This window comes from Marinicella litoralis, assembly GCF_002591915.1.
Taxonomy (GTDB): Bacteria; Pseudomonadota; Gammaproteobacteria; order Xanthomonadales; family Marinicellaceae; genus Marinicella; species Marinicella litoralis.
In genome coordinates, this window is record NZ_NIHB01000002.1 from 775,177 (window position 1) to 832,847 (window position 57,671).

General features: G+C 42.0%; 56 protein-coding genes (2 of these 56 only partly in view). 22 read left to right on the forward strand and 34 right to left on the reverse strand.

Going from position 1 to position 57,671, the window contains the following annotated elements:
- Positions 1 to 1,288, forward strand: partial view of a 1-deoxy-D-xylulose-5-phosphate synthase gene (gene dxs / locus CCS90_RS09870; RefSeq protein ID WP_099019365.1) — the 3' portion only. Its footprint begins 599 nt before the window's first position; the window shows 1,288 of its 1,887 coding nt (coding positions 600-1,887); its start codon lies off the left edge, out of view; its stop codon occupies positions 1,286 to 1,288.
- A gap of 23 nt (positions 1,289 to 1,311) precedes the next feature.
- Here the strand turns inward: dxs and CCS90_RS09875 are convergent, their stop codons facing one another.
- Both CCS90_RS09875 and radC read right to left on the reverse strand, forming a co-directional pair.
- On the reverse strand, positions 1,312 to 1,893 hold the full coding sequence (locus CCS90_RS09875) for a hypothetical protein (RefSeq protein WP_099019366.1): 582 nt from the start codon (positions 1,891 to 1,893) through the stop codon (positions 1,312 to 1,314).
- A 24-nt stretch (positions 1,894 to 1,917) separates the two neighbouring features.
- Positions 1,918 to 2,589: a RadC family protein gene (radC, locus tag CCS90_RS09880; protein ID WP_099019367.1), complete on the reverse strand. Its 672-nt coding sequence runs from the start codon at positions 2,587 to 2,589 to the stop codon at positions 1,918 to 1,920.
- A 122-nt stretch (positions 2,590 to 2,711) separates the two neighbouring features.
- Between radC and dut the strand changes: the two genes are divergently transcribed.
- Genes dut through CCS90_RS09895 form a run of 3 tightly spaced genes read left to right on the forward strand, consistent with a single transcriptional unit; the run spans position 2,712 to position 6,175 of the window.
- Entirely contained in the window at positions 2,712 to 3,194 is a 483-nt protein-coding gene (dut, locus tag CCS90_RS09885; RefSeq protein ID WP_442757008.1) for a dUTP diphosphatase, read from the forward strand.
- Positions 3,194 to 5,599, forward strand: a complete 2,406-nt coding sequence (locus CCS90_RS15165; RefSeq protein WP_306475079.1) for a phosphomannomutase/phosphoglucomutase — start codon at positions 3,194 to 3,196, stop codon at positions 5,597 to 5,599. The genes dut and CCS90_RS15165 overlap by 1 nt, the downstream gene beginning before the upstream one ends.
- Before the next feature lie 27 nt (positions 5,600 to 5,626).
- A complete protein-coding gene (locus CCS90_RS09895; protein ID WP_099019368.1) occupies positions 5,627 to 6,175 on the forward strand; it encodes a cytochrome b in 549 nt (182 codons plus the stop codon).
- 81 nt (positions 6,176 to 6,256) lie between these two features.
- On the opposite strand, the gene CCS90_RS09900 is transcribed toward CCS90_RS09895, so the two are convergent.
- The 6 genes from CCS90_RS09900 to CCS90_RS09925 form a co-directional block, all read right to left on the reverse strand.
- Positions 6,257 to 7,684, reverse strand: coding sequence for a PH domain-containing protein (locus tag CCS90_RS09900; protein ID WP_162846797.1), 1,428 nt, complete (start codon positions 7,682 to 7,684; stop codon positions 6,257 to 6,259).
- Positions 7,685 to 7,764: 80 nt separating this feature from the next.
- Complete coding sequence (locus tag CCS90_RS09905) at positions 7,765 to 8,244, reverse strand: PH domain-containing protein (protein WP_099019370.1); 480 nt, start codon at positions 8,242 to 8,244, stop codon at positions 7,765 to 7,767.
- A 79-nt stretch (positions 8,245 to 8,323) separates the two neighbouring features.
- Positions 8,324 to 9,217 (reverse strand): SPFH domain-containing protein, encoded by an 894-nt coding sequence (locus tag CCS90_RS09910; RefSeq protein ID WP_099019371.1) that lies wholly within the window; start codon positions 9,215 to 9,217, stop codon positions 8,324 to 8,326.
- 240 nt (positions 9,218 to 9,457) lie between these two features.
- Positions 9,458 to 10,867 (reverse strand): M28 family peptidase, encoded by a 1,410-nt coding sequence (locus tag CCS90_RS09915; RefSeq protein WP_099019372.1) that lies wholly within the window; start codon positions 10,865 to 10,867, stop codon positions 9,458 to 9,460.
- A gap of 101 nt (positions 10,868 to 10,968) precedes the next feature.
- Positions 10,969 to 13,716: a M16 family metallopeptidase gene (locus CCS90_RS09920; RefSeq protein WP_099019373.1), complete on the reverse strand. Its 2,748-nt coding sequence runs from the start codon at positions 13,714 to 13,716 to the stop codon at positions 10,969 to 10,971.
- A gap of 155 nt (positions 13,717 to 13,871) precedes the next feature.
- A complete protein-coding gene (locus tag CCS90_RS09925) occupies positions 13,872 to 15,290 on the reverse strand; it encodes an FG-GAP repeat protein (protein WP_099019374.1) in 1,419 nt (472 codons plus the stop codon).
- 286 nt (positions 15,291 to 15,576) lie between these two features.
- Here CCS90_RS09925 and CCS90_RS09930 point away from each other — a divergent pair, with 286 nt between their 5' ends.
- Entirely contained in the window at positions 15,577 to 16,044 is a 468-nt protein-coding gene (locus CCS90_RS09930; protein WP_099019375.1) for a YciI family protein, read from the forward strand.
- On the opposite strand, the gene CCS90_RS09935 is transcribed toward CCS90_RS09930, so the two are convergent.
- The 3 genes from CCS90_RS09935 to CCS90_RS09945 form a co-directional block, all read right to left on the reverse strand.
- Entirely contained in the window at positions 16,041 to 17,321 is a 1,281-nt protein-coding gene (locus CCS90_RS09935) for an N-acetylmuramoyl-L-alanine amidase (protein WP_099019376.1), read from the reverse strand. The genes CCS90_RS09930 and CCS90_RS09935 overlap by 4 nt on opposite strands.
- A gap of 84 nt (positions 17,322 to 17,405) precedes the next feature.
- Positions 17,406 to 17,822 (reverse strand): tRNA (adenosine(37)-N6)-threonylcarbamoyltransferase complex ATPase subunit type 1 TsaE, encoded by a 417-nt coding sequence (gene tsaE / locus CCS90_RS09940; protein ID WP_099019377.1) that lies wholly within the window; start codon positions 17,820 to 17,822, stop codon positions 17,406 to 17,408.
- 4 nt (positions 17,823 to 17,826) lie between these two features.
- Complete coding sequence (locus CCS90_RS09945) at positions 17,827 to 19,278, reverse strand: NAD(P)H-hydrate dehydratase (protein ID WP_099019378.1); 1,452 nt, start codon at positions 19,276 to 19,278, stop codon at positions 17,827 to 17,829.
- A 28-nt stretch (positions 19,279 to 19,306) separates the two neighbouring features.
- Between CCS90_RS09945 and queG the strand changes: the two genes are divergently transcribed.
- Entirely contained in the window at positions 19,307 to 20,425 is a 1,119-nt protein-coding gene (gene queG, locus CCS90_RS09950; RefSeq protein ID WP_099019379.1) for a tRNA epoxyqueuosine(34) reductase QueG, read from the forward strand.
- Positions 20,426 to 20,499: 74 nt separating this feature from the next.
- Here queG and CCS90_RS09955 read toward each other — a convergent pair whose 3' ends face one another.
- Both CCS90_RS09955 and CCS90_RS09960 read right to left on the reverse strand, forming a co-directional pair.
- Positions 20,500 to 21,090 (reverse strand): TlpA family protein disulfide reductase, encoded by a 591-nt coding sequence (locus CCS90_RS09955; protein ID WP_162846798.1) that lies wholly within the window; start codon positions 21,088 to 21,090, stop codon positions 20,500 to 20,502.
- On the reverse strand, positions 21,080 to 22,330 hold the full coding sequence (locus CCS90_RS09960; protein WP_099019381.1) for a YihY family inner membrane protein: 1,251 nt from the start codon (positions 22,328 to 22,330) through the stop codon (positions 21,080 to 21,082). Before CCS90_RS09960 ends, CCS90_RS09955 begins: the two co-directional genes overlap by 11 nt.
- Positions 22,331 to 22,550: 220 nt before the next feature.
- On the opposite strand from CCS90_RS09960, the gene CCS90_RS09965 reads away from it, so the two are divergent.
- Positions 22,551 to 22,928 (forward strand): hypothetical protein, encoded by a 378-nt coding sequence (locus CCS90_RS09965; protein ID WP_099019382.1) that lies wholly within the window; start codon positions 22,551 to 22,553, stop codon positions 22,926 to 22,928.
- Here CCS90_RS09965 and CCS90_RS09970 read toward each other — a convergent pair.
- From CCS90_RS09970 to trpE, 6 genes are all read right to left on the reverse strand, one after another.
- A complete protein-coding gene (locus CCS90_RS09970) occupies positions 22,921 to 23,631 on the reverse strand; it encodes a 5'-methylthioadenosine/adenosylhomocysteine nucleosidase (RefSeq protein WP_099019383.1) in 711 nt (236 codons plus the stop codon). The genes CCS90_RS09965 and CCS90_RS09970 overlap by 8 nt on opposite strands.
- Positions 23,628 to 24,428, reverse strand: a complete 801-nt coding sequence (gene trpC / locus CCS90_RS09975; RefSeq protein WP_099019384.1) for an indole-3-glycerol phosphate synthase TrpC — start codon at positions 24,426 to 24,428, stop codon at positions 23,628 to 23,630. The genes CCS90_RS09970 and trpC overlap by 4 nt, the downstream gene beginning before the upstream one ends.
- Positions 24,429 to 24,447: 19 nt before the next feature.
- Positions 24,448 to 25,473, reverse strand: a complete 1,026-nt coding sequence (trpD, locus tag CCS90_RS09980) for an anthranilate phosphoribosyltransferase (protein WP_099019385.1) — start codon at positions 25,471 to 25,473, stop codon at positions 24,448 to 24,450.
- Between the two features lie 11 nt (positions 25,474 to 25,484).
- Positions 25,485 to 26,063, reverse strand: a complete 579-nt coding sequence (locus CCS90_RS09985) for an anthranilate synthase component II (protein ID WP_099019386.1) — start codon at positions 26,061 to 26,063, stop codon at positions 25,485 to 25,487.
- A gap of 102 nt (positions 26,064 to 26,165) precedes the next feature.
- On the reverse strand, positions 26,166 to 28,994 hold the full coding sequence (locus CCS90_RS09990; protein ID WP_099019387.1) for a TonB-dependent receptor domain-containing protein: 2,829 nt from the start codon (positions 28,992 to 28,994) through the stop codon (positions 26,166 to 26,168).
- Between the two features lie 240 nt (positions 28,995 to 29,234).
- Positions 29,235 to 30,710: an anthranilate synthase component I gene (gene trpE / locus CCS90_RS09995; protein WP_099019474.1), complete on the reverse strand. Its 1,476-nt coding sequence runs from the start codon at positions 30,708 to 30,710 to the stop codon at positions 29,235 to 29,237.
- 189 nt (positions 30,711 to 30,899) lie between these two features.
- Between trpE and CCS90_RS10000 the strand changes: the two genes are divergently transcribed.
- Positions 30,900 to 32,144, forward strand: a complete 1,245-nt coding sequence (locus CCS90_RS10000; RefSeq protein ID WP_099019388.1) for a M28 family metallopeptidase — start codon at positions 30,900 to 30,902, stop codon at positions 32,142 to 32,144.
- Between the two features lies 1 nt (position 32,145).
- On the opposite strand, the gene CCS90_RS10005 is transcribed toward CCS90_RS10000, so the two are convergent.
- From CCS90_RS10005 to CCS90_RS10035, 7 genes are all read right to left on the reverse strand, one after another.
- Positions 32,146 to 32,820, reverse strand: coding sequence for a glutathione S-transferase (locus CCS90_RS10005; RefSeq protein WP_099019389.1), 675 nt, complete (start codon positions 32,818 to 32,820; stop codon positions 32,146 to 32,148).
- A gap of 114 nt (positions 32,821 to 32,934) precedes the next feature.
- Positions 32,935 to 33,918 carry a zinc-dependent alcohol dehydrogenase family protein gene (locus tag CCS90_RS10010; protein ID WP_099019390.1) on the reverse strand — a complete coding sequence of 328 codons (984 nt, stop codon included), beginning with the start codon at positions 33,916 to 33,918 and terminating at the stop codon, positions 32,935 to 32,937.
- A 106-nt stretch (positions 33,919 to 34,024) separates the two neighbouring features.
- Positions 34,025 to 36,076: an ATP-dependent DNA helicase RecG gene (gene recG / locus CCS90_RS10015; protein WP_099019391.1), complete on the reverse strand. Its 2,052-nt coding sequence runs from the start codon at positions 36,074 to 36,076 to the stop codon at positions 34,025 to 34,027.
- Between the two features lie 23 nt (positions 36,077 to 36,099).
- The gene (locus tag CCS90_RS10020) at positions 36,100 to 36,480 is read right to left on the reverse strand and encodes a RidA family protein (protein ID WP_257205617.1); all 381 of its coding nucleotides are present in this window, start codon (positions 36,478 to 36,480) and stop codon (positions 36,100 to 36,102) included.
- A complete protein-coding gene (locus CCS90_RS10025; protein ID WP_143751555.1) occupies positions 36,464 to 38,644 on the reverse strand; it encodes a RelA/SpoT family protein in 2,181 nt (726 codons plus the stop codon). The genes CCS90_RS10020 and CCS90_RS10025 overlap by 17 nt, the downstream gene beginning before the upstream one ends.
- A gap of 35 nt (positions 38,645 to 38,679) precedes the next feature.
- Positions 38,680 to 38,958, reverse strand: coding sequence for a DNA-directed RNA polymerase subunit omega (gene rpoZ / locus CCS90_RS10030; RefSeq protein ID WP_099019394.1), 279 nt, complete (start codon positions 38,956 to 38,958; stop codon positions 38,680 to 38,682).
- A gap of 88 nt (positions 38,959 to 39,046) precedes the next feature.
- The gene (locus CCS90_RS10035) at positions 39,047 to 40,525 is read right to left on the reverse strand and encodes a M48 family metalloprotease (RefSeq protein WP_162846799.1); all 1,479 of its coding nucleotides are present in this window, start codon (positions 40,523 to 40,525) and stop codon (positions 39,047 to 39,049) included.
- A 160-nt stretch (positions 40,526 to 40,685) separates the two neighbouring features.
- Here CCS90_RS10035 and CCS90_RS10040 point away from each other — a divergent pair, with 160 nt between their 5' ends.
- The 5 genes from CCS90_RS10040 to grxC are packed head-to-tail and all read left to right on the forward strand — an operon-like array spanning position 40,686 to position 42,136.
- Positions 40,686 to 41,015 carry a DsrE family protein gene (locus tag CCS90_RS10040; RefSeq protein ID WP_099019396.1) on the forward strand — a complete coding sequence of 110 codons (330 nt, stop codon included), beginning with the start codon at positions 40,686 to 40,688 and terminating at the stop codon, positions 41,013 to 41,015.
- Positions 41,015 to 41,311, forward strand: coding sequence for a hypothetical protein (locus CCS90_RS10045; RefSeq protein WP_133566470.1), 297 nt, complete (start codon positions 41,015 to 41,017; stop codon positions 41,309 to 41,311). The genes CCS90_RS10040 and CCS90_RS10045 overlap by 1 nt, the downstream gene beginning before the upstream one ends.
- Positions 41,308 to 41,574 carry a hypothetical protein gene (locus CCS90_RS10050; RefSeq protein WP_099019398.1) on the forward strand — a complete coding sequence of 89 codons (267 nt, stop codon included), beginning with the start codon at positions 41,308 to 41,310 and terminating at the stop codon, positions 41,572 to 41,574. Before CCS90_RS10045 ends, CCS90_RS10050 begins: the two co-directional genes overlap by 4 nt.
- Positions 41,571 to 41,882, forward strand: coding sequence for a TusE/DsrC/DsvC family sulfur relay protein (locus CCS90_RS10055; RefSeq protein WP_099019399.1), 312 nt, complete (start codon positions 41,571 to 41,573; stop codon positions 41,880 to 41,882). The genes CCS90_RS10050 and CCS90_RS10055 overlap by 4 nt, the downstream gene beginning before the upstream one ends.
- 2 nt (positions 41,883 to 41,884) lie before the next feature.
- Entirely contained in the window at positions 41,885 to 42,136 is a 252-nt protein-coding gene (grxC, locus tag CCS90_RS10060) for a glutaredoxin 3 (protein WP_099019400.1), read from the forward strand.
- Here the strand turns inward: grxC and CCS90_RS10065 are convergent, their stop codons facing one another.
- The 4 genes from CCS90_RS10065 to CCS90_RS10080 form a co-directional block, all read right to left on the reverse strand.
- Positions 42,137 to 43,204 carry an AI-2E family transporter gene (locus tag CCS90_RS10065; RefSeq protein ID WP_099019401.1) on the reverse strand — a complete coding sequence of 356 codons (1,068 nt, stop codon included), beginning with the start codon at positions 43,202 to 43,204 and terminating at the stop codon, positions 42,137 to 42,139.
- A 37-nt stretch (positions 43,205 to 43,241) separates the two neighbouring features.
- Positions 43,242 to 44,465: a hypothetical protein gene (locus tag CCS90_RS10070; RefSeq protein WP_099019402.1), complete on the reverse strand. Its 1,224-nt coding sequence runs from the start codon at positions 44,463 to 44,465 to the stop codon at positions 43,242 to 43,244.
- Positions 44,466 to 44,607: 142 nt separating this feature from the next.
- Positions 44,608 to 45,612, reverse strand: a complete 1,005-nt coding sequence (locus CCS90_RS10075) for an isocitrate dehydrogenase (protein ID WP_099019475.1) — start codon at positions 45,610 to 45,612, stop codon at positions 44,608 to 44,610.
- 52 nt (positions 45,613 to 45,664) lie between these two features.
- A complete protein-coding gene (locus CCS90_RS10080; RefSeq protein ID WP_099019403.1) occupies positions 45,665 to 46,129 on the reverse strand; it encodes a peroxiredoxin in 465 nt (154 codons plus the stop codon).
- A 69-nt stretch (positions 46,130 to 46,198) separates the two neighbouring features.
- On the opposite strand from CCS90_RS10080, the gene dapA reads away from it, so the two are divergent.
- Complete coding sequence (gene dapA, locus CCS90_RS10085; protein WP_099019404.1) at positions 46,199 to 47,104, forward strand: 4-hydroxy-tetrahydrodipicolinate synthase; 906 nt, start codon at positions 46,199 to 46,201, stop codon at positions 47,102 to 47,104.
- Entirely contained in the window at positions 47,101 to 47,739 is a 639-nt protein-coding gene (locus CCS90_RS10090) for a hypothetical protein (protein WP_099019405.1), read from the forward strand. Before dapA ends, CCS90_RS10090 begins: the two co-directional genes overlap by 4 nt.
- A 68-nt stretch (positions 47,740 to 47,807) precedes the next feature.
- Here the strand turns inward: CCS90_RS10090 and fdxA are convergent, their stop codons facing one another.
- Positions 47,808 to 48,137 (reverse strand): ferredoxin FdxA, encoded by a 330-nt coding sequence (gene fdxA, locus CCS90_RS10095; RefSeq protein WP_099019406.1) that lies wholly within the window; start codon positions 48,135 to 48,137, stop codon positions 47,808 to 47,810.
- 52 nt (positions 48,138 to 48,189) lie between these two features.
- On the opposite strand from fdxA, the gene pcnB reads away from it, so the two are divergent.
- From pcnB to CCS90_RS10130, 7 genes are all read left to right on the forward strand, one after another.
- Complete coding sequence (pcnB, locus tag CCS90_RS10100; protein ID WP_162846800.1) at positions 48,190 to 49,461, forward strand: polynucleotide adenylyltransferase PcnB; 1,272 nt, start codon at positions 48,190 to 48,192, stop codon at positions 49,459 to 49,461.
- Between the two features lie 16 nt (positions 49,462 to 49,477).
- Positions 49,478 to 50,014, forward strand: coding sequence for a 2-amino-4-hydroxy-6-hydroxymethyldihydropteridine diphosphokinase (folK, locus tag CCS90_RS10105; protein WP_162846801.1), 537 nt, complete (start codon positions 49,478 to 49,480; stop codon positions 50,012 to 50,014).
- Positions 50,015 to 50,365: 351 nt separating this feature from the next.
- Positions 50,366 to 51,901 (forward strand): glucose-6-phosphate isomerase, encoded by a 1,536-nt coding sequence (gene pgi, locus CCS90_RS10110; RefSeq protein ID WP_099019409.1) that lies wholly within the window; start codon positions 50,366 to 50,368, stop codon positions 51,899 to 51,901.
- A gap of 1 nt (position 51,902) precedes the next feature.
- Complete coding sequence (gene apbC / locus CCS90_RS10115) at positions 51,903 to 52,925, forward strand: iron-sulfur cluster carrier protein ApbC (protein WP_099019410.1); 1,023 nt, start codon at positions 51,903 to 51,905, stop codon at positions 52,923 to 52,925.
- Between the two features lie 26 nt (positions 52,926 to 52,951).
- Positions 52,952 to 53,521 carry a dCTP deaminase gene (gene dcd, locus CCS90_RS10120; protein WP_099019411.1) on the forward strand — a complete coding sequence of 190 codons (570 nt, stop codon included), beginning with the start codon at positions 52,952 to 52,954 and terminating at the stop codon, positions 53,519 to 53,521.
- A gap of 10 nt (positions 53,522 to 53,531) precedes the next feature.
- Positions 53,532 to 54,299, forward strand: a complete 768-nt coding sequence (locus tag CCS90_RS10125; RefSeq protein WP_099019412.1) for an NAD(P)-binding domain-containing protein — start codon at positions 53,532 to 53,534, stop codon at positions 54,297 to 54,299.
- Between the two features lie 93 nt (positions 54,300 to 54,392).
- The gene (locus tag CCS90_RS10130; RefSeq protein ID WP_099019413.1) at positions 54,393 to 55,478 is read left to right on the forward strand and encodes a DUF2855 family protein; all 1,086 of its coding nucleotides are present in this window, start codon (positions 54,393 to 54,395) and stop codon (positions 55,476 to 55,478) included.
- A gap of 19 nt (positions 55,479 to 55,497) precedes the next feature.
- Here the strand turns inward: CCS90_RS10130 and CCS90_RS10135 are convergent, their stop codons facing one another.
- The 3 genes from CCS90_RS10135 to CCS90_RS10145 form a co-directional block, all read right to left on the reverse strand.
- Positions 55,498 to 56,769: a TlpA disulfide reductase family protein gene (locus CCS90_RS10135; protein WP_099019414.1), complete on the reverse strand. Its 1,272-nt coding sequence runs from the start codon at positions 56,767 to 56,769 to the stop codon at positions 55,498 to 55,500.
- A 51-nt stretch (positions 56,770 to 56,820) separates the two neighbouring features.
- The gene (locus CCS90_RS10140; RefSeq protein ID WP_099019415.1) at positions 56,821 to 57,084 is read right to left on the reverse strand and encodes a hypothetical protein; all 264 of its coding nucleotides are present in this window, start codon (positions 57,082 to 57,084) and stop codon (positions 56,821 to 56,823) included.
- A gap of 467 nt (positions 57,085 to 57,551) precedes the next feature.
- Positions 57,552 to 57,671, reverse strand: partial view of a prolyl oligopeptidase family serine peptidase gene (locus tag CCS90_RS10145; RefSeq protein WP_099019416.1) — the final stretch only. It continues 2,007 nt past the right edge of the window; 120 of the gene's 2,127 nt are visible here — the last part of the coding sequence; its start codon lies beyond the right edge, outside the window; its stop codon occupies positions 57,552 to 57,554.

The following is a 57,671-nucleotide window of genomic DNA, read 5'->3' on the forward strand; positions in this document are numbered from 1 at the left end:
AACATACAATCGCATGCGTGAACGTTCAAAACGCATCATGCGTCGGGGTTCATGGTTATGGAAATTCATGTCTCGATGGGAAGAACACACCAAAGGCATGTTTGTTCCCAACACCTTGTTTGAAGAGTTGGGCTTCCATCATTTAGGCCCCATCGATGGTCATGATGTTGAGCAATTGGTTGAAAAACTTGAAATAGCCAAAGAAATTGACGGCCCTAAGCTGCTGCACATCATCACCAAAAAAGGCAAAGGTTACAAACCTGCTGAAGAAGACCCCATTAAATACCATGCTGTCGGTCAGTTTGACCCAGCTGTCGGCATTCAATCAAAATCACAACCCTCCACACCCAGTTACACTGAAGTTTTCGGTCAATGGCTGTGTGACATGGCAAGAATCGATTCTAAAATGGTTGCCATTACTCCAGCCATGCGCGAAGGGTCTGGTTTGGTTGAATTTTCCAAATTATTTCCCAAAAGGTATTTTGATGTTGGCATTGCTGAACAACATGCCGTTACATTGGCCGCGGGCATGGCCTGTGAAGGGATTAAACCTGTGGTTGCCATTTATTCTTCCTTCTTACAAAGGGCCTATGATCAATTAATTCATGATGTGGCCATTCAAAATTTAGATGTGCTGTTTGCCATTGACCGGGGTGGCGTGGTAGGCCCGGATGGAGCCACCCATGCAGGCAATTTGGACATCAGTTTTTTAAGGTGCGTTCCCAACATGACCATCATGGCCCCAGCTGATGAAAACGAATGCAGACAAATGCTGTATACAGGTTACCAACACAAGGGTCCCGCAACCGTCAGATACCCCAGAGGCAAGGGCCCCGGCTCTGCCATTTTACCTAAGATGGCCACCATTCCATTGGGTGAAGCAAAAGTGATCAGAAAAGGTGCCAAAGAAATTGCCATTTTGTCATTTGGTGCTTTATTAAACCAAGTCACTGCCGTGGCTGAAAAACTTGATGCCACAGTGGTCAACATGCGGTTCATTAAGCCCATTGATCGCAACATGATACAAAAAATGGCACTGAAACACAGCCTCATAGTGACAATAGAAGACAATGTGATTCAAGGTGGCGCAGGCAGCCATGTCAATGAAGTTTTACACCAGCTTAAAATTCAGACACCGGTATTGAACCTGGGCCTACCCGATCATTTTCAGGACCATGGAACCAGGGAAGAATTGTTGGAAGAAGCGGGTTTATCTGCAGAGTCAATAAGCAAACAAATCAATCAATTTATTGAAAAGAAACTGACCACTAAAATGTATTCCATTTAATGGGGTCGAAGGCTGTTATGAGATTACTCGTAAGTATTGCGTGACAGAATGTAGTGGGTCATTTCATGGTCAGGATAATGCCATTTCAGGTAGTTTTTATAACCTGAAGTTTTCTTATCAACGCCCTTTTCTTCAAAGTAATTGATGATGGCCACCAAAGCATCGACAAACTCAGGCAGTTCACATTCCTTTCTGATCATGTTATTGATGATGTAAATGGCATTGTTCTCAAATCCATTGGCAGCAAAAACCACAGAAAGTTTAACCAAGGTTTCGTCATCGATTTGGATCCGACCCTGAGTGGTTGTCATGTACTTAACAAAGTCGTTATGCACTTTCTCACCGGACACATCAAATTGCATTTGCAGGTTGAAATAATCTATAGCAGCTTCATGATGCATGTCGTCAAATGGAATGTATTTGCCATACTCAAATCGCAAACGAGCCAAATCTAAGCTGTTAGGGTATTTTTTGAATGTTTTTGCCAATATTTTTAAGGCTTTTTTATAATTACCTTTTTCTATATATTTTTCAGCTCTGGCAACTGGATTTAATCGATTTCCAAACACTTCTGTAATATGTTGATTCAGTATTATTGAAGACATAGCATATCAAAAACCAACAATAATTCATATCATTTGATTTGCCGCCATGGAAAATGTTTGATTGATGCCCACAATAAAATGATCCAAAACTTTTACATCTATCAACAACAAGGTTTTTTTTAGTTGTACGGTCAAAGTCACATCAGACTGACTTGGCGTCACATCTCCCGAAGGATGGTTGTGAGCAAATATGACCGCTGCAGCATTGAGTTTTAGACAGTATTGAGCCACCGTGCGTGGATACACCTGAGCTGAATTAATGCTACCACTGAATAAGTATTCAAATTTAATCAATTGATTTTTGCTGTTGAGAAACAGCGCCCCAAACTGCTCATGTTGGGTGTTTGTAAAATTTGCCAACAAAAAAGCTTCCACCACTTCAGGATCAGAGAACACCGTTTTAGGATCAAATCCTTCGTTAATGGCTCGTTTAACCAGTTCGCTGGCTGCTTTTAATTGTGCATATTTAGCCAAGCCTAAACCATGCATGTCGGTAAACTCAACCAAGGATGATTCAATAATTGATTTTACGCTGCCAAAATGCACCAACAAATCTCGAGCCAGCTCAATGACTGGTTTCCCTGCAACCCCTGTTCTCAGGAATATGGCCAATAACTCGGCATCAGTTAAGTATTCAGCTCCTTGCGAAACCAATTTTTCCCGAGGCATTTGTCTGTGTAAAGGATTGTTTAACATGACAATTAATGACAAAAATGAATATGTTAGCGCTGCAGACAACTGATATCTGTCAATATCTTCCTACAGTTGTGTACGAATGCATAACGATTGGCGATTTTATTCATTGTAGTTTAAAATCAATGCTTTTTATTCATCAAGACAATGGCATGAAATCTATTGATTTAAAGATTGTAGATCAAAAATTTACTGAAGAATTTGGTACACCTGAGTATTCAACTGAAGGTTCAGCTGGCATGGATTTACGCGCTTGTCTTGAAGAATCATTGACAATCAATCCAGGTGAAACCCACCTCATTCCGACTGGCATATCCATCCACATCAGTGACTCTCAATTGGCTGCAGTTATATTACCAAGGTCTGGTCTGGGTCATAAACATGGTTTGGTCTTAGGCAATTTGGTCGGTTTAATCGATTCAGACTATCAGGGACAACTGTTTGTGTCTTGTTGGAACCGTTCAGACATTGCTTATACGGTTGATCGCGGTGCGCGCATTGCACAGCTGGTCTTTTTACCTGTCGTTCAAGTTAAATTAAATCAAGTTGATTCTTTTGACGACAGTTCAAGAGGCCATGGTGGCTTTGGTCACACGGGAGTGAAATAATGGATATAAAGAAACTATTAGAAAAAATGAATTTTTCAAAAAAAGACAAGACAGATGAGGTTGACAGTGATGCTGAAACGAGCATCACTAAAAAATTAAAACCCTTGGTTAAGTTTGAAGATGAGGTGTTTTGGACTTCAGCCTTTCTGACTTCTTTGCTTTTGTTGTTGTTTTTTGCTTATATCATGAAAAACAACTGGGTTGAGACCAGGGCGCTCAGTCAACTCACTGATCAAAGCGAGGATTTAGTGGCTGCTGTTACCAAAAACGTCAATGATGTTTACCAATTGGCTGCCCAGACGATCAAAGACAATCCTGATGATGAACAACTTGCGCAAAAGCTCAAAGAGCAGCTTGGCACAGCACTCAGGGTACTCAGAATCACAGAACCTGTTGATAACATAGAACCTGAACCCAATTTTCCAGGTATTAATTTTGCCACTCTGGATATGATTAAAATAACCAGTGCCACCCAACAAGAGCAATTACCTGAAATTCATTTGTATGGTCACAAAGACCAATACCTTAATTATGTCTACATACAAAAACCCGAACAATCCTACATTGTAATCAGCTATCCGGTGGATTTAATCGTTAAAAAGCAGAAACTACAATTCGAAAACAGCGAACTGTCTTTGGTGCAAAAAGCGGGAGCTTGGAGCAGCGTGGTCTTACAAAAATGGGGTCATGTTGACCCCAGTTCGTCGCGAGACGCCAAGGAAATAAAAATTCCAAATTCCAATTTCTATGTCAATTACTCGGTAGAAAAGTCATATACCGGTTTATTCAGTATGACTCTATTGAGCAGCATCATTGCGACTTTTTCAGCTTTGATTTTAACCATAGCTACATTTATCAACAGAAAAGCAAAAATTGAAGAGCTAACGGCCATCAAAATCAAGCAACAAGAAGAGGAACCTGTATTTGTTCCCACCAGTAAAATGAACAAGGGCGAGGCATCAGAAGACAATGAAAAAGGTCATAAAAAACTGGGTCACCAAAATTCAATTGACGAACCATCAGGCAAAATGAAGTTACCTGACAGAACCATATTCAAAGCGTACGATATCCGAGGCATCGTAGACGAGACCTTAACGACAGATGCAGTGATTCAAATTGGGCAGGCCATTGGCACGGAAAACTTAAATCGTGGACGTCCATCCATTGTTGTGGCCAGAGACGGTAGACTGTCTGGCCCCACCTTATTAAAAGCGCTGATTCAAGGCATCCAACAAAGTGGCTGTGACGTCATCAATATCGGTGCGGTGCCCACGGGCGTCCTATACTTTTCAACCCATCATTTGGAAACTGGTTCAGGTGTGATGTTAACCGGTAGTCACAATCCTCCAAATTATAATGGCTTAAAAATCATGCTTGATGGCGAGACACTGGCAGGTAAATTAATTTCAAATTTGTATGACATGATTGCCGATGGCAACTTGAAATCTGGTGAAGGCAGCGTTCAAGAGTTGGACATTGCCGATGACTACATCGACTACATCAGTTCTGAAATACAATTGGAAAATGAACCCACTGTTGTGGTTGATTGTGGCAATGGCATTCCAGGCATCATTGCTCCAGAACTGTTGGAAGAGATTGGGTGTAATGTGATTCCATTACATTGCGACGTCGATGGACATTTTCCCAACCACCATCCTGACCCCAGTGTACCTGAAAACTTACAGGATTTGATTGCCACCTTAAAATCAGTGGATGCTGACATTGGCATCGCCTTCGATGGTGACGGTGATCGCTTAGGCGTAGTCACTAAGTCTGGTGAAATCATCAACCCAGATCGACTATTGATGTTGTTTGCCAAAGATGTGTTAAGCAGACAGCCAGGTTCCAGCATTATTTTCGATGTTAAATGTACTGGGCACTTACCTAAATCCATCGTTAAGAATGGTGGCATGCCAATTATGTGGAAAACAGGCCATTCATTCATGAAAGCAAAATTGAAGGAAACCAATGCGGCATTGGCAGGTGAGATGAGCGGGCATTTCTTTTTCAATGAACGTTGGTTTGGCTTTGACGATGGTATTTACGCAGCTGCCAGGCTGTTAGAGATATTGGACCAAGAGAAAGGCACCCCACAAGAAGTTTTTGACACATTACCAAACAGTGTCAACACCCCTGAGCTCAAAGTCCATATGAAAGAAGGCGAGCATTACTTATTCATGGATGAATTCATCAGTATCGCTGAATTTCCTGATGCCAAAATCACCACCATTGACGGCATACGTGCAGATTTTGCCTATGGCTGGGGACTGGTCAGGTGTTCAAATACCACGCCTTGTTTGGTCATCAGGTTTGATGCCGATGACGAAGCGTCGTTAGAGCGCATTAAAGAAGAATTCCGCAAGCAATTACTGGCGGTCAGTGACACCTTGGAATTGCCTTTTTAATTAACTTAAAGTAACACGAAAAACAACATGAATATAAAAGACACTGCGAATCACTATGGATTCATCTCACGACTCAATCATTGGCTGGGTGCACTCATCGTTATTGGTATGCTTGCCGTTGGTTTATATTTCAATGACATGCCTCGAGGTGACGAGAAATCATACTGGCTTAAATTACATATCGGTGTGGGTGGTCTGTTTTTTGTCTTTTTATGGTTCCGTGTTTTCTGGCGTGTATTTACTCAATCACCACAAGCTTTTGAGCAGAAAAAAACCCTAAAACGTTTGACTCAAATAGTTCACTGGGTTCTGTTGTTATCGGTTTTGATCATGGCACTCAGCGGTCCATTTTTAATTTGGAGCCGTGGCGCGCCCATCAATGTATTTGATTGGTTCAGCATTCCCAGCCCAATGGGTAAAATGCCTGACTTTCATGAATTGATGGAAGAAGTACATGCAATTGTTGCCAAGGTGTTGTTGGTAAGCATCATTATCCACACATTGGCAGTCATCAAACACCGCTTCATTGACAAAGACCAACTGTTGTCTCGCATGGTTAAATTTCTAAGAAAATAAAGTCGACAATTATGTGGATTAAATGTGGTTGTTAATGATTTCAATCATCTGTCACAATGGCATTTAATCTGTCTGGCCCAATCACCAAACAAACTTTGATTCACTGACTTTATCAGATAATTTGGCCATCAGCTTATCGGCTTTTTCCACATCTATATAATGTAAATTAATCTCTTGGGTAACTGGATTTGATCCAGCTGTGTCCACGGTCAATCGAGCCATTTTATTGCGTCGATCAAATGGCGTTTGTAAATATGATATATTCTGGATTTTGGCAATTTTTACCAGACTGAGGGTATGAAAAAAAACGCCGTGACGATAAGCTATGATTTGATCATTCACTGCATAGCCGGCTTTATTGATATACGCTTTTGCATACAAAAAAACCAGTGGTGTCAATAACAAAGGAGTTAACCCAATCCACTGGTAATAAAACACCAAAGGCAACATCGGAACCAAAACCAATAACATCATTCTTTTAAAGACTCGTTTCCAAGCCCTCGATTCAAGGTTCAGCCACTTAATGTCCTGCCAGTCCACTTCAGGTTGGATTTGAGCAATCAGTTGTTGGGCATTAAATTTTGAAACCAAGGGAGCAAGCCACTTCATGGTGATGCCACTTTGTTCTGTCACTCCACCCGCTGTTTCCATCTTTACACTGACCTTCTTAAAATAACGGTGTAACGGTGAATGTTTGATCTTAATCAATTGGATTCTTTTGATCGGAATATTGGCCGTTATTTTAGTTAATAACCCCATTTCCGCATGCAGGTTTTTATCGATTTTAGAAATTTTAAATTGGTACAATTTCAAAAAGGCCAATGCAATGGATGACAACCAAATTGTGACCATCATGACCACCACAAATGCCGCACCATATATCAGCCATTGAGTCAATGCCCATTGCTCTATATGCAGGTCACCAACAAATTTTTGCACCACATTGATAAATTTTTGGCGGTAAAAGTCGTTTTGTGAAAGTACCGAGCCCACAATACCAATCGGCACCAAAGCCTTGTGAGTAATAAACCCGTAACTGGTCACGTCTTTGTTACTCATTTGATACATCGGTTTGGAGTCATCAGCCGCTGAATCTACTGCCTCATCATGGTCAGAGTCCAGGTCAATGGCGGCGTTCTTTGCATGCACATTGGCTTTGTTTTTGATGACTTGCTGGATGTGTTTGATTTGCTCATCGGCCACCACACGAACCACCGCTTCAGGCTTGACCCCAGAAGCTGACTCAACTTGCAAAGTACCTACCTTGAAAAATTTATGCAGTAAATTTCTTTCAATATTGAGGTTTTGAATCCGCTCATATGGAACTTGCCTCAATGATTTAAATAAAATACCTTCTTTAACGACCAAGCGGTCCTCTTCCAACCAATAATGATAAAACCAAAATTGAACAATGGTAATGATTGATGCGAATGCAGCAATGCCAATGATGATCATGTCTTGTCGATCGCCACTGGTTCCAATGATGCCGAACAGTAAAGGCAAAACCATTTTCTTTACTGCTTCGATAAATAGAAACAAGGGGGAAATATTATGTAGCCTGTATCCTTTGGTTTTTAACTCCATAACGATTAAACCGTGTCTTCTGCTTGGTTGGTGTTGATCAATTCTTGTCGCAAATCAGCCGCATCCTCATGCAACAGTCCAGGTAACGTGATGGTGGCATTTCTGGTGCCAGCTGTGTGAACTACCAACTTACTCAAATCGAACCTGCGCTCTAAGGGCCCGGTGGTGATGTCTATGTGTTGCACCCGATTCCTTGGCACCATGTTTTGTTGTTGCCAAAACACCCCTTTGTGGATTTTCAGACCAGCGGCGGTTAATTGGTACTGGTAAGCCTTGTACCAATGCAATGAATACCAATGCACCAAGCCATAGCACACCAACCAAATAAATAAATAAGCGACCACTCGCAGTGGCCAAGCAAAATCCCAAAACACCGACGATCCTATAGTGAAAGGCACAGCAATCAACGCTGTCATGATGATTGCACTGATTCTAAAGACTTTTAAATAGCTTCTTTCCAATGATTTAAAATCAAATGTTTTCATGCAGGCAATTCCTTTTTAAGGTAAATAACAGAACCCAGTGAGTTAAAAACATCTCAACTCACTGGGGCCATTCAGGTGATTATTTATTGGGATCAGATAAATGCATCAATGGCAGTGGTTGTGGGGAGTCACTGTCTATAAAGTAAATTTTTGAAGCCGGATCTTTTGAAATGCTTTTCAATGCTTCTAAGGCTTGCAGTTTAACGTAATTGGGGTTGTTGCCGATGGCGGTATTGATTTTCTCAATTTCATACGCTTGGGCATCCGCCAATAGTCGACGTTTTTTGGCTTCTTCTTCAGCAGCTTTTCTTTGGGCTTCGGCCTGAGCCACCAATTGTTGCTGTTCAGTTCGATACCGTTCCAATTCAGCTTTTTGTTTCTCAACCTCTTGTTCCCGTTCTTTCTTCGCTTCAATCGCTTTGGTAATGAATGGTGGCAATGAAATGTCGCGAATCAGCACGGCAGAAACACTGATCCCTTTTGGCTCCAGGTAATCTGCCAGACCCAAGGTTAAATCAGTTTGTAATTGAACCTGAGTTTCCTCTAAGAAAAAATCTTCAGCCCGCTTAATTGACTTGCCCTGTTCTCTGAGCAACGAACGCAACTTCGGTACCAACTGAACATTAATCATACTTTCAGCATTACCTGTCTCTTTCAAAATGGTGCTGGCCATACCGCCATTCAAGCGGTACTGAACGCTCACCTCAATCGAAGTTTGTAATTGATCTTGTGATGGAACCTGCGCCCTTTCTTTGTGGGTTTGTTCTCTGACATCAAACTCATGAAATTTCAACAAAGGATTGACTGGAATGGTCAAGCCTTCAGGATAAGTGTCCGTTTGTACCTGACCAAATAAAGTGGCTACTGCCACATGTCCTACAGGCACACTGACCCAGAATCTTGATCCAATTAAAAACAACACCAGGATCAAAACCAGTGGGATAAACTTAGCTATGGATACTTTATCAGTCATACGCTTCTCTCAATTTTATAAAAAAATGATTGTACCAATAAATGTTAAGAAAGTCGCATGCATGAAGTCATATTAAAACCAATGTCTAATTTTTCATAACAACGATATTTGTTGCATACGTAACACTGAATTAGCCTGAATCAGACAAAAGTCGATATTGAAGACTGCCTAATTATTTTCCAGCACAAAAAAGCCTGATTAATTCAGGCTTTTTTATTGTTCTTATTTATTAAATAACACTTATTGATCGGTTAAGTCAAAACCAAAATCATGCAGGGTATTCGCTGCCAAGGCTGTCACTACAACCCAAGCGGCCACATTTTGTGCCAATTCATCGCGATCAATTTTGTCCAAAGTATCATTGGCTGTATGGTGGTAATCAAAATATTGAGTGCCATCCTGTTTAAGTCCAAACACAGCCATTCCAGCAGCTCTTAAAGGAATTAAATCAGCACCTGATGAACTTTTATTGTTGCTGTATTCAATGCCTAATGGTTTAAGCAGTTCAGCCATTGTATTCACTATTGGCAACGCGGCGTTTGCAACTCGTGTTCCCAATGCATAGATTTTTCCAGCGCCAAAATCAGATTCACCGCCCAAAATATGCTGTGCCATTCGATTTTTATGTGCTTCATGATAAGCAGTAGCACCGGACAAGCCATACTCTTCATTGGCCCAGAGAACCACCCTAATGGTTCTTTTTAATGGTCCTAAGTGTTGTTTAATCAAATGAGCGGCTGCCATGGTAATACCACAACCAGATGCGTCGTCGATGGCTCCAGTACCCAAATCCCATGAGTCTAAATGGCAACCAATGACAATAAACTGATCAGCAAGCTCATTACCCAATATGTCGCCAATCACATTGTGTGAGGTGTAAGTACCATCCCAGTGTGATGTGAGTTTTAATTTTATTTCTACCGGCAGATTGCGTTTAAACATATTAACCAATAAGTCAGCATCAGGATTTGAAATCGCACCCGCAGGCACAGATGGTATGGTCTTATCATATTTGGCCGCTCCTGTATGAGGTGTGCGGTTGTTATCGGTACCAATTGATCTGATGATGGCTGCAATACCACCTTTGGCAGCGGTGACTTGAGCTGCTGTTCCACGTGCATCGACTGCTTTTCCATAACCGGAACCGTCTTTATGACGTTCCATGCGGTTACTGATGAAGGTGATTTTACCTTCCACCTCATCAGGATCTGCTGCTGCCAAATCAGCCAATGTGGAGAAATGAATCACTTCGCCTTGCAATCCTGCTTCAGCAGTAGGAAGGGTTCTGCCCAATGCGGTGATGGCCAACTGATGAGGGAATGGTGCGATCACCTCTGCTGTTTCAACACCTCTGGTCCAACGATCAAAAGTAACCGGTTCTAGACTCACTCGATCAAAACCCAATGATTCAAATTTGGCCTTCCCCCAAGCCACTGCTTTGGCATCTCCTGGACTGCCAGCTAACCGGGCACCCACCTCAGTGGTTAGGGATTCGGTTAAATCATAAGCCAAAGGGTGGCTTAATGCCTGATCCCTGAGCTCAACCACATCTGCTAAAAATTCATTGGAATACAAAGCCCCATCGCTGTCATGTGCTGATACAGTAAATGCATTTAAGCTCAATGCTGCCAAACCTATCATTAATTTCATGTTTTACTCGGAAACTGGAAAAACATGATTGTAACAAAATAAAATACTCAGACACAAAAAAGCCGAGCACCTGGCTCGGCTTGCTGTTGGAACAACTTCAATTATTCAGCTTGCATTTTTGTCGAATCACCGGCTTTGATGATTGAGAAACTGTCGGCATTGACATACTTATTAAAAGTCATGTTGACTTGCAAAATGGTCAAGTCTTCAATCGCCTTTTCATATTTTTTGTTCCATTGTTGATTGCGGCCTAAATCAATAAAACTTGCCAATTCACTGGCCAACCGATTGTCTTTGGCACGATCAATTCGGTTGTTTTGTAACACACCTGCTCTGGCATCATCTAATTCTTGTTGAGTGAAGCCTTCATCAATTACTTTTTGTAATTCTTCAGTGAAGCCTATCTCAACTTTCTCTAGATTTTCAGGCGCACAAATGGCATAAGCACCAAAGGTTGCTGTGTCATCAAAAGAAGACGCATTAAAAAACGAACCTGCACCATAACTTAAACCATCTTGTTGACGCAATCGGTTGGCTAAACGACTGCTGATAAAACCACCACCGAACATTTGGTTGGCCATCATCAAAGCTGGATAATCAGGGTGGTCATCACTGATGGGTAAACGCATCATGGCACCAAAAGCGGCTCCCGACTTATCGGGCGTATCAATAAATTTATTGATGCTGTCCACCACGGCATAGGAAGCAGGAATGCGTTGGTACTCAACATGACTGGCCCAGCCTTTGATTAAATCATCAACTTTATCAGTCACAACACCTTCATCAAAATCACCAACCACACTGATGTCAGCTTGTTGTCCACCATAAAACTGGCTGTGGAACGCTTTGACTTGTTCAGCGGTCGTCGATCTGATTTCAGTAATTTGATCATCTATGGCCATTTGATACCTGGGATGACCTGGCTCATAAGGATCTAAATGTTGACGCAATTGTCTGAACACTTGAGTCGTTGGCTGTTGTTTTTGCTGTTCTAAACCAACAATCAACTCTTGTTTCAAAACTTCCAGTTCTTCCTGATCAAAGGCTGGACGTTTCAAAACTTCATCCAACAATTCAATCACCGCTGGTAAATTTTCACGGGTGGTACTGACTCGAACATTGGCACCGCTGGAGCTGCCGGAAATGTTGACTTCGGCTTTGAGTTCATCAAATTTTGCTTTCAGTTGATTGCGCGTGAATTTCTCAGTGCCTCGATCCAACATATTGCCAGCCAACAAGCCAACTGTGTTTTTGTTATACAAAGCCTCTTCATTGCCTATATCTAAACGCAAATTCATAACCACTGAGTCGCCTCGGGTTTCTTTGTTTAATTTAACCAATTTAGCACCATTGGCTAAATCTGTCTGAGCGGTCCGCGCATCAATATTATCAAATGATGGGTCAAAGTCTTCACCTTGAGCCACGGCTTCACGACCTGTATAACCTGCAACTTTGGCTTTCACTTCTGCCAAGGTATAACGTTTGATTGAATCGGCCCGATCAAAGTCCGTTTCAGGAATAAACAATCCTAAGGTGCGGTTGTCATTCACCAAGTATTCTTCCGCCGCCGTTTGTACTTGTTCAACCGTCACGGCTTCGGTGCGATCACGATTTAAAAACATCAAACGCCAATCGCCCATACCAACCCATTCACTCAAAGCTCGGGCAATTCTTTCAGATGAATTGAATGACAATTCAAATTGTTTGATCAAGTTGGCTTTGGCAGATTGCACTTCAAACTCAGTAACAGGCGTTTGTTTAACACCTTCCAAAGTCGCTAAAAATGCTTCTTTAGCTGGCTTAAGGTCTTTGTCTTTGGCCACTTGGATCATGTAATTACTGACACCAGGCTCTGCCCATTGAAAGTTAAAACCAAAGGAATTGGCAGCCAATCCTTTTTTGACCACATTTTCATTCAATCGACCCGTGGTTGGATGTGCCAAAATTTGTGACAGCACATTCAAGGCAGGATAGGCTTCATCTGACCCCGCAGGTGCTTTGTACATGGCACCAATCACTTGGACATCACCAGCGCGACGGACTGTCACTGAGCGCTCACCATCTTGAATGGGCTCCTCTGTATACAACTCTCTAAGTTTTCTTTCCGGTTTGTCTATTTTTCCAAAATGCTTTTTGATTAATTTCAAGGTTTTGGCTTCATCGATTTTTCCCGCAACGACCAAGGTGGCATTGTCAGGTTGGTAGTATTTGCGGTAAAAAGCCTGTAAGTTTGAAATGTCTACATTTTCCAGGTCTGAGCGGGCACCAATGGTACTTTTGCCGTAGTTATGCCAATCAGTTGACACAGCACCCATGCGCTGTAACAACACACGGATTGGGTTGTTGTCTCCATTTTCCAACTCATTTCTGACCACGGTCATTTCAGAGTCTAAATCTTCTTTCGATATAAATGAATTAATCATTCGGTCTGCTTCTAAATCAAGAGCCCATTCTAAATTATCATCAGATGCAGCAAAGGTTTCAAAATAATTGGTCCGATCAGTCCAAGTGGTGCCATTGGGTTCTGCACCGCGGTCTGTCAATTCCTTAGGAATATTTGGATGGTTCGGTGTTCCTTTGAAAACCAAATGCTCTAATAAGTGAGCCATTCCAGTTTCACCGTAGTTTTCATGTTTAGAACCCACATGATAAGTGATGTTAACTGTTTGGGTTTCTTGTGATTGATCAGGAAACAATAAAATTTGCAAACCATTGTCTAGTTTGTATTCCGTGATTCCTTCAACTGAAGTGATTTTTTCAACACCTTTGGGTAATTTAGCCCAGGTATTGAAGGACAACAATAAAACCAGCAACACAATAAGCGGCTTTCCTTGAATTTTTAAAGGCATATGAGTTCCTCAATAGTTTAGAAATTAGTCAATATTCCATAAGACACTGAGATTTGAACAAAATTCTATGGGTCTTACAAAATGGAGCACATACTCTACCTTATTAAAGCTATTATTTCACTGTACTAAAGTCATGTTTAGATTAAACGTGTCAATTACTGCTGAAACATAGATTCGAAGCCATTGGTAAAAATGGGGTATTCTTGAGAGTACACTTTACTGTGATTACCCACTAAATTGGCCCTGCTTCTGGCCACATGCGTTCTGCCATCTGTGGCCACTTTTGAGCCAAACCGTCCATTGGTCCAAGGATTGATTGAATTGTCAAAAGCCACAGTGGTGTCTTTAAGCAGATACAATTCATTGAGACCGTCGAATAATGGATTAATCATGTAGTGATAAACCAAGCCTTGGTCAGTATTTGAATAGGGTGATCCCACGATAAATTGATTGGTTCCTAAGAATGCATCACCATTGGCAGCCAGCGTACTGCCATAAAACTCACCGCTATTTCCGGCCGTTACTTGCGGTTGTAACCGCTGAACTTGCAAGGAGTTAAACCACACATAGACCGACCCCACAGGACTGTTATTCACTCGTTCAAACGGCGCACCACCCATAATAATTCGGTTGTTGTTCGGTTGTTTAATGACATCAACTGAATAACCAAAATTGGCAGTCCTTTCTCTGTTATCAGGAAAAATAATTCCGGCGATTCCCCATGTTTGTGTGAGGTTATCGCGTTGAAACACATGAATGGCCCCCATATTGCCGCCATCTGTCCCTGGCAAGGCATGGTCATCATCACCTGGTGCCCCTGCTACGATGGTTCCACCATCAATCGCCACAGAAAATCCGATTTGATCTCCACCAGTCAGCCCATCCAAATATTGCATACCTAATTGAACCGTTTCCTCTTCCCAAAATGTATTGCCAATTGCATCGGTTTTTTTATATACGTTGATCCCTCCAGTACTTGATGGAGTTCCATTCACTTCATACACTTTGGTGTCATCACCAATCACAAGCACCCAAAGATTGGCATCAACTTCTGGAATGTAATCCAAGTTTATGGCTACGGAAGTTCCAAAATTACGATTGATTTGAAAATTCTCACCCACTATTTTCTTTTGAAATTCAAAGGCAAATTGTCCCATTCCTTGATCAACCAGATTGTAGAGATAGACCGCACCGTTATCTAAATTCAATTGATCGTCTTTTACAGTGGCACCCACTATCCAGGTTTCCCCCGTTATGTGATTCCTTTCAATGTCAACTGATGAACCAAATTCGTCATTGGCCAAGGAGTCATTCATATCAACCGCCACGGGATAAAGGGTTTGAGAATGCAACCATTGACCGTTGACATCCTTATAAACATGAATAGCCCCTGCATTGGTGTCTTCATCATCATTGAATGGATCGCCAACCACCAACCAATCTTCCATAACAGCCAAGCCTTTGCCAAACTCAGTGAAGGTCAATGGATTGGGTTCTACATCACTGATCCATTGCGTTTCAGCCGCAACCCAAAGACTCAACATTGCTAGGTACAATACAATTAAAATTTTCATAAACACACCTCATCATCTGTGTTTTGTTTTTGATTTGATTGAATGAATAGGGATTGAATTGTAAACATCTGATAGATCCATATTAATTTTTTTGAATGACTATTGTTTATGCGAAACCTGCCGTTAAATCACGCCAACAAATTAATCTTTATTTTGACAAATCTCAGAAGACGACAGCCCAAAACTTAAAAATCAGATCTAATGACTGAAAGTAGACTTGTTTATTAATAGTTACAACCGATTGTGATATCTTAGATAACCTATCAATAATTATGAGTGTATTCAGATGAAAACTTTGGTATTAATCAGTTTGAGTTTAATCAGTTTCAACGCATTGAGCGAAAGTAAAAAAGAGCAACAAAGCCCTATTTTCAACGCTGAACTGGCCGAACATTTAGGTGCAGATGATTATGGCATGAAAATGTATGTTATGGCTTTTTTGAAAAAAGGCCCCAATCGCGATCAATCTGCTGAAGAAGTCATACAACTTCAACAAGCACATATGGCGAACATCAAACGCATGGCTGAAGCTGGGGATTTGGTTATGGCAGGACCATTTGGAAACAATGACCTGGGAATGCGTGGGATTTATATATTCAATGTGACAACCATTGAGGCAGCCAAAGCATTAACGGCCACTGATCCAGCAATTCAAGCAGGCAGTTTGGTGATGGAACTGATTCCTTGGTATGGTTCGGCCGCTTTGATGCAAGTCAATGAAATTGGTGCGACTCTGGCCAAAAAAAGTTTTTAATTCATACTCGGCAAGTAAATGACTTCGCCCACCAATAATTGATTGTTTGATTTATTATTGACGGACTTAAGGGCAGCCAAGCTGGTGCCGTGTTTATTGGCTATGTCACTGAGGGTATCACCAGATTGAACCACATGCTTTTTGCTTTTAGCTTGAGCCGCAATCCACGTATTGGGTGGTGGGCTTTGGTAAAAGTAATTGCGGATGCCTTCGGCAATTTGGTGCGTGAGTTTAGACACATGATTGGCGTCTTTAAGCTTTTTCTCATCATTTGGATTACTGATATAACCCGTTTCTACCAACATGGAAGGGACATCAGGGGACTTCAAAACCAAAAAGTTAGCTTGACCGAAGCCTTGTCCATGTAACTTCACCACTTTTTTCATCGACGCATGGACAGATTGAGCCGCTTTGTGACTTTCTTCCAGGGCTGAATTTTGTGACAAGTCATACAGTACCTTAGACAACATGTCCTGTTTATCTTCAATGACCACGCCACCAATTTGATCAGATTTATTTTCAGAAGCCGCCAACCATTTGGCAGCTTCTGAGGAAGCCCCACGTTGTGACAGGATATAGACTGAAGCACCATTTACTTTTGAACTGTGAAAAGCATCGGCATGAATTGAAACAAAAAGGTCGGCATTGTTTTGCCGCGCTTTTTCAAATCGTTTGCGATGTTTGATGTAATAGTCGCCCTCTCTGATAACCAAAGCTTTCATGCCTTTTTGTGCATTTATTTTTTTTGCCAGTTGGTTGGCAATGTTTAAAGTAATGTCCTTTTCATGCGTACCAGCGGCGCCAATGGCACCTGGATCTTCACCCCCATGGCCTGCATCAATCGCCACCACCACATCTCGGTTGGGTTGAGTCACTGCGGCGACTGTTTTTACTTGGGGTTTGCTTTCACGGCTTAAATCCACAACCAATCTATGGCCATATTCTCCAGTGGGTTTAAGTAAAAAACTTTTTGATTTTAATTCACCTTGGAGGTCCAGCACGATTCGAACTTTGTTTTTTTCAGTATTGAACCTGACTTTTTTGATGTCTTTATTATTTGATATGGCCAAACTGTTTTTTAACTGGGCATTGTCTAAATCAATCACAACCCTTGGCGGGTTGTTCAATTCGAATAATTTATAATCTGCATGACCGCTTAAATCAAAGACTGCTCGAGTATGCTCTGGACCCGTCCAAACACGCATACCCTCAACATTGGTCGCATCTACAGACATGACAAACAACAGTAAACAGAGGGATATTTTTAATTTATTCATTTCCAATTTGAGCTACATTTGTTTCAATTTTAAGTAATGCACAAGCATCATTCAAGTAATTTAACACAAAATCAATGACATAGGCTACTGTTTTAACGTTATTGTTAAGGTTCTGTTCAGATGATTAAGTTGAAAATCTAAAATCCAATCTGCTTCAGGTAACACACCTTGCCCTTTGCTTGGCCATTCCACCAATATGATGTGGTGACCATTGATCAAATCCTCTATACCCAAAAAGTACAGCTCTTCTGGATCAGTTAATCGATACAAATCCATATGTACATACTTTTGATCTTTTACTTGGTAAGTTTCATACAGGGTGTAAGTCGGGCTTTTAACATGCGCTTTTACACCACATGCTTTTAGAAAGTATTGTGTGAATGTGGTTTTTCCTGCACCCAAATCGCCTTTTAAATACAACAGCTCGCCTGGTGAAATTCGACGGCTTAATTCTTCAGCGACTTGTTTCAATTGAGACAAAGTATTGACGTTTTTTTGCATTTGATTATTTAACCGTCTGATGTAAAGTGTTGAGTAAATCGGAGGCCGTCATGGTCAAACCAAAAACATTGGTTTCACCGGCAAGCGCATGCCAAATCACGGCCAGATAACTGGCCACAGCAGGTGAAAAACCTTGTGCCAATAATCCTGCCACCATACCTGCCAGCACATCCCCTGATCCGGCTGTGGCTAAATTGGCATTCCCATAAGGGCAGCACCAAACCGTTTTGCCATCACTGATCAGTGTACCTGATCCTTTCAATACTGCCACACAGTGGTATTTTTGTGCCAGCTTTAGGACTGAAGCCCACCGATTTTGCTGTACCGCTGCTACCGAGCAAGACAACAACACAGCGGCCTCCTTTGGATGGGGAGTGATGACCTTCAATTGATCGGGGATGGTAGCTGCTCGTGATAAAATACCCAGCGCATCGGCATCCATCACCAATGGCTTGGCGGCCATTAAACAACATGTATACAGGTCTTTAGACCATTGAGATTGACCCATGCCCATACCCAATAAAATCACGTCGGCCTGTTTGTCTATCAAAACCTGATTCAAGTGTTGTTCATTCATGCCATCAAATGCCAATGCCATCAATTCAGGCGCATACAATGCCACCATGTCCGCATGTGCACTATCTGTGACAATCGTGGCTAAACCTCCCCCGGATTTCAACACAGCTTTTCCTGCCAACAACACGGCACCCATCATGCCCGCTTGGCCTCCTGCAGTTAACACATGACCAAATCGACCTTTGTGGCTATTGTTGCTTCGATGGCCAGAGATTTCTACCAAATGATGCTGGTCTAGCAAAAGGCCATCTGGAGCGACGACGGCTGCAAAACAGCTCGAGTCCACACCCAAACGCTCAAGCAAAACCTCGCCACAACAGTCTTTACCATCAAGAGTAAATAGTCCCGTATTGAGTGCCAATATCGAAATGGTTTGGCTGGCTTCAACGGCAACACCCATGATATTTCCTGTCGAGCCATTCAAACCACTGGGAATGTCAACAGCTATAATGGTGCTCGCTTGAAGGTTGATCCATTCTATGACCTTTGCATAGTGGCCTGTGATTGCTTGATTTAAACCAGTACCAAAAATTGAATCAACAATACAGTCATAAGATGCTGAACTGTCTGGTTTTGCATCAATGGTTTGCCCTTGATACAATTCTGCGGCGCGGCGCGCATCTCCAGATAATGATTCAATACTTTGCATTGGCCAAACTTTGACTTGCTGATGATTCTGCCGTGCCAGCTCAGCCACCACCCAGCCATCTCCACCATTGTTTCCTGGACCAGTGATCACCAAAATGCTGTTGAAGGCATTGATATGTTTAAAAATGGCCGCTGCTGCTGCTTGCATCAATGCAAACGAATCCAGACCCAAAGCATCGGCAGCCATTATATCAAGCTGTTTGGTTTTGTCGCTGTGGTAAAGTGGTTTCATTCAAATATGCTGCTGCTTTTGGCTTATAATGGTCATTCATTTAGCCACTATTTTACCAGTGAATCAACAGCAAGAACATATAGATTACCAACAGTTAAAAGCAAACATCAAAGCGTGGGCAAAAGAATCTGGCTTTCAACAAGCAGGTATCAGTGATGTGAACTTAAAACAAGCTGGCGAACACTTAAAAAACTGGTTGAAAAAACAACACCATGCTGACATGGAATACATGCACAAACACGGTGAAAAAAGGTATCAGCCAGAGGCTTTGGTGCCTGGTACCTTGAGTGTGATTTCTGTCCGTTTGGATTACATGCAAACCTCACTTACCCCCTATGAAGAACTCACCAAACAAGTCAGCAAAGCAGCCATTTCCAGGTATGCATTGGGCCGTGACTACCACAAGGTCATTCGCAATAAATTGAAAAAACTGGTTGCAAAAATCAGTGCTGAAATTGGCCCTTTTGGTCATCGAGTGTTTACCGACTCAGCTCCCGTGATGGAAAAAGCCATTGCAGAAAAAGCAGGCTTAGGCTGGATTGGCAAACACAGCAATTTAATTAACAGCAAAGCAGGCTCCTACTTTTTCTTGGGTGAAATATATACTGACCTACCTTTAGAGCCTGACCGCAAACAAAGTTTCCATTGTGGCAGTTGTACCCAATGCATACAAGACTGCCCGACTGATGCCATCATTGCACCGTTTCAAGTTGATGCCAGCAGATGTATTTCATACCTTACGATTGAAAATCATGGCCCCATCCCAGAGGAATTCAGAAAGGCCATGGGAAATCGCATATACGGTTGTGATGATTGCCAAGTGGTGTGTCCCTGGAATAAATTTACGCAAAACACCGCAGAACCAGACTTCGCGCCCCGCCACCATTTGGATGACAGTGAATTACTTGAGTTGTTTTTATGGGATGAAGAAACATTTTTACAAAATACGGCAGGTTCTCCAATTCGCAGAATCGGCTATCAATCATGGCAACGTAATTTAGCAGTGGGTATGGGCAATTCTAAGCCTCATGCGAATATCATTGAAGCTTTAAAGCAGAAAGTCAACAGCGCCTCTCCAATGGTGAAAGAACACATTGAATGGGCCCTGACTGAATTGTCTAAGCAGACAAGCACACCCATCGCCTGATTACAGTCAGCTCAAGGGCACCCATTTTCTGATTGAACATAAATGCATGCTGAAGTTTATGCTTGTAGTGCCTTTTACTGAATCATTTGCAGCAAGCCTGCTGCATCAATCGGTCCCATGTGTTTTTTGTGACGCATGCCTTGTGGGTTATAAACGATGGTCGTTGGCAAACCCATACCACCTTCTTCAGCAAAACCAGGAGGGTTATACACATCAATGGTTAATAAAGGGTAGTTAACACCAAAATCATCAGCAAAGTTTTTCAACTTATTCACTTCAGCATCCTCATATGCAATGCCTAAGATTTGAACATGGGTATTTTCGTTTTGGAATTTTACCAATTCAGGAATTTCATCTCTACAGGGCGCACACCATGTGGCCCAATAATTTAACACCAACCACTTTCCTCTGTAATCTTCGGCATTGACTTCGTTGCCAGCTAAGTCATTGAGGGTGAATGCCAGTGGTCCATCGATTCCGTCATTGGCTGTTTGATCATTCTTGGTTTCAGCTGTGCTTGTGGTGGCCTTTTTCTGACTGGCAACTTGAACCTCTGATTTTGTTGACTCAGTGGTCGCTTTGTCTGGCTCTGTACAAGCCGACAACGCCAAACCAGTGGTCAATAGGATCAAACAGCTGCGTATGCGGGTAAAATTATTTTTCATTGTCATTCTTTTTATCATTGCTTAACTCGTGGTCTTGGTTTAAATTTTCATTGATAATGGTAGCTATTGATTGGTTCAACATGGTGTCGACAGGCTGCCAATAATTGTCCAACAAATTTTGATAATGGGCAAAATATTTAGACGCCTTTACCGGAATTTTAAAATTACCATTTTTATACAAAGCTTTAAAATCCAGTGCATTCAAGTCATGTCTAATCAAATAATCTCCAGATTGATTGATGGCAATATAGCCTTGCTTTTCTAACCAATCAAGGTGCTTGTTCAATTCATCATCAGGTACGAACCTTAGATGACCGTAAATTTCTGTATAACTGACAGTTTTTCCTTTTTGACTGGCTTGCCAAAGGAGATTGAGTATTTCAATCACTAACAACAACCGTTGATTGGTTTGGTAGTTTTGTACATGCAATCGCCAACGAGATGTTTCCAATGTTGCCGCAATGGTGCCACCCAATAAAATGATATTCCAAGACAGAAACATCCAGATCAAAAACAGCGGGATGGTGGCCAATGTCCCATAGACTTTCTGATAACTGGGAATCGTGGTTACATACAAAGCAAACCCTTTCTTAGCCAATTCAAAGCAAACAGCCGAAAACAAGGCGCCTATCAAAGCGTTTTTCCAATTCACTTTGCGATTAGGCACCACCAAGTAGATGAAAAAGAACCCAACTGTCGAAGACAGCACGGGCAAAGCTTTGACCAAAAAGCCTTTCACACTGGCAAATGCAGAATACTCAAACACAATGGAAGACAATGCAATGCCTCCGCCCACCAACAAGGGCCCCATAGTCAAAACAGCCCAGTACATCATCATTTTCGTCTTGAATCGTCCGGACGATTTACTGTCAAAAATGCGGTTCAAAGCCTTTTCCATGGTGTGCATCATTAAGATAGAGGTGAGAAATACCGCCAAAAACATGGTAACGGTGAGTCCACGGGCTTTTTCTACAAACCCTACTATATAAGTTTGAATGACTTCACCTGTGGTTGGTACAAAGTTAGCAAAAATAAAATTTTGCAACTGTTGAGACGCATCTTCAAACAATGGCATCGCTGAAAATACAGTAATCAAAACCGACATGAAAGGAACCAGTGACAACAAAGCCGTGTAGGCCAATGAACTGGCTGCCAAAGATGTTTCGTCATCTCGATACCTTCTGGCCACTTCAAATACAAAACTCTTCATATTGATGGCAAATTTTGTCGCTTTATTCATTATTCCATTTTCATTGAATTAAATCTATTATACAAGTTGAACCAATGGTTCATTTTACAATGTATTAATGGGTACCACCCCAGTTAAATTGTTTTAGCAAAATAACTGTGCTATATTAATTGAGCGTGTGCTGGGGGGCATAATTAACGCACAAATAATGTCTCATGTGTTTTTTTGTGACCTCACAGTCAATTCATTGATTAATTGATTGGTATTGGCTATGAAAAAAAACTTAACTTTAAAATCCACATTTCTGATTGTGACCGCAATCATTTTGACTGCCTGTGGCAGCGATGCTCCTCAATTCACTCACTTCAAAGCATTCGACGAACGGTTCACAACTGTCATAGATACTTCAGAAGCCGAAAAATTAAAAAAACTGGCAGAATTGTTTTATGACCAACAACCGGCCACTGGCACGCAAGCTGACTTAGATTTTCAGTATTTAATAGACATAACCACCCAAGAGGGTTCAGCCAGATACCGCTGCACCAAAACTGGTTATTGTCAATTACGCACCGAGGGTGTCAAAATGCAAAAAGAAATTTTTTATTTAGAAAGGCATCGTGAATTGTATGAGGAAGCCAAACTTAATTGATTTGACTGATTAAGCCCAAGACCAATTCAGTTGATTTTCTTCCTGCCTGTTCGATGTATTGATTGAAACTTGTTTGTGCTTCTTCACCTGCCACATCGGATAAATTTCGCAGAATAAGAAAATCAATGTCATGCAAATAGCACACCTGCGCCACCGCAGCGGCTTCCATTTCACAGGCAACAACATCAGCAAACCTTTGTTTAATTTGAGCCACCTGGGATTCTCGGTAGATAAAGGATTCGCCCGTAGCAATGGTGCCTATATGATGCATGTCCTGTAGCTGGGTAGCCACTTGATCTAATTTTTTTAACCAACGGTCCTTGACAGCATAATAAACCGGCAATCCAGGCAATTCGCCAAATTCAAAACCAATTGGACTGACATCAACATCATGATGACATACCTTATCTGCAAACACAAAATCACCCACATGTGTGCCTAATTTAATCCCACCTGCCGAACCCGTGTTGATGACCAAATCAGGTTTAAACTCTCTGGCCAACCATTCAGCCGCTAAAGTGGCATTGACTTTGCCAATTCCGGATTCCAGCAAACAGACTGCATGGCCAGACCAAGAACCAAGAGTTATTTTTATATCTAAATACTGCTTATGGGTGGTTTCTTTCAATTGCTGACGAAGAAAATCACACTCCAAATGCATGGCACCAATGATGCCTATTTTTAGATGGGTGCCCGCACTCATTCGACTTGACCAGTCATCAGTTTCTGCAACTGTTCACCCGGATTATTGTGGCGCATCAATGACTCCCCAATTAAGAAACTGTGAATGTCTTGTTGTTGTAGAAATTTAATGTCCTCACTGGTGTGGATACCACTCTCACTGACAACGATGCGTTTTTCATCCACCATTTTGCGCAAATTTTGGCTGGTGGATAATGAAGTTTCAAAGGTTTTTAGGTTTCTGTTATTGATACCAATCAATTGCGCAGATGTAGCCAATGCTCGATTCATTTCTTCCTCATCGTGAACCTCCATCAATACATCCATGCCCAAGTCCATGGCCAAATCATTTAACTCAATCAGTAATTCGTCAGTCAAGCAGGCAACAATCAGCAAGATACAGTCGGCGCCCAACGCCCTGGATTGAAAAATTTGCCAAGGGTCAATCATAAAATCTTTTCTTAAAACAGGAAGCCCAACAACTTCACGAACTTGGCTTAAATAATCATCGCTGCCTTGAAAGTAATTGGAGTCAGTTAATACTGAAAGGCAGGTCGCACCACCCATGAGATAAGACTGGGCAATTTCCACTGGATTAAAATCCTCGCGGATAATACCCTTAGAGGGGGATGCTTTTTTAACCTCAGCAATCACCGCGGTGTCGCCTTTGACTACTTGATTTTCAATCGCATGGAAAAAACCTCGAGGTGTGGTTTGTTGAGCAGCGATCGTCCGCAAATCGGAGATTGAATGCAATTGTTTGCCTGCAGCCACTTCTTGTTTTTTGGTGGCTACAATTTGGTCTAATACATTACTCATACGTTGGTTCTTCAATTGTTTAAAGTGATTGTGTGTATTCAGCCAAATCTTGCATCAACTGCCAAGCACTGCCTGATTGCATGATGTCTTGAGCCATTTTCACGCCTTGACTCATATCAATGGCACACCCAGCCACGTAAATGGCTGCACCGGCATTCAATGCCAAAATATCAGCCGCTGGACTCGATTGACCTGACAAGGCTTGTTGTATCAAGTGCAAGCTTTGATGGGCATTTTCAACCACCAATGATTCAATGCCTTGCTGTGCAATCCCATACTGTTCAGGCTTGATACTGAACGTATTGATTGTTCCATGCTTTAGTTCAGCCACGTCTGTAGGTGCGGCCAAAGAAATTTCATCCATGCCGTCTTGAGAGTGAACCACCATCACATGTTTTGCCCCCAATTTCTGTAGCACTTCAGCCGCTGTTCTGACCCACTGCTTAGCAAATATACCCATGACTTGAAATGGTGTGTCTGCTGGATTGGTCAATGGACCTAACAAATTGAACATGGTTCTTACGGCCAACTCCTTGCGAGGGGCTACTGCAAACTTGGTTGCGCCATGATGAGCCGGCGCAAACAGAAAGCCGATATTGAATTTTTCAATGCAATCGGCCACCTGTTGGGCATTCAACGCTAAATTCAAACCCGCAGCTTCCAGTACATCAGCTGAGCCTGTGGTTGAGGACACTGAACGGTTACCATGTTTGGCCACACGGCAACCAGCAGCAGCAGCAATAAATGCCACAGCGGTAGAAACATTGAATATACCAATGCCATCTCCACCCGTCCCGCAGGTGTCTATTAAATGGGTTTTATCTACATCGACTTTAATCGCCCTTTGACGCATTACCACCGCGGCTTCGGTGATGTGTTCAACGGTTTCACCGTTTAATTTCAAAGCCATCAACAAACCACCAATTTGGGCCGGAGTGGCAGCACCATCCATAATTTGGTTCATCACGTCAGTCATGCTACCGCTAGGCAATGCTTGTTTTTCGCCTAATAAGTCCAAGGCATTTTGTATGGGAGTTTTTATCATTTTAATTTCTTTTATTGGGTCAAAAAGTTTTTCAACATCTGGTGACCATGTTCAGTCAAAATACTTTCAGGATGAAATTGAACCCCTGATATCGCATAGTCTTTGTGTTTAAAACCCATGATTTCATCAAATTCACCGGATGCTGTTTCAGTCCAAGCGGTAATTTCCAAACACTCAGGCAATGTCTTTTGGTCAATCACCAAAGAATGGTATCTGGTGGCATTGAAAGGGTTTTCTAATCCACTAAAAACGTCTGAATTATTATGATGAACCGCTGATATTTTACCATGCATGATGGTTTTGGCTCGAATCACATCACCGCCAAAAACCTGGCCAATCGATTGATGACCTAAACACACACCCAGCAATGGGATTTTACCGGCACATGCACGTATCATGTCCATGGAAATACCAGCCATATCAGGATTTCTCGGACCGGGTGAAATCACCACGTGGTCAGGCTTCAATGCAAGCGCCTGTTCGACTGTAATTTCATCATTCCGATATACCCGCACATCACTGCCTAACTCGCCAAAATACTGCACCAAGTTATAGGTAAAAGAATCGTAGTTATCTATCATCAACAACATGTGATGTATCCAGTCAAATCACGCATTGTACAGAATTTTTTATCAGGGGGAAAACAAAAACGGCCTCAAAGAGGCCGTTTAATACAGTCATTTAAAAAGTTCTTAGAACTTAATGGTTGCTCTGACATAACCAAACTGTCCTTCACCATCGTAATTTGATGGATCATAACCATTCAATGAACAGCTGAAACAGGTTGGTGGTCTCTTGTCAGTGATGTTGTTCACACCCGCTTCGAACTGAATGCTGTTCCACTCAGGGAATATCACCTGTAAATCATGGTAAGTGGTACCACCTAAATTATTGGTTCCTGCGGCTTCATCACTACACAAACCTTGGCCAATTAAAAAGCCAGCGCAGGTTTCAGTTAAGCCATTGATATGGCGAGTACCCCAAGTCACTTTCCAATCACGGTAGTTAACTGTGGTGTAAAGGTTTGAGTTCCAATCAGGAATACCAGAATCACTGGCTTCAATACCATCTAAATCACGACCATCTTCAGTGAATTCATTAACAAATGAATTGTTCCAAGAAGCTTGTAAATACCCCCAGTCAAACTGTGGTGATGTCCAGTTAACATTAAAATCAACACCAGAAGTTTCAATTGAGCCGATGTTGGTCAATTGGTTGCTGAAGTTTTCAATGTTTCCAAATGAATCACGGCTGAAGTTAGAACACAACGGACTGGCCGCATTGGCTGCACAACTGTCTAAAATAAATTGCGCATCAACCGCCTGTATAGCACCATCAATTTCAATGTCATAGTACGTCACTTCAAAATCCAAACTGCTGGACCAACTTCGGTCATCAGCCCATGATGGCGAATAAACAAAACCCAAGGTTAATGTTTCTGCTTCCTCAGGTGACAAATTTGGGTTGCCGCCTGTCAAAGTTGAAATTTGTGGGTTCAATTGCTCATAGTCACTTGGCACACCGGCACAACCTGGCAAACCTGGTCCACCAAAGTTACATGGGTCATTCAATTGGGCATCAAAGCGTGCTTGCGTACCGAACAACTCACCGATGGAGGGCGCTCTTAAACCTTCGGCAAAACTACCTCTGAACATCAGGTTTGAATTTGGCATGTATTTAAAACCAAATTTACCCGTGGTATCTGAACCCGATGTGCTGTAATCAGAACTTCTGAATGCCAAAGAAAAATCCAATAACTCAGCAAACGGTTGGTCAGCCAATACCGGAATTAAAAACTCAGCATAGAATTCGTCAACACTGAATTCACCAGAAGTTGGGCTGGCTGGTACACCATTACTTTCACCAGCAACAACAATGGCATCAGGTTGGAAGAAACCAGACTTTCTGCGGTATTCATAACCAACAGCTACAGACAATGGGCCGGCAGGCAACTCAAACAAGTCACCACTGATGTTAGCGGAGAAGTCGGTCAGTTCCTGCTCTGAATTATCAGATTGTACAAATGAAATGTAGTTCAACATCTCAGGTGTAATGGTTCCTGAACCGTCACCTTGGCCACCAAAAATATTCAATGGCACACAACCTGGTGTGTTGTTACAAACATCAACTGGACCCAAAGCAGTGGCAATTCTGGCGATGTTTAAAGCACCTGTTTTGCGTTGCGATGCTTGGTTTTTACCATAAACACCACTGACATCCCAAAACCAACTGCGATCAGCTGCATTGAAAGAACCTTCCAAACCAGTTGAAAAATAGGTGGTGTCGACATTTTGATTAAAGACACGAGGTCCTGCTTCTAATGGTCTTCTACCTATGAAACCAAAACCGTCTTCAAATACATTGACGCCAAATGGATTATACGGATTTGATGCATCAATAACGATGTTATCCGCGATTGCACCGGCTTCAGCAAATGGACCAATAAAGATAGGCTCAGGTGCTGCTTGGTTGGTTGATTTTCTGTTGTTATAGACACCTTTGACAAACCATGTAATGTTGTCGGTTAATTCCACAGTAACTTGGCCAAATATATTGGACCGTTCTGAGGGTGTGACGTAATAATTGTAAGGTGCAAAATTAAACCGATCACCATTATCCCAGGTATTATAATCATCCCCATTACACGGCGAGGTAGGGTCATAATTAATCGGACCAATGACACCTGCATTTAACGTACAGTCAATTTCAGTACCATTGATGTCATTCAATAAAAATCGTCCTTGTGGTGTTCCAGAACTACCACGAGTCACGCCCGTGAAAGGCACTGGAAATTGAGACAAAAATCGATCTGCAGCTGAAACTTCCTGCTGATCGGTATAACCTACATTGAACAACATATTCATTTTATCTGTTTGGTTACCAAAGGTCAGGTCAATACTGCCTGTTTCCCCATCACCTTCATCAAACGCACCTAAATAAACGCGAGCTTCAACACCTTGCATCGATTTCTTGGTAATAATGTTAACCACACCAGCAATGGCATCCGCACCATAAATTGAAGAAGCGCCATCTTTTAAGATATCAATTCGCTCAATGATACCAACGGGAATGGTATTTAGATCAACTGCATTACTTACACCAGAGCCTGAACTTCCAGCCACCCAACGCAAACCATCAACCAAAACCAGTACCCTGCCCGGATCTAAATGACGCATGTCAATTTGTGTTGATCCTGCACCAATACCACCACCGTTGGCTGGAAAACCGAAGTTGCCACTCGAATTAAACCGAGTGTTCAGTGCCGAGCCTGATTGTGTCAGTTGTTGTAAGATATCGCCCACTGATGTCAAACCTGAACGATCAATGTCTTCACGAGTCAAAGTTTGAGTGGGTTCAATGCCTTCGATTTGTGACTGTCTGATTCGCGATCCGGTGACTTGCACTTTCCCTAACTCTTCTACTGAGTCATCCTGTGCATACACCATGGGTGTCGTGAATACACAAGCTGCAGACAGGCACAAAGCCCGATACAACTTGTTTTGGTTGATTTTATTTTTCATAAATTTACCCTCGAAATAATTTAGTTTTGGAACATTTTAAGTTTGTACTTAGAATACTGCGCATCTTTGGACGCATGTAAACATCTACAGTTACAACAAAATCATATTTTCAATGTAACTATAGAGCTTTGAAAATATAGGTGAATTGGAACAATTAAGCAACGCAAATTTTGAGTAAATTTTTGTACTAACTTTATAGTACATCAAGAATTAATGATAGATTCTCTGATATTTTAGCGTTTAAAGTCCTTTGGTGGCCTGCTCAACCGCCCTAAAAACGGCTTTGGATTTATTCATGATTTCTTGCCATTCGTTTTCCGCCGTACTGTCTGCAACAATCCCTGCGCCAGCCTGCACATGTAATTCTTGGTCTTTGATAACAGCTGTTCTGATGGCAATGGCCATATCCATGTCGCCATGCCAACCCCAATACCCTACCGCTCCAGCATAAACATTTCTTTTAACCTTTTCCAGCTCTGCAATGACTTCCATGGCACGCACTTTTGCCGCGCCTGACAACGTACCGGCAGGAAACACCGCTTTGATGATGTCTGCATTGGATTTACCTGTTTTTAATTGACCCCGAATTTCCGACACAATGTGCATCACATGCGAATAATGTTCTATGATCATTTTGTCTTTGAGAACAACTGATCCAATTTCAGCAATTCGTCCAATGTCATTGCGACCCAGGTCTATCAACATCAAATGTTCAGCAATTTCTTTTGGATCGTTCAATAAATCAATTTCCAGCGCCCTGTCTTCCTCTGCCGTTTTACCCCTCGGTCGAGTCCCTGCAATGGGACGCAGCGTGACCTCATCGCCGATCCGTCTGACCAGAACTTCAGGTGATGAACCCACCACTTGATAATCACCAAAATCGATAAAATACATATAGGGACTTGGGTTCGATGCCCGCAAAGCTCGATACACATCCAATGGTCGGGCATTGAATTTGGTTGATATGCGTTGAGACAGAACCACTTGCATGATGTCACCGGATTCAATATAGGATTTACATTGGTCAACGGCTACGTTGAATTCACCTTGGGTGAAGCCGGTTTTAAAATCAGTGGTGTCTATACTGTCTTGGTTGATCAATTCTGCATATCCAGTGGTTCCAGATCGCAGGCGATGGGTTAAGTCCTCTAATCTTTTTTTGCCTTTTTCATAAGCCAGTTCTTCATGGGGATTGACATGAACCATCAACCAAACTTTACCTGCTAAATTATCAAATACTGCAATGTCTTCTGCCAACATCATATTCACATCTGGAATGTGCAATCGATCTTCTGGTGCCAACCCAATTAATTTAGGCTCAATTTGTTCAATGATTTCATATCCAAAATAACCCACCAGTCCACCGTTGAATCCGGGCAACTCTTCAATTTCAGGAACTGAATAACGGGCTTTGATGGTTTCTACCTGCTGCAACACATCCTCAACCTCATATTCATCGACCAATGTATCGTAGGCAAACTCTTGAAATTTACGACCATGTACCTGAAACCTGAAATTAGCTGACAGTCCAATGATGGAGTAGCGCCCCCATCGAGCCCCTCCTTCAACCGACTCCAACAGGAAGGTGTGCTTACCATTAGCCAATTTAAGCCAAGCACTCAATGGGGTGTCTAAATCTGCAGATATACATCGGTACAATGGTATGCGGTTGTGGCCGGCTGCAGCCATTTGCTTAAACTGTTCTTGGTTCATCATGGGGTTTTTTATCACTTCAATTTGAAGCTGTAGTTTACAACCTTGAATTCCCACTGCAAACCTAAAATTTGTTTCAATTGATGATGAAATACATTCAATGCATACATTGGCCGAAGATTTTAATAGGCAAGTCTCACTTCTCAAGCTGCAAATCACGTAAAATGTGAAACAAAATAGACTTGACCCTTTATGAGATTAAAATACCTGTTCACCCTACTGTTATTCCTGATGAGCCATTTGGCATTGGCTGATTTACTTTGCAAATTCACCTCCCCTGACCTTGATTCAGAAAAATTTGAGCACCATTGGATTTTTAATGACAAGACATTGATTTGTGACAAACCATTAATCAACTTAATTAAAAATCAGTTCGAAACCCATCCATTCAGTGAATTGATGGTCATTCGGGGCAATACCGCTGAAATTGATCCAGCTGAATTTATGGCTATAGATCACAGCGCAGGTTATAGTTTGGTACTAAAGCGCATACCCAACCCCAAACAAACTGATAAGCACTTAACTTACATTCCATTGACTCATTTTCAATCCATTGATTCATTCAACACAACCGTTAAAAGCGGAAGCCCGAATGTACTACAGCTGGTCAACCTTGTAGATGCCGATCGGTGGCTCGCTGACATTGTTACTTTAAGTGGGTGGTCAAGACGCACCGGAGAAACTGGAAATGATTCGGCGGCCAATTGGATAGCCGCTCAATTCAAGCTGATGAATTTGCAAGTCAGTCAACCAAGTTTTCAAGTGGGACAAAACACCACCCAAAACATCATGGGCATACAATTGGGGCAAACTCGACCTGACGACTGGTACTTGGTCGGTGGCCACATGGATTCGGTGCCCACTGGCAATGCGCCCGGTGCGGTTGACAATGCCAGTGGTTGTGCTGCTGTGATTGAAATGGCAAGAGTTTTGAGTCAATTCAAATTTGCAGGCACCTTGATTTTCATATGTTATTCAGGTGAGGAACAAGGCTTGATTGGCAGTGAATTCCATGCTGACACGCTGATCAATGAGGGCAATGACAGTAAAATCAAACTGGCTCTGACTCTTGACATGGTTGGCTATACCAGCAACAGCAAACATCAATTACTGATCGAGTCATCCGCCACTTACCAAAACTTGATGAATGAAATGGCGCAAAATGCAGCCATTTATGCACCTGGCTTAACGGTGCTGACCACCACCAATTATTTTGGCTCAGACCATGTTTCATATATAAACAATGGCATGCCAGGCCTTTTATCAATTGATGTGGATTGGGGTGTCTACCCTGATTATCATCAAAATACCGATTTACCAGAAAACATTAATCTCACCCAAGGTGAATACATCATCAAAACCAATCTGGCCACAATCGCAGACAATGCTACGGTCATCGGTTTATCAGACGTGATATTTGCCAGCGGATTTGAATAAATCAATCGGCATAATCATATTCACCACCTTTGGCCAAAGCTTTGGTGTAAGCCGGTCGTGCTTGAAAAGACTTAACAAACTTAACGATATGCGGGTGTGATTCTTTGGTGATGCCCCCTTTCGCCACACTGGCCTCTAATGGAAATGACATTTGGATGTCGGCCCCAGTGATGCTGTCGCCAGCAAAGTACTCATTGGCCGCCAAATGATCTTCCACATATTGAAAATGAGTTTTTAAATTGGGCGTCACAAATGATGACAAGACCTTATTGGCAATACCGTGAGCGATGGGTTTCACAAAAAAAGGCATTTTGCTGCTTTTTACTTTATCAAAGACAATTTTCAATAACATCGGCGACATCAGTGAACCTTCTGCATAATGTAACCAATACATATATGGCTGATATTTTTTACTGTTGCGTCTTGGCACCCACTCACCTTTGCCGTATTTATGCCCTAAAAAATCGATGATTGCACCCGATTCTGCCAACACCTGATCACCATCTGTGACCACCGGCGATTTACCCAGAGGATGAACGGCCTTCAATTCATCTGGCGCCAGCATGGTTTCTGCATTTCTTGCATAAAATTTAATTTCATACTCAACCCCCAATTCTTCTAAAAGCCATAGGATGCGTTGTGAGCGGGAGTTGTTTAAATGGTGAACTGTAAGCATATTGATCGCGGTGTTTGGAAAACTTTACATTTTAGCATCAATACAACTCAGGTTCGACTTGTGTCGGTTTCAGCCGAGTTGCTCATAAGCCCGAAAGCAATGGTTTTAAGCCTCTTAATCTTTGACCACAATGACTTTGCCATTGCGTTTGCCTGAAGCCGCTGCTGCCACTGCCTGTTTGATGTCTTTAACTGGATAGGTGGCGTGTACAGGTGCTGATAATTTGCCTTCTGCAATTAATCCAATCAATGAAGCATACAAGGCTTGCTGTTTCTCAGGTGTAGACGTCCTGAACCATTTGGCCAACCAAAAACCGCGCACCGTGATGTCTTTAAAAATGATGACAGTGGGTGGCATCATACAAGCATCACCACTCATGGCGCCATAATTAACCAGCGTAGCACCTTCACTCAGCACCGCTCCCAATCGCGCAGTGGCAGCACCGCCAACAGCATCTATACCCAGTTTAATCACCGCCCCACCGGTCGCAGCCTTCACCTGTTCAACCAATTCATCACCATCTACTAACACCACATCAGCACCCGCAGCCAACAAAGGTTCAATCAATGATTCACGGCGCACCACATTGATCGTTTTTAAACCACGTAATTTGGCCAATGTGATCAAATAAGAACCAACCCCTGAGTTGGCTGCGTTTTGAATCACCCAATCACCTGGTTTTAAATCAACAAACTCACTTAACAGCAATGAGGCTGTTGGCGGATTGACTGTGATCATAGATAACTGGACTGGATCTACCCCATTGGGCAAGGCAATTAATTTTTCGGCCTTTGCCACCATATGGGTGGCCCAAGTTCCAATCCCCATTGGCAGCAGTACAGTTTGTCCAATGGCCGGTTCACTCACGCCCTCACCATGTTCAATGACTCTGGCGACACCCTCATTACCACCTATCGCTGGCAATGGCGGCAATATACCGTAATGCCCAGTTAAAGTAAGTACGTCTGAAGGGTTGATTGGTGCTGCCAACATCTCCAACAAAACCTGCCCTTCCGTTAACTGTGGTTTATCAAAGGGCACCGCTTCGATTAAATCTTGAGGAATGGGGCCACGAGATTGGTATTCTGCTTTCAACATGATTTGCTCCGAATGGGGTTGGTATAAAAGCAGGTATTGTACATCAAGATCAGAACACGGTTTTCTGGTGATTTATCAGTCACCACTGAATGGCAACAGTGAACGTTCAAACCTTGGCCAACTCTTGTGCTTGCCTTTGCCACCGCTGGATAATTTTTTCACAGACATCAGGATTACTTTGCAATAAATCGGCCGCCATTGACTTGGCTTGTTTGAACAATACAGCATCTTGTTCGGGGTTTGAAAATCGAAATTCCATGCTGCCTTTCTGCCGAGTACCCAAGATTTCCCCAGGACCTCGCAATTTGAGGTCTTGTCGAGCAATTTTAAAACCATCATTGGTCTCTCGCATGGTGGTTAACCTGACTTGAGCATTCTCACTCAAGGGTGCTTGATACATCAGCACACAATGGCTTTGGCGATTTCCACGCCCGACTCGTCCCCTTAATTGATGCAATTGAGACAATCCCAAACGCTCAGCATTTTCAATCACCATCAAGCTGGCATTGGGTACATCCACCCCGACTTCTATCACTGTGGTGGCAATCAACAATTGAATTTCATTGGCTTTAAAACGATCCATCACTGCCTGTTTATCATCACTTTTTAAACGACCATGAATCAGCCCCACTTCAAGATCAGGGAACCAATCCTTGAGTTCTTCAAATGTATCTTGAGCGGCTTTGGCCCGCAGATGTTCCGACTCTTCAATTAAGGTACAAACCCAATAGGCCTGTTCCCCTTTATCACAAGCATGTCGAATGCGTTCAGCCAATTGTGGCATTTTATGGTTATCCAATAACACCGTGTTGATGACTTTGCGGTTGGGTGGCAATTCATCTATCACCGATATGTCCAGATTGGCATACGCAATCTGCGCCAAAGTCCGCGGTATCGGGGTGGCCGTCATGATTAAACTGTGCGGGGTGAGGTCATTTGCCTGACCTTTTTGCTTCAACATCAATCTTTGATGTACCCCAAACCTGTGTTGTTCATCGATGATTACCAAGGCCAAATTCCGATAGATAACATCTGCCTGGAACAAAGCGTGGGTACCAATGATCACATCAGCACTGCTGGCAATCTTCGCCAACACTTCAGTCCTGATTTTTCCTTTGATCTTACCTGACAAAAAAACCACTTCATGTTCAGGAAAGTAATCTTTCAAGGTCAACAAATGTTGTTCAGCCAAAATTTCAGTTGGCGCCATCATCACTGCTTGTTTGCCATGAACCAATGCGGCTTGGATGGACAGAGCAGCTACCACCGTTTTACCACTGCCCACATCCCCCTGGACCAGGCGTTGCATGGGATGATTGCGAGCCAAATCATGGTGTATTTCGTTAACCACCCGATGCTGTGCACCTGTCAATTCAAAGGGCAGTCGACTGAGCAGCTGCTGTTTTTGCATTTTATTGATGGGCATAAGCGGCGCATTCAGTCGTTCTATGGCAGATCGCGCCTGATGCATGGCCAAAAAATGAGCCAAAATTTCTTCAATTTTCAACCTTTGTTGTGCTGGGTGTGTGTGATTCAATAATTTCATCACATCGGCATCTGGCGGTGGTTTGTGGACAAACTTCAGGGCATCTGACAAGGTCGGCATCTGTTGTGCAGACAACCATTGGGCTGGTAACAATTCATCCAATTTGAACGCACCTTGTTCTAACAAAGTAATGGCTTGGGCTGCGGCTTTCTGTAACAGCTTTTGTGAAATGCCTTCCGACTTAGGATAAATGGGTGTCAAGGACTGAGCCAAAGCAGGTTGTTCTTCACCCAAGGTAAATTCGGGATGGATGATCTCCATGCCATACATGCCATGTTTGATTTCACCATAGGCCCGAATCCGCACCCCAGTTTTCATCTTAATTTTTTGCGAGTAATAAAAGTTAAAAAACTTCAGTTGCATGAATTGGCTGCCATCATCAATTTCGCAGACCAAGATGGGCCTTCTTCCTTGTGTGACATAGGATTTGGTGATTTCCCCTTCGACTTGGGCATAACTGAAGCCAGTCAACTTATCGATGGCGGTGATTTTGGTTTTGTCTTCATAACGCAAGGGCAAATGGAACAATAAATCCATGACATCCGTCAAACCAAATTCTTGCAGTTTAACTGCAGTGGTTTTACCTATGCCTTTGAGTTCAGTCAGCTCCATGCTAGATGAGTATACTGCGGCAGTTAACTCACAGCAATGATGGCATCAATCTCAATCAAAGAATCTTTGGGTAATCTGGCCACTTGCACTGCCGCTCTGGCAGGGTAAGGTTCTTGAATGTATTCACCCATGATTTGATTCAGCTGAGCGAAATGCTCTAAATCCTGTAAAAACACATTCAGCTTGATCGCGTTTTGCAAAGAAGTGCCCGCCTCATTTGCAATGGCTATCAAGTTTTTAAACACCTGATGGGCTTGCAATTCAAATTCAGGAGCCAACATTTCACCGGTCGCAGGATCGATTGGAATTTGGCCTGAAGTGTATAAGGTGTTGCCATGAACAATGGCTTGTGAATAGGTGCCAATGGCAGCAGGTGCTTGATCGGTTTTAATTATTTTTTTCATGATAAACTCTTTTTACATTCAATACTTCTGGACGACTTTGCAATTGACCCATTAAATTTTGAGCGTGTCTTTTGCTTTCGACTTCGACAACAAACAACAATTGAGAAAAACCCGTGTCTTTGTCTTTTTGATCGATGGTAACAATATTAACATCTTCACCCGCTATCACAGACGCCAAGTTAGCCAAAACACCGGTTCGATTCACCACATCAACCTCCAATGAAGTTTTAAAAACCCCTGAGGTATTGATGTTCCAACTACAATAGACCTTTCTTTCCGGCGAACTTTTTAAAGTTTCAAACAAATTAATACAGGCACTGCGATGAATCACCACACCTTTGGCCGGACTGAGGTACCCCGTAATGTCATCACCTGGTAATGGCAAACAACAATTGGGATAGTTGACAATTGAGCCCTCTGTACCATCAATGCTCAACGACTCTTTGGGCTGATAATCCTTATCCAGTTTACGCTGTTTCATCAGCGGCATTAATTTCCTCGCCGCTATAGATGGCAACAACCGCCCAAAAGCAAAGGACTTCAACAGTTCATCCATACTGTTTAACTGGTAGTGTTTGAGTACCCGCTTAATAGACCTTGTATCCAATTTTTCAAATGAATGGCCAAAAGTATCTAAGGCCCTGTCTAACATGCGATGACCCAACACCAAAGCATCTTCATCCTTGATGTCTTTAAGTTCTTTTCGAATAGCTGTTCTGGCTTTACTGGTTACTACAATGCGCAACCATTCAGCGTTCACTGTCAATCCACTGGCTGTTTTGATAGATACAGTGTCACCCGTATCCAATACCTGAGACAATGTTGCGGGATTGCCATTAATCAAACCACTTTCAGCATGAGTACCCACTGAAGTGTGAATGGCAAAAGCAAAATCTAAAACACAGGATTTACTGGGTAATTGTACGATGTCGCCTTTGGGAGTAAAAACATAAATTTCATCGGTACCTAAATCCCCTTTTAGGTTTTCATAAAACTCCAATGAACTGCCTGAGTCTTTTTGGATTTTCAACAGGGAGTTAAGCCAACTTCGGGCTTTGGTCAAAGATTGGGTTTGTTGGGCATTTTTGTGTTTATACAACCAATGTGCTGCCACACCAGCTTCAGACAACTGATCCATTTCTTCGGTTCTGATTTGAACTTCCAGTTTCATACCAAACGGCCCGGTTACCACTGAATGCAATGACTGATAACCATTCTGTTTAGGTACCGCTATATAATCTTTAAAACCATTTTCATTGGGTGGATATAAGTTATGAATAACCCCCAATGCCAAGTAACATTGATGCAATTCCTTAACCACAATCCTGACACCAAACAAATCATGAATGTCTTCTATATCAACCTGTTTGGATTTGATCTTTTTGTATGTGCTATAGGGCGACTTTTTGCGCCCAGTAACCTCGGCATGCATGGATGATTCCAGCAAGGCTTTTTCAATGTTTTTACGTATCTTTTCAACTGCTTTTTTTCGATTACCGGCAATTTGAGTCGAGGTTTCATGAATGGATTTGTATTGATTGGGATGCAGGGCTTTAAAAGCATGGTCTTCCAACTCATGCTGAATGGCTTTCAAACCCATACGCTCAGCTATTGGTGCATAAACATCCAAAGTTTCTCGAGAAATCCTGCGTTGTCCTGATGTGCTCATGGCCGCAATGGTTCGCATGTTATGCAATCTATCGGACAATTTAATGATAATGACTCGGATGTCATCAGCCATGGCAAACAACATTTTTACGAAGGTTTCAGCCTGTGCTTCCTTCAAGTTTCTGAATTTCAACTTATCCAGTTTGGTAACAGCCTCAACTAAATTTGCCACATCAACATTGAAATGTTTGGTGATATCAGCGTGTGTAATATCGGTGTCTTCTATGGTGTCATGCAATACGCCAGCGATCAAAGTATCCACATCCACGCGCAATTCGGCCAGAACTGTGGCCACTGTTATTGGGTGGGTGATGTAAGGTTCGCCAGATTTGCGTATCTGTTTTTCATGCGCTGCCGCACCAAAGTGAACCGCTTTTCTGAGCTTTAACTTTTCTTCGGGATTAAGGTAAGGGTTGGTTGTTTCTTTGAGCGTTTTAAAAGCAGATTGAACGGCTTTGTGGCTCATTGTGTTGGAGGTGAATGATAACTCACTCACATCCAGCACCTATCGATTGATTTGTTGATAAAACGCTATTCTGCGTCTTCATTGTCTTGAGTTTCAGCTGCTGCATTCCATGCATCCAACTCTCTGGCTCGTTTCGCTTCTAATTCCAATTCAGCCAACACTTCATCATTGATTTTATCTTCAGCAATTTCTCTCAATGCCAATACAGTGGGTTTGTCATTTTCTTCATCAACCATTGGCTCTTGTCCATTGGCAATCAATCGTGCGCGTTTGGCCGCCATCAATACCAAATCAAATCTGTTCGGTACTTTTTCTAAACAATCTTCTACTGTGACTCGTGCCATAATATTTCCATCAATTTCAAGCTAATCGCGCATTGTAATCAAAAAGCCATTAGAATTCAAAACAAATACACCAAGAATTCAACAATAATCACCTTCCAATCCCTTTATCTGCTGCGATTTCTTGCTGCCTTTCTTTATCAGTGATTAAAGGCTCATATTTAGCAATCAAAGCATTAATGACCGATGATTGATAATAATCCAAGCCATCATCCTTTTTTAAATTCCGCAAAATCCTTACGGCCCGATAATTCCTGCCCATTAAATGCTCTTTGCGAGCCATCGACTCTCCAGCTTGTATGGGCTTCAGCGCATTGTAATAGGCTATCGATAACAGGTCATAATAATGAGGGTTGTTGGGTTGCAACATGGTCAACTTGCGTAAATTCTTAATCGCTTGATCTATCCACTCAAATGATTTTGATTGCAACAAGATGTTAGCTGTAGTTTCTAATACCGTTTCATTACCATCATTCCATTTTAGCAATTGATCAATCTTCGATTTTGCCGCCTCGGCATCTACCTTGGCCAGAATTTGCACCTCCAATAAATCAACCAAATGTTTAACACTGGGTTCTGGATTGATTTTTGCAATGGTTTTCAATGCTGCATTGAACTGATTTTGTCTGAACTGATGTAATGCATAACCATACAAATTGGCTTGCTTGTGGGTATCATCAGTGCTTAATGCGCCCAAATAATAGGCCTCTAAATCAGTAAACTCATCAATGGTCATCACCCTGATTCGCTCTTTAACGTAGTTGTATATAACTGATTCCACATAATCCTTTTTGGGAAAAGCTTTCAATCTATTCTTGGCTTCCGTGACGCGGTTTACTGACAATGGATGGGTTCTTAAATATTCGGGAAGTTGATACCTGGGGTCAATCCTGTTTTTTTGCATCAGTTTGGCAAAAAAGTCAGACATCCCTTCAGGGTTAAGGCCCGCTTGATACAAGGTATTGATACCCACCCTATCCGCTTCGTATTCATGGTATCGAGTGAAGTTGATGGCCAATTGTTGTTGAATTGCTGACATACTGGCCGCAATGGCGATGGGCGCATCACCGCTGTTGGAAGTTTGTGCGGCGGCCACTGCAGCCAACATGCCCAGCAAAATTGGTATGGTGGACTTTTGTTGTTTGGCCATCATCCGTGAAATGTGTCGCTGATTAACATGCGCAATTTCATGAGCCAATACACCGGCCAATTCGCTTTCTGTTGCAGTTTCCAGCATCAACCCAGAATAAATAACCACCAATCCACCGGGGTATGCTGATGCATTGATGACATTGGCTGGTACCATGAAAAAATCAAAAGGCTGTTCAGGCTTTCCGGAATAAGCAGCCAGCTGATACCCTAAATGATAAATATAAGAAGCCACCACCGGATCGGTCATGACAAAGTTATACTGATACATTTGTTCTTTGATACTTTGTCTGTACCGTTGTTCATCATCAGCAGACAACACCTTATCTGCAGGATTGCCTAGATCTGGCAACTTAAATTCTGCCCATGCCAAGTTTCCCACGTAAAACAGGATGATAATTGCGAGTGATATTTTTTTCATAGTCATATTGTAGACATCTGACAAGTAAATACATGTAAAATTCAAACAGAATATTGTTATTTATTACCAATTGGATTATTTTCCATCAGTAATGATAAATTCAAATGACTTAACAAGTTTTTTATAGGGTAAATCCGCCTCTAGAAAACAGACAACAACCATGAAATTTAACCTACTTATCAACCCAATACATTCTTGGCAAGACAGCAATGACCATGCATTGATACTGGTCCAGTCGATGATTAACCACGGGCATCAAATCAATGCTGTGTTCTTCTATGGTGAATCTTCACAGATCGCCGCTAAACCAGATTTTCAAATTAGCTGGAAAAAACTGATTCAACAACAAACATTTGATCTGTTGATATGTAGGACCATGATTGAATACCATGAAATCAAACCCCAGCTTGAACCTGAGTTTAAAATTGTGGGCATGGGTCATTTAACATTGGCTATGGAACAAAGTGACAGAACTGTGGAGCTGGTTTGATGAAGTGCCTCTTTGTAATCAATGAACAGCTAAGCGACCAGCAAATTGAACGTCAGTATCTATTAATGATTGCCATGCTCAACTTTGATTTTGAGGTTAATCTGGTTTTCATGGATGGCGCTCATGAGATGTGGCTCAATCATGAAAGTCATACAAAACACCTCAATGCCCTGACCATGTATGGTGCTAAATGTCACAGCTTCACAACCTCTTTTAATTCATCAGAACACAAGCATGATTTGCTTAATCAAGCGGCTTTCAATGCATTAAAAAACGACATGGATTTTATATCATGAGCACTTTGCATTTATACCACTGGGAAAATACAGTTGGCTTGAAACACCGAATCAAGCTGATGAACCAAGAGGACAGCTTGGTTATTTATGGGCACGTGACAGAAGCCGAATTGAATGCCATTCAAGGTATATTTACCCGCATTGGTATCAATTGGTACCTTGTAAACAATCCCAATGAGCCCCACATCAACGATAACTGTATAAATCATGATGATTGGCTTAAGTTAATTATCAGCAATCAAAATTGTTTTGCTTGGAAATGAAAGAATTAGAATTAGACCAACATGGCCACTTAATTAATCAAGAACAATGGTCAGAACAAACAGCTGTTGCACTGGCACGCACAGATGGTATGACATTGACCGATGATCATTGGTTGATCATTCATGCTGTCAGAGAAATTTACAGCATCACTGGCGAAACCCCACCCATGCGTCTGCTGATTAAAGCTTTGAATCAAAGCATTGAATTTGAAATTAATTCTCGTTTTTTATACCGTTTGTATCCAGATGGTCCAGTCAGATATGCCAGTAAACACGCCGGCTTACCTAAACCCAAACATTGTATGTAATTATGAACAAAATCATCATCTACAGCACCCAATTGTGCCCATACTGCAACGCAGCCAAACAACTGTTAAACAGCAAAGGTCTTAAGTATGAAGAGATCAGGGTTGATTTAGACCGTCAAGAACGAGCGATCATGATGCAAAGGTCTGGCCGAACCAGTGTGCCACAAATATTCATAGGCGAAAAACACATTGGTGGATTTGATGATTTAAATGCCTTGAATCGATCTGGCAAATTGGATCAGTTACTGAAGTAATTAATTTTCATTTGTGGCTGGGATGATTTTTTTCGGCCAAGATTCAATGATGGCATTGACCAGTGTGGCCAATGGAATGGCAAAGAAAACGCCCCAGAAACCCCAAACACCACCAAAGAACAAAACCGCCACTATGATGGCAACTGGATGCAAGTTAGTCACTTCAGAAAATAACCATGGCACCAGTACATTGCCATCAAGCATTTGAATCACACCATAAGAAATCATCACATATGCAAATGACCACGTCCAACCAAATTGGACAAAACCCACCAATGCTATGGGTACAGTCACAGCAACAGCCCCAATAAATGGAACCAACACTGAAAACCCAGTCAAAGTAGCCAATAACACAGCATACTGCAGGTCCAAAAATACAAACACAATATAACTGCTTAAGCCAACCAATAAAATTTCAAATGCCTTGCCTCGAACATAGTTGCCAATTTGAGCATCGACTTGGTGCCAAACAGACAATGTCAATTTAGAGTCTTTGGGGATAAATTGGCGCAACCAAGTCACTATGACTGCTTTGTCTTTCAACAAAAAGAAAACCAAAATAGGCATCACCACCAAAAAAACAGCAATTGAAAAAGCTGAAAACACCGAAGAAACTGTTTTACCTAAAATGGTTTGGCCCATGTTAGACATCTCATTGGTTACACTGACTATCAAGGAATCGACTTGTGCTTCTTTAATCATGGTGGGGTATTTATCTGGTAACGCTTTCAGAAAATCCAAACCTGTCGCAATATACGCAGGTAGCGACTGAGCCAACTGTGTCACTTGGGAAGTCAATTTCGGCACCAGCCAAATAATAAGTACAAACATCACCGCAATAAAGATTAAAAACACCAACCCCACTGCCAACACGCGCGGGACTTTTAATTTTTCCAACCGAACAATGACACTCTCTAATAAATATGCCACCACAATACTGGTTAAAAAAGGAGCCAAGGGTTTGCCAAAATAGATGACAAAAACAAATCCGAAGATCAATGCAGAAATGAGGATGACTATTTGAGGGTCAGAGAAGTTTCGCTTAAACCAGCTTGAAATTACATTCATTGTTAAACCAGGGGTGTTTGGTTAATAGAACCTGTAATCAAAAAATGAACAACCAAGACAACACAGCTTCCGTGTGCTTTCCTTTGAGTTCGCTGCTTACACTGCCAAAATCAGTTCGACCAAAATTCAAGGGTTTGGGCGCAAAACTGGCATATAAGTCTAATTCGCCACCAAACAAGGGGGTGCTCAAACCAACACGCACGCTGTATGGCGCTGAGATGGCGTTAAGAATGGTGGTTAAATCTCTGTCTGTAGCTGGTGGTTGTTGACGACCAGCATATTCCAAATTCAATTTCGCGCCACCTTTGAATGCATGCTCATAACTGAATGAAAAAACCGTGTGGTCATCCCATAAAAAATCTGGGCTTTCAAAATCATTCAAAAATGTTAAGAAAATATCAGGATAAGATCTGCTCACAAAAGCGTTGATGTCACTGTAAAAGCTGTGAGTCGCTCGCAATGTCACCGTGTCATTGTCAGAAATTCCAAAACCAACAGCCATGTCAATTTTTTCTGGGATATCAAAATCAGCAGGATCAGCCTGCACGCCCAGTAAACGACTGAACCCATCCATGTCAATTTTAGATTGGTATTTGGTGTCAATAACGAAGCGACTGAAAACCCTTTGTGATATGCCTAAATTCAAACCCAAGCCATTACTGGTTTCGGTGTAACTGACAGAATACAAATCCAGTTGATCAAACCCATTTATTTCTGAGGCTAAAAAATTGATGTCTGAGTAATTTTGTTGAGCAAAGACCACCGCTAAACTCAATTCTGAATTGTCATTCACACGATATGCAAATCCTGGGGCAAAGATACTGCGCCTGAAGGAATCTTTATCAGTTAACAAAAAGGGATCGTATTGAAAATGGTTTTCCCTGAAGCTCACTGTTTTCAAAAATGATTGATCGTAGTCGAAGGTAAAGAAGTATGATTTGCCATCGGTTAAATTTTTCAGCTGATGAAACCTGTCGGCATTGAAATACATTTTGGCACCTTGAAAGCTCAAAGCGTCGGCAAACTGGTCAATTTGGTTCAGTTGCAGGTTGGAATAAAAATTAGGAAAAATACGATTGGCAATGTCATTGCGCCAATGACCTAGATCCATTTTTCCATCCAACAGATTCAAGTCAGTGGATGAATATTGCCAAGAATAGCCTTCTTCCACAGACGAATAGGCATCAGCAAATGATGCATTATGCATCAAGCCAATAGCCAACATCACTGAATAGGTTGTTTTTATAAGGTTTTTAAACATTTATCTAATATTTCGCCGTATGGTGAATAATGGCAAAAAAACAACAAAAAGTCAATTTTTCACCACTAAATACCCTAAAAAAAGCCGATAAAAACCGAATGGTTGTTGCAAAAACACAACACGACCGAAATAACTGCCCTGTTTACAACCTTGAAATGACTGCATCAGTGAAATCAGCCGTGTATGCCGATCCACCCAAATCTCCGGTCAAGCGGTCTTTGTCTAACAATGTTTTTCTGATGGCTAACCTGATTCGATTGGCCTCTGCCACATAACCCAGATGCTCAATCATCATAGCGGCAGCGAGTATCAATGCTGTTGGATTGGCAATTTTCATGCCTGCAATGTCTGGCGCTGAACCATGAACTGCTTCAAACATGGCCACATCTGAACCAATGTTGGCTCCAGGGGCCATTCCCAAGCCACCCACCAGACCGGCGCATAAATCTGAAATGATGTCACCAAACAAATTGGTGGTCACAATCACATCAAATTGGCTGGGATTCATCACCAGTTGCATACAGGTGTTGTCAACTATCAATGTATTGAATTCAATTTCAGGGTATTCTTTGGCCATCTCTTGTGCCACTTCTAAAAATAAACCAGAAGTGGTTTTCATGATATTGGCCTTGTGTACAGCCGTGACTTTTTTACGACCGGCTTTTTTTGCAATCTCAAAAGCATAGCGCACAATGTTTTCTGAGGCTTCTCGAGTGACCACAATTTTAGACTCAGCAATGGTGCGGTCTGCATTGATGGTTTGACCCTCACTTAAATAGGCACCTTCGGTATTTTCTCTGATGGTTAAAATATCAATATTCTCATACATTGACTTGGTGCCTTCAAAAGTCACCACAGGACGAACATTGGCAAACAAATTAAAATGTCTGCGCAACGCCACATTGATTGAACTGAATCCCTTACCAACCGGTGTGGTCAACGGCCCTTTGAGACAGATCTTATTGGCCTTGATCGCATCCAAAGTGTCTTGTGGTAATAAATCACCGTGCTTTTCCAAAGCTTCTAAACCAGCATCTTTAAAATCGTATTCAAAATCCAAGTCCATTTGGTCCAAAATTTTAATGGTGGCGTCCATGATCTCAGGTCCAATACCATCGCCTTTAATGATTGTTATTTTTTGTGTCATTATTGTGTCATCCTGTTCATTCATATTTTGGGCAGAATTATAACTCAATTGACTATTGTATGTCTTTGATATGCATTAAAACCGTATCAACATGACCCGGTACTTTGACTTTGCGCCACTCGGCCAAAATTTCACCTTCATGATTCAATAAAAATGTACTGCGTTCTATTCCCATAAAAGTTTTGCCATACATTTTCTTTTCTTTGATGACGCCAAACTGTTGACACAGAATTTCGTCAGTATCAGCAATCAATGAAAGCTTCATGTCAAATTTGTTTTTAAAATTTTGTTGTTTTTTCAAACTGTCCGCTGAAACGCCAACGACTTGACAATTCAGCGCTAAAAACGAATCCAACCTGGCACTGAATTCATTGCTTTCTGTGGTACAACCAGGGGTATTGGCGCGCGGATAAAAAAACAACACCAACTTGTCTTGACACAACTGTGCCAGTGATTGCTCTGTTTCATCGGTCAGTTGGTTTTTATGTTGCCAAACTTTATTATCTATTTTAACCATTGTTTAATACACGTTTTTCTAAAAAAGCATATAATTATGCGCTTTTGAAGTTTTTATACAAGTTTAAATATGGGCCAAATTCAAGCCAAAGACCTCTCAGGATGCATGGTTGCACTTGTCACACCAATGAATCCTGATGGCAGCATTAATTTCTCAGAATGGGAAAGACTGATTCAATGGCACATTGATAACAGGACCGATGCCATCGTAGTGGCTGGTACCACAGGGGAATCATCGCTGTTAAGCAAAGATGAAATTGAAAGTTTGAGTCAATCAGCTGTGAAGTTATGCCAGCAGAGCCCAACCACCAAAGTCATCATTGGAACTGGAGGCATTGACCCCAACCATGTGATCGCAGCCAATAAACTGGCCAAAAAAAATGGTGCTGATGCCGTTTTGATTGTTACTCCCTATTACCTGACCTTGACACAACAGGCTTTGATTGAACATTTTACGGCCATTGCTGAACAGACTGAATTACCCATCATTCTTTACAATGTGCCTACAAGAACTGTTAATGACTTAACCTCCAGCACCACGGCTCAGCTGGCTAAAATTCAAAACATCATTGGGATCAAAGAAGCCAAATCTGACATGGGCCGAATCGATCAACTGGTCAAAATCAAAAACTTCGCTGTATTATCTGGCGATGACGGCACATTTATTGAAGCGATGAAACGTGGTGCACATGGTGTCATCAGTGTTGCAGCCAATGTCAGGCCTCAAGCCATCAAAGACTTATGCAACCACATGCAATTGGGCGACATTGAACAAGCCAACTCGTTGAATACTGAATTAAGCCCCTTGTATGATTATTTATTCCACGAACCCAACCCTTGCCCGGTTAAAAGCTTGATGCATCATACAAATATGATATCATCTGGCATCCGTAAACCTTTGGTCATGACTGAGATCAAAAAAAATCAAGTCAAACCATTTACCCCATCCATTATTCAGGAGTTTAGTTCAATATGAATTCAATGTTGAAAACCTTGTTAACAGTCAGTTCAGTGTTGCTGCTTGCCAACTGTAACCGTTTGGTTAAAGAGGAAGCCTATTTAGAAGCTGAAAGCACGCCAAGTCTCAAAGTTGTCGATGGCAAGGACATGCCCAGAACCAGTAACAACTTAAACATCCCTGAAGTCGATGCCAGAGGTTCCAAAGTTGCACCTGATTCGCGTCCACCTGAAATGGCTTTTGCCCGTCGAAGAAGTGAAGATGAAAACGTGGTTATTATTGAATCGCAAGGCATGCCGACGATAGAAATATTCAATGACAAAGACGCCTGGGATTTGATGATTGATGACCATGGTTATAATTGGCAATTGTTGAGTGAAGACCAAGAAAATTGTCAAGCCACTTTCCGTTTTTATGACCCCATCACTGAAGAAGTTTCAAACCGAAATTTCTTTAAAAAGCTTTTCACCATCAACAGCAACTACGTTGACCGTTCAGGCGAATACGTACTGACATGTTTAAAACTTCCACAAAAACAACAAATTTGGTTACAAACCATCGATTTTGAAGCGCCCTCATCATATGTTGTGGATGATTTATTCATTCATATCTATGAAGCTGCAACAGCTACAGAAACCGCTGCAACAGAATAAAACCAATTCTTTGGTCAATAAAAAGGCGCCTTGGGCGCCTTTTTATATTCAAAATCATTCAAATAAATCTAATCACCCCGATCCAACAAATCAACCTTGTCTTTAACCTGCGCCCAATCATCTGCATCATCTGGCGCTTCAATCATTTCGGTTATCACCGGCCAAGACTCTGACAATTCCTTGTTGATTTCAATGAATTTTTCTTGGCCTTCGGGCAAATCATCTTCAGGGTATATCGCTTCAATAGGACATTCTGGCTCACACAATGTACAATCAATACACTCCTCTGGATCAATCACTAAAAAGTTAGGGCCTTCATGAAAACAATCAACTGGACACACCTCAACACAATCGGTGTATTTACACTTGATACATGCCTCTGTCACCACAAAAGTCATTCATTTGCTCCTTGATTTGATATAATGGGCAATTATACAACAAGCCGATAATTTGACGCCAATAAACTTGCTTAATAACAACCTCATAACATATACCCAAAAAGAACACAGACTTCCAACTGCCGAAATCAACCCATCGGCCAGAAAGATCATCTCTAAACTGGTCGAAAATGGATTTGAATCCTATCTTGTGGGCGGCGCTGTGCGCGATTTATTATTGGGACTTCACCCAAAAGACTTCGACATTGCCACAGAAGCGACGCCTGAAGAAATCAAATCTATATTCAAAGGTAAATGCAGAATCATAGGCAGAAGATTTCGCTTGGCTCATATCTATATGGGCAACTGTATTTATGAGGTGGCCACATTCCGCGGCAGTGATCCAGGTGATCGAGTCATAAAGAAGGGCCAAATCATACGTGACAATGTGTTTGGTTCAGTAGACCAAGATGCCTTACGTCGTGACTTCAGCTGTAATGCCTTGTATTACGATGTCATGGAAGAAAACATTCTGGATTTCGCCAATGGTGTGAAAGATTTAAAAACCGGCGAACTTAAATTAATCGGCAACCCAACCACCCGTTTTATTGAAGACCCTGTTCGGATACTGCGAGCCATCAGGTTCCATGCCAAACTGGGACTGGTGTTAACCGATGAAATGAAACAATGTATCATCAACAACAAACACCACCTGGCCAAGGTGCCAGCTGCGCGTTTGTTTGATGAAACCGTCAAACTGTTTCATTGTGGCCACATGGAAATTGCATTCAATGCATTGGCAGAATTAAAAGTACTCGAAATGTTATTCCCCAATGCTGCAAAAATCGTCAGTACCGACTCACATTGGAATGATTTTTTAATCACCGCATTCAGAAACACCGACAACCGATTAAAAAATGGATTGTCGGTAACCCCCGTGTTTTTAACAGCCTGTGTTTTGTGGTTGGAATTTATACCGATTTATCATCGCTTGTGTCAACAAGGTAAAAACTCACATGATGCGCTGCATGAAGCAGCCAGCCAGGTAATGGTCAACCAACGTGAAGTGTTGATGATCCCCAAAGCCATCCAAAATGGCATCAGACAAATGTGGATGTTGCAACTGCGATTCAAAAAGATGTTTGGCAAAGGTGTTTACAGTACCTTGCATCATCCCAGATTTCGTGCTGGCTATGACTTTTTATTACTCAGAGGAAGTATCAACCCAGAGTTGGCTGCGAAAGCTGAATTCTGGACCAACATACAAACCATGGCCCCAGAAGCCGTTAAAAGTTTAATCTTTGGTAAAAAAGTCAAACGCAAGAAAATGAATTATGAGTTATAAACCGTAGACCATGACAATGAATCAATTGGGCCATGATTGTTTCTTGGGTTTAGGCAGTAATTTAAAAAACCCTGTTGCACAAATCAGGACCAGCATTGAACACCTCCATCATCTACCGTGCACGCAAATCATAAAAGTTTCAAATTTTTATCGATCCAAAGCGTGGGGGGTTACCGAGCAAAATGACTTCATTAATGCAGCGGTGAAAATCAACACCACACTCAAACCATTGGCTTTGTTGAAAAAAGTAAAGACCATTGAATATCGTTTGATGCAAAGGCAATTGACTCAACGTTGGCACAGCAGAGTGATTGACATTGATTTATTAATTTACGGGACATCTGTTATCAACCGAGCTGAATTGGCAATACCCCACCCATGGATCAGTGAACGCTGTTTTGTGATTGAGCCGTTGTTGGAGCTAAAACCTCAAATGCCAGTTGATTTGATACAGAAAATCACCCAACACCGTAAAAATCACCAATGTGCTGACCATTTAATTAAAACCCACAAACCCGAAATCAGCTGTTTAAAGCCTCAAAAACCCTGTTAATTGTTGTTTTTTTGCAACATTTTTGGAATTATTTAGTTATTTGTTGTATTTATTAAACAAAAAGAGAAAACAGTGTTGCTTTTAAACAAATGTTGTTGTAATATTGTTACCAGTTTTAGAGTAAATCATTCAAAACTCCAAGACAAGCAGGGCACAAAAGTAAAATATCGTATTTAACCCATCCAATTTGGATGGGTTTTTTTTTGCCTTCAATAGACTGCCATTGATAATCCTGCTGCTTTTAAACGTCTGGTGACAGTTGAATACTTAAAGACTGGCAGAGAAATATACATAAATCAGGGCCTCCTTAAGCTACAATCAACCTTTTGAAATACCTCCGCAAGTAGTGCAATGCAAAACAATCCTATTTGGAACCAATTACATCAAAAAGCAAAACAGGCTGATATCAAAAACCTGGAACAATTGTGGCAGAATCCTGAAAGGCATCAGTCACTGACTTTCGAGTTTGAAGACCTTTATCTGGACCTGTCAAAAAATTGGATTGATTCAGAAGCCAAAAATCTACTGTGTCAGTTGGCCGAACATGCCAACCTCAAAGATGCGATTGAAGACATGTTCAATGAACAGATCGTCAATACCACAGATCAATTGCCAGCCACACACACCACTTTAAGAGACCCACACCACAAGAATTACCAAAGCAACATCCAAGCCATTTTTGATTTGGCTGACTTGGTCAGCTCTGGCACCATTAAAACCGCATTTGGTAAACCAGTGACACAATTAGTGAACATTGGCATTGGCGGTTCTTATTTGGGACCTCGGTTGGTGGTTGAGGCGTTGACAGAATTACAAAGTGAGAGTCACATTCCAGTCTTTTTTGCTGCCAGTGTGGATGATTCATTGATCAACCAACTCTTCAAGTCAATTGACATCGAACAATGTTTATTCTGTATCAGTTCTAAAAGCTTCTCTACAGTAGAGACCTTAATGAATGCACGTGCTGTCGAGAAAAAACTCAAACAAATAGCGGGTTACCTACCCAATGAATCACAAAGCTCTTTAATGGCCATTACCGCCAATAAAAACCGGGCACTAGAAGCAGGTATTCCAGCCTCGATGATTTTGCCTTTTGATGAATCCATCGGTGGTCGATTCTCACTGTGGTCAACCATCGGTTTTCCGATTGTATTGGCGGCTGGGAAAGAAAAGTTCAAAGAACTGTTGGGTGGCGCTTATTTAATGGACGTCCATTATCGCAAGCAACCGTTCAATCAAAACATTCCAGTGTTGATGGCACTGATGACTATTTGGTACAGAAATTTTATCGGTCTAGATGCCTATGGTTGTTTGCCCTATGACGCCAGGCTGCGCAGTTTACCTAAATGGCTACAACAATTGATGATGGAAAGCGCTGGAAAAATGCATAACATCAAAGGTGAGGTCATAAGCTATCCGACTACCCCATGGGTATTTGGCGATCATGGGCAACTGTCGCAACATGCTTTCTTTCAAGCATTTCACCAAGGCGTTGATGCCTTGCCCTTGGATTTTATTGGTGTCCTTGAGAAGGATTCAAACAGCCAAGACTTTTTGCTGTTCAATTTGATTGCTCAAGGCGCGGCATTGATGCAAGGCAAAGAAGAAGATCACAGCATGAAAGGCTGTCCTGGCAACAAACCAAGCACCACCCTCTTACTGAAAAGCATGTCTGCCAAATCTATTGGACAACTGTTAGCCATGTATGAACACATGATATATTCGCTGGCAGTGATCTGGAACATCAACTGTTTTGATCAGCCCGGTGTTGAATTAGGCAAGGCCATTGCCAGAGACATTCAAGAACATGTTGAAAATAACACTTTAAATGAAATGGCATTGGACCCATCTACCATGGCATTGATAAAGAAAGTAACGGAACAATGATATGACCCAATTGAGCGAAAGCAAAGACCCAATTACCGGGCAAACATTCGACAAGTCAATCGACTTCAATCCCAATAAAGGTCGGTTGGAATCTCGATATCCAATGGGTGTTTTCAAAGCAGATTACCAAACCCAACTAAAAGCATTCGCTGACTTGGGTGATATTGAAATCACTGAACGCATCAGACAGCACCAAGTCAAAGAAGGCATAAAGCCGATCAAAGGGGTGAAAAACATCATTGCAGTGGCCTCAGGTAAAGGCGGGGTAGGCAAATCAACCATGAGTGTGATGTTGGCAAAAAGCCTGCAACAACTCGGCGCAAACGTCGGTATTTTGGATGCCGATATCTACGGACCCAGTATTCCTAAAATGTTGGGTGTCAGTCAAAAACCTGAATCCCCTGATCAAAAATCATTTTTACCTATTGATGCCAACGGTCTACAAACCATGTCTCTGGGTTACATACTGGGTGAAAAAGACCCTGCCATTTGGCGTGGCGCCATGGTAACCAAAGCCTTGATGCAGATGGTAGAAGACACACGTTGGTCACAATTAGATTATCTAATTATGGATCTACCACCCGGTACTGGCGACATCCAATTAACCATGATTCAAAAAATTCCAGTGACCGCTGCCGTGCTGGTCACCACCCCACAAGACATTGCTTTATTGGATGCACAAAAAGCACTGGCCATGTTTCAAAAAGTAGACATACCTGTTCTGGGTGTGATTGAAAACATGAGCACATTTATTTGTGAAAACTGCGGACACGAAGCACATATTTTCGGCCAAGATGGTGGACAACGCATGGCCACAGAGTTTGGAGTGGCCTTACTCGGTCAAATGCCATTGAATATAGACATTCGCAGCAATATGGACAAAGGTCAGCCTGCCAGTATTTGGCAAGACAGCCATGCTTTGAATGAAAAAGCCTTAAAAATAGCCCTCAGAACTGGACAAAATTTAGCCAAGTTGCCGATTAAGTTCAACTTAACAGACAGCCTGAAATTACATAAAATTTAACCACACAACGATACAGACGAAATAACATGAGTATAAAATCAGATCACTGGATTCGCCGCATGGCAGAACAACACGACATGATCAGTCCGTTTGAACCTAATCAAGTCAGAACCACAGGGCGCAACAACAAAATCATTTCTTATGGCACCTCAAGTTATGGCTATGATGTTCGCTGCTCAGATGAATTTAAAATATTTCATAACATCAACTCATCGATAGTGGACCCTAAAAAATTCGATCGCAAAAGTTTTGTTGATGTGAAATCCGATGTGTGCATTATCCCTCCCAACTCTTTTTGCTTGGCAAGAACTGTTGAACACATCAAAATCCCACGCAATGTATTGACCATTTGTTTGGGTAAATCAACCTATGCTCGCTGTGGCATCATTGTCAACGTCACTCCATTGGAACCAGAATGGGAAGGCCATGTCACTTTAGAGTTTTCCAACACCACACCCTTACCGGCTAAAATTTATGCCAATGAAGGCGTGGCTCAATTTCTATTCTTTGAATCTGATGAAGTCTGCGATGTGTCTTACAAAGACCGTGGTGGCAAATACCAAGGCCAACAAGGTGTGACACTTCCCAAAGCATGAATACCCTAAATTGAAAATAAGCATCATTGGCAGTGGTTGGTTGGCTCAACCACTGGCCATGCAACTGCAAACAGATGGTCATGAAGTCATTGTGACTTCTACCAAGCAAGATAAAGTAAGTGCGCTTAATGCCAAGGGTTTAAAGGCCTTTCAGTATGAGCTGGGTGAACAACTATCTCACCCAGACCAGTTGTTTGACTCAGACGTATTGATCACTGCAATCACCAGTAAGGACACAGGCGCTTTTGATGTACTGATGGACCAACTGACAGAGCAGGCTTGTAAACACCTGTTATTCATCAGTTCCACTTCGGTCTACCAAAATGATGGGCTGTTACACGACGAAACCAGCCAGCGATTAAACACCAAAAGCCCCTTACTTGCGATTGAACAATTGATCCAACTTCACCCATCCGCTTCCATCATCAGGTTTGCCGGCCTGGTAGGACCTAAACGACACCCTGGGCGGTTTTTTACTGGTGACAAAGTCCTTAAAAATCCAGATGCCCCGATTAATCTGATTCACTTAGATGACTGTATTGGCATAATTAAAACTGTGATTGAACAAAACGCATGGAACGAAATATTTAATGGCTGTGCGGACTGCCACCCGACCAAATTACAATTCTACGGCAAGATGGCCCAACAATTAGGCATAGACCACATAGCCACCGCAAATGATGATGGTCGCAGTCACAAAATCATTGATAACCATAAAATAAAAACAACGACAGCATACCATTTTCTTCACCCAGACTTGCTGGTTGTAGATTTTTAAACCCATCAACAATCAGCTGAATGAAGCCGAACATAAGCTGGCGATGTTTTTGGTCTCAATGCTACAATTGTTTCAATCCATCTACAGAATCCCATGTCAGAATTCCAAGTTCACAAACAAGACATCAGCCAAACCAGATTGCTCGATACCCGCAAAGGTAATGAGATACTTGACGGCCAGATCAAAATAAAAATAGAGGCTTTTTCATTCACTGCGAATAACATCACCTATTGGGCGATGGGAGACAAATTAGCTTATTGGCAATTTTTTCCTGCCAGTGTCAATCAAACATCCGAATGGGGAATTATTCCAGTTTGGGGTTTTGCTGAAGTGGTCGAATCGACTCACACTGGTATCAATGTAGGTGAGCGGCTTTTTGGTTATTTACCAACTGCCAATGAATGGCTTATACAGCCTGTCAAAACCGCTATAACTGTGTTGTTCGATGGTTCATCCCATCGCTCAAAACTACCACCAGGATATAATATGTATCGACGGGTTCAAGCCGAATCAGGCTACAACCCAAAACATGATGCTCTGAGGATGCTGTTGTTTCCATTACACATCACCTCTTTTTGTATTCACGACATGCTATCAAGCCAACAATACTTAAGCGCAGAACAAATCATCATCCTCAGCGCCTCCAGTAAAACCAGCTTGGGCTTGGCCTATGCCTTACAACAAGATGAATCTGCCCCTACTGTAGTCGCCATGACATCGGCAAGAAATTTGGCGTTTGTCAAAAAGACTGGCTATTACCAACAGGTAATCAGCTATGATGACATGGTGCAGATTGATGGCAATAAAAAATCAATCATTATTGACATGTCGGGCAATGGTGACTTAATCACCCAATTACATGCCAAGTTAAAAGACAACATGCTGTACTCATCACAGGTAGGTCTGACGCATTGGGATGAAACAGCAAAAGGCACCGGCTTTATTGCCAATCGCAGCAAAATGTTTTTTGCGCCCAGTCACATTCAACAACGATATCAACAATGGGGTGCTGAAAAATTTGAACAACTGGCCAATGAATTCATGCATAAAGCCGCCATCGACAGTCAACGTTGGCTAAAAATAACCACAGTCAAAGGCCTAAAAGGTTTAAGTGAACAGTTCAACTCGGTTTGTCATGGCCAACTTCCACCTGAACAAGGATTAATCATTCAGATGTAAAAATTGAAAACCAGCCCCTTCAATAAACGATGGCCTTGATTTGGTTTTCCAATGCTTCCACCAAATCAGTAAAATGTTTACCTGTACCAGGACCCGCAAAACCAGAGTGTATTTTAACTACCTGGTGTTGTCGGTCTAAAAATATACTGGTTGGATAAGCCACAACTTTATCCAAAAAGCCCAAGACCTTAGCAGCCTCTTTCTTGTCATTGATTCCAGCCCTTAACAACGGGTACTGAATACCATGGCGTTGCTTGAATGCAGCTATTTGCTTTTTATCTCGTTCGATGTCTTCAGTGAATTCAAAAGCCAATCCCACAATTTCCAAACCATCGGCATGATACTGCTTATAAAATTCAGCCAACACCGGCGCTTCATCATTACAGTTAGGACACCAGGTACCGAATAGATTAATCAACACAGGTTTGTCCTGAAACCGCTCATCACTGAGTTGTACCAACTGTCCATTTAGGTCTTCAAATGCGAAGGACACTGTGTTGTCATCTGTGGTTATTTTGACCATGTCCCAACTGTCTGGCAATACAGCGTAAGCTTGATCGTTCAACGCTGCCGTCCAAGTTGCATGATAAGTATCTCTTGACCAAAAATCACCAGTCAATTGACCATCCATCGATTTGGCTGCAAATAAGAAGGCATGAGCACCATCAAAAGCAGAAAGCTTCAATTCACCGCCCATCGCATGACCTGACAAAAACCGATAGTCACCTGTTGGGGTTAAAAATGTACCGTTGACTTTTTGGCCATTTTGTTTGAATTCACCCACAGCAACTGAAGTGCCATCTTCATCAACAAATTCCGCTTGCCAAATTCCAGCAACATCGGTAGTAGACTGGGCCTCTTTGCTTTGTTTAAAGCGGTAGGGATAACCCTTGGTTGCTGTAAAAGGCAAACTGGAAATCATGCCAGCTGCCGTCTTTGACCACTCGCCTGACCAACTGTTGCTGACTGCGTCATAGCTTGCTTTGATCCTCGCATCATACCAACTGAATTGAATTTCCAATTGATTGCCCAATAAAATCACACCTGAAGTGTCGACCCTTTCTGGACCATTTAAAATTTTGGCATCATAACCTTCAGCCGTTTGTGCGATTTGAATCCCAAAAGGCAATTCGCCCCCTGGTGAATGCAACACACCTCGCCATAAACCAGCCAAGTTAATCACCTGCTCAGCAGTCGGTTCAGCCACTTGGGCTTGTTGTACTTCTGGCTCGCTGCTTTGTTGGCAAGCAGTGATTAACAAAATTGATAACAATAACAGTATTTTTTTCATTGAACAGTTGACCTATGGCTTGGTAAATACTTACAAAAAATTAATGTGAATTTAGAGCTCATCCAGTAAATCGTCAGCCGCTTCACACGCTGCTTGAATGTCATCACCACCTTGCATTGATTGTGAAATTTGATTGGCTTTTTGTGAAAACTCAATCAATTTTGTCATGTCCCCAGAAGCTGCCAAGCCCTGAACCTTTTCACTCAACTCCAACAATTTTGCTTTCAAATCTTCTTCGGTACACTCAGAACCACATCCGGACAAACCCAAAACTGCAATCATGGCTAACAGCATCAACTTAATATTTCTCAACATAACGACCTCTTTTTATTTAATTCAACCATCATAGCAGAATTTTTAAATTATAAACCAATGGGAATCAGACACCGAAATGTCATTGACTCAATAAATTCCTCTCCGGAACATGAGTCATCTAAAAAAAGGTTTGGCGACCATAGGTCCCCAAAATATCGCGGCAGACCTACATCCATGTAGGCCAAGAAGTGGTGTGAGGTCTACCTTTACACGAAGGCAGTTGGGCAGCGAAGCAATCCAGCAGCCCACTCCTTTTAGACTGTACCTCACATGACGGTTTTTCGCGGAGCGAAGCCACTTCCGCTCCTGCTATCGCCGCAGACCTACATCCATGTAGGCCAAGAAGTGGTGTGAGGTCTACCTTTACACGGGGGCAGTTGGGCAGCGAAGCAATCCAGCAGCCCACTCCTTCTAGACTGTACCTCACATTACGGTTTTTCGCGGAGCGAATAGAAGTGGTGTGAGGTCTACCTTAAATGGGTCCAAAGGTGTGTATACGCCAGAGCCAAGCGCTCAGCCAATTGTTCATTGGTACTGGAACCGCCATGCCCCCCTTCGGTGTTTTCGTAATACCAAATTGGATAACC

Coding starts and splice junctions, on each gene's coding strand:
- CCS90_RS09875 (WP_099019366.1), bottom strand. CDS start 1,893: ATGTCTTCAATAATACTGAATCAACATATTACAGAAGTGTTTGGAAAT.
- radC (WP_099019367.1), bottom strand. CDS start 2,589: ATGTTAAACAATCCTTTACACAGACAAATGCCTCGGGAAAAATTGGTT.
- dut (WP_442757008.1), top strand. CDS start 2,712: ATGCTTTTTATTCATCAAGACAATGGCATGAAATCTATTGATTTAAAG.
- CCS90_RS15165 (WP_306475079.1), top strand. CDS start 3,194: ATGGATATAAAGAAACTATTAGAAAAAATGAATTTTTCAAAAAAAGAC.
- CCS90_RS09895 (WP_099019368.1), top strand. CDS start 5,627: ATGAATATAAAAGACACTGCGAATCACTATGGATTCATCTCACGACTC.
- CCS90_RS09900 (WP_162846797.1), bottom strand. CDS start 7,684: ATGGTTTTGCCTTTACTGTTCGGCATCATTGGAACCAGTGGCGATCGA.
- CCS90_RS09905 (WP_099019370.1), bottom strand. CDS start 8,244: ATGAAAACATTTGATTTTAAATCATTGGAAAGAAGCTATTTAAAAGTC.
- CCS90_RS09910 (WP_099019371.1), bottom strand. CDS start 9,217: ATGACTGATAAAGTATCCATAGCTAAGTTTATCCCACTGGTTTTGATC.
- CCS90_RS09915 (WP_099019372.1), bottom strand. CDS start 10,867: ATGAAATTAATGATAGGTTTGGCAGCATTGAGCTTAAATGCATTTACT.
- CCS90_RS09920 (WP_099019373.1), bottom strand. CDS start 13,716: ATGCCTTTAAAAATTCAAGGAAAGCCGCTTATTGTGTTGCTGGTTTTA.
- CCS90_RS09925 (WP_099019374.1), bottom strand. CDS start 15,290: ATGAAAATTTTAATTGTATTGTACCTAGCAATGTTGAGTCTTTGGGTT.
- CCS90_RS09930 (WP_099019375.1), top strand. CDS start 15,577: ATGAAAACTTTGGTATTAATCAGTTTGAGTTTAATCAGTTTCAACGCA.
- CCS90_RS09935 (WP_099019376.1), bottom strand. CDS start 17,321: ATGAATAAATTAAAAATATCCCTCTGTTTACTGTTGTTTGTCATGTCT.
- tsaE (WP_099019377.1), bottom strand. CDS start 17,822: ATGCAAAAAAACGTCAATACTTTGTCTCAATTGAAACAAGTCGCTGAA.
- CCS90_RS09945 (WP_099019378.1), bottom strand. CDS start 19,278: ATGAAACCACTTTACCACAGCGACAAAACCAAACAGCTTGATATAATG.
- queG (WP_099019379.1), top strand. CDS start 19,307: ATGGTCATTCATTTAGCCACTATTTTACCAGTGAATCAACAGCAAGAA.
- CCS90_RS09955 (WP_162846798.1), bottom strand. CDS start 21,090: ATGAAAAATAATTTTACCCGCATACGCAGCTGTTTGATCCTATTGACC.
- CCS90_RS09960 (WP_099019381.1), bottom strand. CDS start 22,330: ATGAATAAAGCGACAAAATTTGCCATCAATATGAAGAGTTTTGTATTT.
- CCS90_RS09965 (WP_099019382.1), top strand. CDS start 22,551: ATGAAAAAAAACTTAACTTTAAAATCCACATTTCTGATTGTGACCGCA.
- CCS90_RS09970 (WP_099019383.1), bottom strand. CDS start 23,631: ATGAGTGCGGGCACCCATCTAAAAATAGGCATCATTGGTGCCATGCAT.
- trpC (WP_099019384.1), bottom strand. CDS start 24,428: ATGAGTAATGTATTAGACCAAATTGTAGCCACCAAAAAACAAGAAGTG.
- trpD (WP_099019385.1), bottom strand. CDS start 25,473: ATGATAAAAACTCCCATACAAAATGCCTTGGACTTATTAGGCGAAAAA.
- CCS90_RS09985 (WP_099019386.1), bottom strand. CDS start 26,063: ATGTTGTTGATGATAGATAACTACGATTCTTTTACCTATAACTTGGTG.
- CCS90_RS09990 (WP_099019387.1), bottom strand. CDS start 28,994: ATGAAAAATAAAATCAACCAAAACAAGTTGTATCGGGCTTTGTGCCTG.
- trpE (WP_099019474.1), bottom strand. CDS start 30,710: ATGATGAACCAAGAACAGTTTAAGCAAATGGCTGCAGCCGGCCACAAC.
- CCS90_RS10000 (WP_099019388.1), top strand. CDS start 30,900: ATGAGATTAAAATACCTGTTCACCCTACTGTTATTCCTGATGAGCCAT.
- CCS90_RS10005 (WP_099019389.1), bottom strand. CDS start 32,820: ATGCTTACAGTTCACCATTTAAACAACTCCCGCTCACAACGCATCCTA.
- CCS90_RS10010 (WP_099019390.1), bottom strand. CDS start 33,918: ATGTTGAAAGCAGAATACCAATCTCGTGGCCCCATTCCTCAAGATTTA.
- recG (WP_099019391.1), bottom strand. CDS start 36,076: ATGGAGCTGACTGAACTCAAAGGCATAGGTAAAACCACTGCAGTTAAA.
- CCS90_RS10020 (WP_257205617.1), bottom strand. CDS start 36,480: ATGAAAAAAATAATTAAAACCGATCAAGCACCTGCTGCCATTGGCACC.
- rpoZ (WP_099019394.1), bottom strand. CDS start 38,958: ATGGCACGAGTCACAGTAGAAGATTGTTTAGAAAAAGTACCGAACAGA.
- CCS90_RS10035 (WP_162846799.1), bottom strand. CDS start 40,525: ATGAAAAAAATATCACTCGCAATTATCATCCTGTTTTACGTGGGAAAC.
- CCS90_RS10040 (WP_099019396.1), top strand. CDS start 40,686: ATGAAATTTAACCTACTTATCAACCCAATACATTCTTGGCAAGACAGC.
- CCS90_RS10045 (WP_133566470.1), top strand. CDS start 41,015: ATGAAGTGCCTCTTTGTAATCAATGAACAGCTAAGCGACCAGCAAATT.
- CCS90_RS10050 (WP_099019398.1), top strand. CDS start 41,308: ATGAGCACTTTGCATTTATACCACTGGGAAAATACAGTTGGCTTGAAA.
- CCS90_RS10055 (WP_099019399.1), top strand. CDS start 41,571: ATGAAAGAATTAGAATTAGACCAACATGGCCACTTAATTAATCAAGAA.
- grxC (WP_099019400.1), top strand. CDS start 41,885: ATGAACAAAATCATCATCTACAGCACCCAATTGTGCCCATACTGCAAC.
- CCS90_RS10065 (WP_099019401.1), bottom strand. CDS start 43,204: ATGAATGTAATTTCAAGCTGGTTTAAGCGAAACTTCTCTGACCCTCAA.
- CCS90_RS10070 (WP_099019402.1), bottom strand. CDS start 44,465: ATGTTTAAAAACCTTATAAAAACAACCTATTCAGTGATGTTGGCTATT.
- CCS90_RS10075 (WP_099019475.1), bottom strand. CDS start 45,612: ATGACACAAAAAATAACAATCATTAAAGGCGATGGTATTGGACCTGAG.
- CCS90_RS10080 (WP_099019403.1), bottom strand. CDS start 46,129: ATGGTTAAAATAGATAATAAAGTTTGGCAACATAAAAACCAACTGACC.
- dapA (WP_099019404.1), top strand. CDS start 46,199: ATGGGCCAAATTCAAGCCAAAGACCTCTCAGGATGCATGGTTGCACTT.
- CCS90_RS10090 (WP_099019405.1), top strand. CDS start 47,101: ATGAATTCAATGTTGAAAACCTTGTTAACAGTCAGTTCAGTGTTGCTG.
- fdxA (WP_099019406.1), bottom strand. CDS start 48,137: ATGACTTTTGTGGTGACAGAGGCATGTATCAAGTGTAAATACACCGAT.
- folK (WP_162846801.1), top strand. CDS start 49,478: ATGAATCAATTGGGCCATGATTGTTTCTTGGGTTTAGGCAGTAATTTA.
- pgi (WP_099019409.1), top strand. CDS start 50,366: ATGCAAAACAATCCTATTTGGAACCAATTACATCAAAAAGCAAAACAG.
- apbC (WP_099019410.1), top strand. CDS start 51,903: ATGACCCAATTGAGCGAAAGCAAAGACCCAATTACCGGGCAAACATTC.
- dcd (WP_099019411.1), top strand. CDS start 52,952: ATGAGTATAAAATCAGATCACTGGATTCGCCGCATGGCAGAACAACAC.
- CCS90_RS10130 (WP_099019413.1), top strand. CDS start 54,393: ATGTCAGAATTCCAAGTTCACAAACAAGACATCAGCCAAACCAGATTG.
- CCS90_RS10135 (WP_099019414.1), bottom strand. CDS start 56,769: ATGAAAAAAATACTGTTATTGTTATCAATTTTGTTAATCACTGCTTGC.
- CCS90_RS10140 (WP_099019415.1), bottom strand. CDS start 57,084: ATGTTGAGAAATATTAAGTTGATGCTGTTAGCCATGATTGCAGTTTTG.